This is a genomic window from Ureibacillus manganicus DSM 26584, from assembly GCF_000772945.1.
In the GTDB taxonomy this organism is placed as follows: domain Bacteria; phylum Bacillota; class Bacilli; order Bacillales_A; family Planococcaceae; genus Ureibacillus; species Ureibacillus manganicus.
This window is the reverse complement of sequence record NZ_JPVN01000009.1, coordinates 1-57,671: the sequence shown is the minus strand read 5'-3', so window position 1 is coordinate 57,671 and position 57,671 is coordinate 1. Positions and strand designations below refer to the sequence as shown.

Genomic DNA, 57,671 nt, shown 5'->3' with positions numbered 1-57,671 from the left:
ATATAATGATTGCTATTAGTAACAGAGGTACAACACTAAACCCTAGTAGAAATTTAGTTTTTATTTTCATAAATACACACCCCGATCGAAGATCTAATGGATTAGACCTTCTCTACTTTTATACATGCTTCATACACTCTTGAAATAACTTGTACTCGATCTGTTGCATCAAATTTATGAAGGATGTTTGTAATATGGTTTTTGACAGTATGTTCACTAATATATAATCGTTCAGATATTTCTTTATTGGTTAACCCTTCAACAATTAATTCTAAAACATCTATTTCCCTAGAAGAAAGTGAGTACACACTTTTTAATTGAATAATTGCTTTTTGTAGTACATCACTGTTTGTTTCATTTTCCATTAGTTGATTAGAATTTATAGATTCATTTACTAGCGATTTATTATCCGTTATTTCAGTTAATAGAATATGATCATGATCCATTACAAACTGTTCAAAGTTATCTTTTGTTATTGGTGGACTATAAATATATCCTTGAACCTCTACACATTGAAGTGTGTTCAATATTTCTAGTTGTTCTACTGTTTCAACACCTTCAGCAATGACTGTAATATTCAACTTTTTTGCTAGATTTATAATAGATTCAACAATTTCCATACTATTATTTATGTTATTAGGTAGTTCACTAATAAAGGATTGGTCGATTTTAATTGAGTCAAAGTGGAAATTTCTTAAATAGAATATAGAAGAATAGCCAGTACCGAAATCATCTAGACTTAAATGAATTCCTAGGTCTTTAATTTGTTTTAATGTGTCTTTCACAAAATCATCGTTTTCTAAAAGGACAGTCTCAGTTATCTCAAACTCTAGTTGTTTCATGTTCACTTTATTTTCATCAATTACTTGAAATATTTTTTGAATAAAGTTCTTTTCTATAAAATGTTTTGCTGACAAATTCACAGCAATTCTAATAGGTAAAAAATCTTTTTCATTCCAAAGCTGTATTTGATTACAAACATTTTTAAAAACCCATTGATCAATTTCGAAAATTAACCCAGTTTCTTCTGCTAGAGGGATAAATTCACTAGGTGAAATTAATCCCCATGTTGGGTGTTTCCAACGAATTAATGCTTCAGCACTAGTTACTTGCCCAGTTTGTATATTTATTTTTGGTTGATAGACTAAAAAAAACTCATTATTTTCGATTGCTCTACGTAACTCATTAACTAATAGGAATGATCGATAAGACTGTATATTCATACCAGAGTGGAAGAATTTGTATTTATTATTCCCTTGTTCTTTAGCTCGGTAAAGAGCTGCATCCGCTTTTTGAATTAAGGTATTTACATCTTCGGCATCATAAGGAAATACAGCTAATCCAATACACGCAGTAATGAAAAATTCGTATTTATCAATTACAAAAGGTTCTTTAAACGAAGTAAGAATATTTTCCGCAAGCATAATAGCAAGTTCACGATCTGCATTTGGTAAAATGATATAAAATTCGTCTCCACCAACTCGCGCAACTAAATCTTGATTTCTAGAAGTAGCTTTTAAACGTTTCGATACTTCTAGAAGTAACGTATCGCCAAACATATGTCCAAGCGAATCGTTGATATGTTTAAAGCGATCCAAATCGAGGAGCATTACAGAAAAAGTTTGATTTTTAATTTTTGCTTCGTTAAAACGTATGTTCAATTGCTCATAAAATTTCCTCCGGTTTGGTAATTCCGTTAAGCTATCATGGTAGGCTAAATGTTGAATCATGCTGTTTTTTTCAAGGAGTGCATGTGACTGTATCTCTAATTGTTTTTTTAATTTATATATTTCTACAAATCTTGCAACTTTAGATGCCAATATGATAGGGTCAAAGGGTTTTGTAATATAATCAATTGCTCCTACAGAATACCCCATAAAAACATGTTCCGAATCTAAAGAATTGGCAGTAATAAAAAGAATCGGAACATGTTTAGTTTTTTCACGCGCTTTAATAATTTTTGCTGTACTAAATCCATCCATATCTGGCATTTGAACATCTAATAAAATTAATGCGACATCATGTTTTAACAAATATTTCAATGCATCTGCTCCTGATTGCGCTTTAATCAAATAATAATCATCGCTATCAAGTATAGCTTCTAATGTTAATAAGTTTTCTGGTCGATCATCTACTAGTAATATATTTATTTTCCCATTTTCCATTCAACATAACACCCCATAGTAAATAGATAATCTAAAGTTATGTAATAGGATATCATATTTTACGATCGGATGGGAGTATATAGTCGGATGTTATTCAGTGGTAATTTCTGAATTTAGTAAGCCTAAAGAACTAAATAAAAATAATAGTTATTAAAAGTACTATAAAATAATTAATATTTTATCAAAACAAAATTCTTCAAAATAGTTAAAAAGTTATGATACTTGGTAAGCTTTTTTTATATAACTAATAGGGTCTTCGTGTACGAAATTTGTGTTAGGAACTAACACATTATTTTTAAGCTTTATCGCAAAGGTATTTAACAATTTAAGTAAGTCTTGGCGCTCTTTTTCAACAATATTAAATGACACTCCGTACACGTATACACCATCGTGTTCTTCATCATTCCAAACAATATGACCAAGTACTTGAACTTCTTTCCCCATGATGATCGTTTCAAATTGATAAATAATATCTGGGCGCACAGGTAATTGGATTGTAGAATAGAATCTAAGACCACCAGCACTAATATTATCGATAGTAATCTCTGATTTTCCTAGATTAACAACATTCCCTTTAAACGATGTGATTGTCATAGTAGCTTTTAGTGGCAAAATTAATTGTATTCTATAAAAATTCCTTTTTTCTTTCATTTCAGATTGGTTGAAATGGATAATTGGTTTCAAAGCGGATTTATTTAACAATTTTATAAAATCTCGTTCAGGTACAGGTTTACTAAACAAATACCCTTGAATTTCAGTACATTCTTGTTGTTTCAAAAATTCATACTGTTCAAGTGTTTCTACACCTTCTGCGACTACAGTCATATTTAAACCTTTGGCCATAAAAATCAATGATTTTATAATGATTTCAACATCCGGTTTAATAGCTATTTGTTGAATAAACGATTTGTCTAATTTAATTGTATTAATCGTAAAATCTTTAATATGTGCTAAAGAGGAATAGCCTGTACCAAAATCATCTAAAGCTACTTTAATGCCTAAGTCTTTCAATTGAGCCAAAATATGCTCTACTTCTTTTTCATGATAAATAATTGACGTTTCTGTTATTTCTAATTCAATAAGTGATGACTCCAAATTGTACTCTTTTAATGTATTAGTTAACATTGCAATACAATCGCTACGTAAGAAACGTTGAGCAATGAAATTAATAGAAATAGGCACAAGTTTGAAACCTTCTTTTCTCCAATTAGCTAAATATTCACAAACTTTTTGTAACACCCAGTCACCAATTTCATTGACTAATCCTATTTCTTCAGCGATTAAAAGGAATTCACCTGGAGAGACAATTCCCCATATTGGATGTTCCCAACGTATAAGCGCTTCAGCACTCACAATTCTTCTTGTTTTAGTATCAACTCGTGGTTGGAAGTATAATAAGAATTGGTTATTTTTTAATGCTTTTCTTAAATCTCTTTCTAATTCGTATTGTTTGTATGTTGAAATATTTAATTTGGATGAAAAAATATGATAACTATTTTTGCCTATAGATTTTGAGCGGTGTAATGCAGCATCTGCATTTTTTAGTAGTTCTTCGACAGTTTCTCCATCTTCAGAAAAATTACTAATCCCAATACTTGCTGAGGCATAAATTTCAAAACCGTCAATTATAAATGGATTTTCAAAACTATTTAAAATTGTTTTAGCGAAATTTTCAGGATAATTCGACTGATTATAATCCCAAACAATGATTCCAAATTCATTGCCTTCTAATCTTGCAAAAAAGAATGGCTGATTTGCAGTGGATTGAATTCTTTGAGTAATTTGTATTAATAACTTATTTACAATTGCATGACCTAATGTATTATTAATACTTCGTAGACGTTCAATTTCTAAATATAGTATTGAAAATGAATTTTTTAGATCTATTTGCGATTGAATCTTCTCGTTAAATAATTCTGATTTTGCTAATCCTGTAAGTTTATCATAATATGCGAGTTGATGAATTTCATCTTGGTGTTGTTTTTGTTCTGTAATATCCGTAAAGATTCCATCAACACGAACAACAGCATCAACATCATTTAAAATCGGTAAAATCTTCCCATGAATCCAAATTTGCTTTCCATTTATATGTATTATTCTGAATTCAAAACTTAAAGTTTTACCAAACGTTAGTTTAGCCATTTCATCTATATATTTATGAACGTCTTCAGGATGGATTAAGGATTGCATCCCTTCAGGAGTATAAAAATATTCTTTTGGATAACCTGTAATACCTTCCATTCCTTTGGAGACCATAATCGTACTTCGAGTAATCATATCGATTGATACGATTCCTAAAGAAAGATGTTCATAGATTGTTTCAATAGTTATATTTGACTCTTGTAATTTCTTTTCTGCATGTTTTCTTTCTGTAATATCCTGAGTATTTCCTACTAACCTAATGGGTCTACCATCTTCACCATATATCATTTCTACATGTTCATAAACATAAATAATCGTATTGTCATTTCTTATAATTCGATATTCAATATTATAGCCTTGAGATTTGTTAATGGCATCTTTTAACACGTTACGATACTTCTCGCGATCTTCAGGGTGAACATAATGTAAACCTTCGTCTAATGTAGGTCGATACGAATCAGATTTTTCTCTCCCAGTTAACTTAAATAATTGTTCAGACCAATAGATTTCATCCGAAAGAATATCGTAGTCCCAAGAGCCAATTTTTCCAGTCTCTTGAGCTAGTTCCAATTTATTTTTAATATCTAGAATCTCATTTTGGTTTACAGCATATTTTGTAACATCTTTTGCAATACCACAGATTTCCATAACTTCGTACTCATTTTTGAATATAGGTACAAACGTAACGTCTAGGGCTAATTTTTTGTTATCTTTATCAATATACTCAAATTGAAAAGTTTGCGCTTCGCCCTGTAAAGCTTGAGCCAAATGCATCTTCACTATATGGATGTTTACAATTCCATTGTTAAAAATAGATTTAAAATTCTCATTATTACTATTAAATAGACTTCTAAGAGCTGCATTATAAAAATGGATTTGTCTATTTGTACTAATAGTAAATGCAGCATCTGGATGATTTTCAAACATCGTATCAAACATCTTTTTATTCATTAAGTTGTTATTAAGGTCAAATGTGGTTTGATTGTTTTTTGAGTCAACTGTTTTAAGTAATTTAGGAAATAATGAAAATGCCAATTTGTTCCCCCCTATAATTCTGTGATCTATCAAAAGTATCTAATGAAAAATATGATATTAATTATTCTGAATATTTGTTAGTAATCTCAGTTTATAGTTAAAAGGAAATGAAAAATATGACCACTACTTCTTATTTCACTAGGAATCAGTTCCTATTTTAGTGGTCCTAGTAATTTTTGTGGGTTATTGAGCAATCAAAAAAGACTATTAGGAATTAATCCTAATAGTCTTTTCTTAATCTAATGTAAAAATATTGCCACCTAATTCTTTGGAACTGTACAAGCTCTTATCTGCTTTTCTAAATAACTCGTCCATACTATAAGAGTTTGGAGTGTACACAGCTATTCCGATACTTGCAGTTAGGTTAATTTCATGACCTTGAATATAAATAGGTTCACTCATTTTTTTCAGTAGGCGTTCAGCAACATAACTAACTTCTTCGATACTATTCATTTCTGGTGTAACGACAGTAAACTCGTCTCCACCGATTCTTGAGATAGTATCTTTGTTTCGTAGTGATAATTTTAGGCGATTAGCGAATTCTTTAATAACCTCATCACCAACATCATGCCCTAAAGTGTCATTTATTATTTTGAATTTGTCACAGTCTACTACCATTAAAGCAGATACTTTCCCCGTCTTGTCAGTTGTTAACATAGCTTGTTCTAATTGTTTATAGAAGAGTCTTCGATTCGGTAAGTTTGTTAAATAATCGTAAAATGCCATTTGTGTAAGTGTGGATTCTTTTTGTTTTAGTTCTGTAATGTCGTTTGAAATTAAGATAACTTTTTCGACTTCCCGTTGTTCGTTTAGGATTGGTGTAATATGTGACTTTAACCAAATCGCATAGCCATCGCGGTGTATATGACGAAGTTCGAGAGCTATCGTTTTTCCAGATTTCATACATTCTTCCATGGATGACTCGAATAATGGAAAATCTTCAAAATGAATATTACTTGATATAAACTTCCCGATTTCATTCCATACTGGAATTCCTAAGATTTCCTCTATAGAAGGAGAGCAATAAGTAACTTTTCCAGTTGGTGTTAAAATCTTAATAATACTTTTTGTATTTTCAGCAATGATCCGGAATCGTTCTTCACTCTCTTTTAATGAATTGTCTGCTCTTAGTTTTTGAGTTACATCTCTAAGCATAACAATATTATAGTTTTGTCCATGTTCTTGAAATGCTGCTGTAGAAATTTCAGCGTGAATCGTTTCTCCATCAAGGGTTACAAATTTTTCAATAGATGGTTCTGTAACGAATTGACTCTCTTTAGAACGTTTTAATCGTTCAATAACATTTTCTCTATTAGATGGGTGGACAAAATTAAGAAGGGGCTTCCCTTTTATAAAGCAAACCTTTTTTGCTTTTGCTAATTTAAGAGCTGCTTTATTTAAATAAGTAATAGTCTCCCCGTTATGAATTATTAATGGCTCTGGTGAAGAATCGAGAACTTTGCGGTATTTTTCTTCACTATTGGATAACTCTTTATATATTTGTTTTTCTTTTGTTATATCTTTGTAAGTAGCAATAGCAAACGTTTCTCCATTTTCAACTTTACGATATGTGGCAAGAACATCTACAACTTCTCCACCTTTTTTCATACGTTTAGTTTCAAATTGTAGACAATCATTTTCTTCTTGTAAAATTCTTATCAATTTTTGAAATTGATTTTTTTGAAAATCCAAGTAAATGTCTGAAAGTGAATTAAGCTCATGTTCTTCAAATAGGAATATATTCGTAAACATTGGATTGACCTTAATAATTTCACCCAACTGATTAAACATTACGATAGCATCAGTTGAGTATTTCCATAGTAATTTTAAATCTTGGTTTTCTTGTAAGATAGTAAGTTCTCTTTTCTTATAATTAGTAATATCTCTTGCTATACTTGCTATCCCAGTAACCTCATCAGATGAATCATTATAAATAGGCGAAAATGTAACACTTATATCTAATAGTTCCCCATTTTCTTTTTGCCTAATTAAATGATGGTCTTTTAGACTTTTGCCACTTTTGGCAACTTGATACAATGCTTTTGTATCCTCTACTAACCAATCAGGAATTATTTTGTTATATTTTTGAATTACATCTTCTTTGTGGAAACCAAACATTTCAACAAATGCATCATTTACAAATTCAATTTTCCCCTCAAGATTAGTAATGTAAATAGGATCAGCATTGTGATTTAGAAATGAATTCAATTGGTTATTGGATTTTTGTAACTTTTCTATTTCTAACTTTGTTTTCGTTATATCTCTTGCTATTCCATATACTCCACTTACCTTTCCTTTTATTGTAAGTGGAATTAATTTTAATTGGATATGAACTTCTGAACCGTTTTTGTTGTATATATAAGTATCAAATTGGACTTGTTCTTTTTGCAATGCAATTTTTAGGTTTTCAAATAACAAATCTAAGTGGTCATTATTAAAAAACTTAGCTATACTAAGGCCGACAATCTCTAATTGTGAATAACCAAAAATATTCATACATGCAGAGTTAGAATCTAAGATATATCCATCCTGGTCTAATGTTAAGATGACATCGTCATTATTATGAATAATGGAAGATAATCGCTCTTGGTTTGTTTCAATCGATTCTTTAATATGGTTTAATTCGATAATTTTACGGGTATATTCTGATACGTCACGAACAACCGATACAATAAAAAATTGATCCTTATATGTAAAAGGTGTTAAGACCGATTCTTTAATATATTTTTGTTGGTCTACAATTACTTCGTCACTATAAGTAACAATTTTCTTTTGTCTAACACATTTTAAATATTGTCTTGTTAGAAAATCTGCTTTTTCTTTTGGAAGAACCTCGTGAAAAGTTTTCCCGGCCATATCTTTTTCATAATCTAAATGGCCTCTTCCGGCTTGATTAGCAAAATAATAATAAAACTCATTGTTTTTAAATTCCATTATATAAAAAATATCATTAACAGTATTAAATGCGCTTTTCAATATATTAGCAAACTGTGAGATATCTTCAAATGTCTGTATATGTTGGTTCATATATACAACTCCATTCTAATAGAAATGGTAATCATTTCATGAAAAGAATATATTTTATATCACTTTAACATACTATTTTAATAGTTTTTTCGTTTTTTTTCTATACAATTAATGAATTATTATAAGATATAGGTCTTTTGATACCTTTATGTATGAAAAAAGGAAGTGCACCATTTAGGTTAGCACTTCTTTTTCTTCATTTGAAAGGAATTCTGTTGTTATTTCAAACCCTCTCATATAATCTGGTGAGCCAGGAAAACTTTGCATAAGTCCATGTATATTTCCGTCAAACCGTACTAATTTCACTTGTCCGCCACTTGTTTGTATTTTTTCTGCAAATGCTTCACCCTCATCGCTGAATGGGTCATATTCTGCTGTATAGATTAGTGTGTTTGGCATTTTTGCGAGTATTGAGTGATCAGTATCCAATGGAGATATAAGATTTGAATTGCAAAATCCGTTAATGTTTTTCAAATCGATTCCATATTTGCCGTTATACATTTTTCTTGAAAGGAATTCACTATCTTCAATTTCTTCTTTAAATGCTGTAATGGGATAAAACAAAATTTGTTTTTGAAATGAAAATTCATTTCGTTTTAGCGCTTCAATGGTAATTAATGTTGCGATGGTCGCCCCAATACTTCCTCCGCAAATAGATATATCTGCTGTATTACCACCGAATAAATTTGCTTGTTGAATTATCGAGTTTGTTACGTCATAGCATGTTTGAAATGTATTGTTGGCGTTATCTAGATTAACTGGATAATCTACAGAAATTATCTTATGTCCTGAAAAAGAGGAAATCATTCGGCATGCGATATCTGACGCCTCTATATTTCCATTCATAAATCTTCCTTCATGGAAAAATACTAATAATGAATATTGTTCTTGTTGTTCTGGGGTGTAAACTCTTATGGGTAATTTAAAGTCATCCAATTGGAGAATTTGATCTTCTACATGGAATATCGATGGTCTTCTTTCATACAGTTGGATCTCTTGTTTAACTCCACTTATTCGTTGATCAGGATGTTCATCAAAATACTTTAAAATATACGAGTGAATTGGCATAATATTCTCCTTTCTTTCTGTTTAGATTAAAAAACTGCACCTCAAATATTGTGAGGTGCAGTAGTAGGGGTAATTTGAAAATCGTTTAGTGTTAATTCAATTTGTTTCTTATTTCTTGCTCATTGGTATCACTAAAAACCGATGTTCCTTTACCTCCAGTTTTTGCAAGTAATGCATAAACCTCATTATAAGAAAGACCTGACTCTTTGTTTCGTTTTTTTACCTCAGTAATATTTGTACCTGCAACTGTAAATTTCATTTCCTGTTGGTCCACCAAATACGCCTCCAAATGAATTTGATATTATTTTGTGAAAATTCATTTGAATTATTAATGGGACTTGTCTTTACGATTCTTAATATTTTCCAACTTATAAAAAACACCAAGCGGATTTTGCTTGGTGCTGTGCTTTGATCATCTTATTTTGAAGTAACATTTTCGATATATTGTATTTCAGGAACAAATTGTGACATATGTTCTTTAACCCCTTCATAAATTTCTTGATGATTATCTAAGTCATCGTTAGTCAATTGATGCATTGGGATTATTTTGTAATTTTTCCAATTTGCAAATCGAACATAAGTTGGTAGTAATTGTGGATTGGTAATATCAATAGAGATTGTTTCAATATCTTTTTCGTCATACGTAATTGTCTTTGTTACATCTAATTGCATGATTGCACCAATCTGTCGATATAATTTATCTTGCCCTGAAATGAAATTACCTAGAGAATGTATAACAAACGTTTTATTTCCATTAATGCCTGTATACCATTTTGCAGGTTGTAAAACATGTGGATGGTGGCCAAAAACTATATCAGCTCCAAGATCTGCTGCAAGCTGAGCAATGTGTTCTTGGTGGTCATTAAACAATGGAGCATATTCGTTTCCTTGATGGAGGTTTACAATGACCACATCTGATGTTGTTTTTGCTTTTTTTATGTCTTCGGTCATTTTTTCTTCATCGATATAATTTACTAAATACTCTTTACCTTCAGGTGTTTTTAACCCATTCGTACCATAAGTATAACCTAAAAAAGAAAACACAATATTATTTACAGTAAGGGTTTTTATAGTCTCAGCTTCTTCTTGGCTTGTTGCTGCCCCAACATATGTGATTCCTAACTTATTCCAATAATTTGTAGCGTTTATGATTGCTTGTTCCCCACGATCTAGTGTATGGTTATTTGCCATAGTAACTACATCAACACCTACATCTTTCAATACATCTCCAACTTCGTATGGACTATTGAATTGCGGATAACTTGATAAACCGATATCTTGTCCGCCAATAATACTTTCTGAATTTGCAATTGTAATATCAGCACTTTCTAAATACGGTTTTACTTCTTCAAACATTTTGGAGAAATCATATTGATTTTCTGCAATGTGGGCATCTTCATAAACAGAATTATGAATTAAAATATCTCCGATTGCAGAAACGGTGGCTGTATAGATATCGGGTTCTTTTGGAACAGTAAGCTCAACTTCTTCTACTATTTCAGTTTCTTTAGTTTCACTTGTAGATTCATTAATGTTATTTTCTTCTTTTTCAATGTTGTTATTACAGGCTGCAAGAAGGAATAGGAATAAAACTGCAATTGATTTTCTAATAATCTTGATACACTCCTTTAGCGATGAGAGCATTATAATACTCGCCTATTATAACAAATTATGACACTATTTAACATATGGAATTACAATAATTTCTAATTTTGATAGTAATTTAGTTATATTTAATAATTTTTTTACCAAATAAAACTTCAATTGAAACTCCTCTGAAACTAAATATGTTCTTAAAATTACAAACACAAGCTAATGTAACATACAAATGCCTCTAGCTTGTGTTTAATTGGTTAATAGTTTATCTATTTTTATACGAATTAAAGGAAATAGAAGAACCTATTACCATATTCTAAGGTTGTAAAAAACCTCTTTTATCCATTCAATCAATTCAACCTAAATAAAAAAGCCGAATCATTTGTTCGGCTTCGATTAACTAATTATTTTGCATTTCATTTATCAATTGGGTCTTCAATTGTTGCACTACTTCCTCTGATGCTTGCGCAGCAGGTTTATAGTGTCCTTTTTGAAGGGCATAGCTATATAAAGTTCGTTGACGGGATTCATCTTGATTTCGCAACTGAATTAATGTTTGTCTAAGTTCAGAATTATTTGTTTGTGCAATAATATTGGCATATCCTGTTAAACTTGCATTTAGTCCAGCAAGATAATCATTGACCATTTCTTTATCTTGAAACATTGTTTAGCCTCCTTAGTTTAAATAGGATATTAAATCCTGTTGTGCCTGCTTTGCTGCTTGTGCATCTCTTTCTAAGATTGCTTTTAACTCCGGATCCGTGCAACTTGCTGCATAGGCTTCTAATTTTTTTGCGACATTCCCATGGCCACCAATTAAGCTACGTAAATGTTCAACTTCTAGTTCAGTTAAATTATTGTTCATATTCGTCCCTCCTTTACTATATTAATTCTCCCATATGTTGAAAATCATACTTAACTAAAACTGTTAGTTGATATTTGTTATAATTAACTAATGTTTTTTTATATAACCAAAGATCTAGACGAGACGAGCTGTTAATACAAATTTGTATTAACCTTTCAGTTCCTGTACATAAAAAAACAAAACAGGAATGCAAAATCTGCATCCCTATTTTATTTCATAAGTTTTCAAGAATATTTTTTAAGTATTATTTATATTATGTGTATTATTTAATCTATAATATATCTATCCATACTTTAATAGCTGTTGCTAAGATTAGAACTGCTAAAATCGTTTGTAATACCTTTGTATTCATTTTTTTACTTATTTTTGCCCCTATAGGAGCAGCAATTAAGCCTGCAATAATTACAATAATCGCCGTAAAGTATTCTACTTGCCCTGTTGAAATTTTACCGATTGATCCAGCAATGGAAGAAATAAAGGTAATTGCAAGACTAGATGCAATAGCCATTCTTGTAGGTATACGTAAGATTAATAGCATAATTGGTATTAATAAGAATCCTCCACCAGCACCTACAATACCTGAACCAATACCTACAACAAAAGCTAAACTGCCTGCAAGTGGTTTATTATAAGTGACTTGTTCTAAAGGGATATCATCAATCTTCTTTTTCGGAATAAACATCATAATCGCAGCTAATAACGCCAATATTCCATAAACAAGATTAACTTGCGCTTCAGTAAAATATTGTGAACCAAAACTGCCTAAGAATGTGCCAAATAGAACTGATATCCCCATTACTGTAATTAATGATTTATTTAAATAACCACCATTTCTAAATCCTATAACACCAGCAATGGATACAAATAGGACATCAAGTGCACTAATTCCAGAAACTTCATGAGCTGTTAGGGCTTCAAATCCGAACAGTGGTGGAATCATGAGTAGCATCGGGTATTTGACAATTGCCCCACCGATTCCGAGCATTCCAGAAAGAAATGACCCAATAAAACCAATAATGAAAAGGAGGATCACAAAACTAATGTCCAAAGTGTTTCCTTCTTTCTATTTAGGTATATAAATAATATAATCCCATATATTAGACTTCCCTATTTAAGGAAAAAAGTGAGTCGAATGAGAACTCACTTTTACGCTTTTTTAATGAAAAACTTTAATACTTCTGCATCTTCTTCTTGGTCGACGATTGTATGACCAGCAGCATTTGCCCAGGCAGGCATATCTGCTAAAGCACCTTTATCTGTTACATGTACTTCCAAAATTTCGCCTGTGTTTAATGTATCCATTTCCTTTTTCGTACGCACTATCGGCATTGGACAAGACATCCCTTTAACATCTAATACTTTTGTTGAATTCATTGTTATATTCTCCTTTTAACTAATAATTTTTTTATAACAAAGGAACGGATGAATACCGTCCCTTTTAGAAATTGATGTGAAAGCATCATACAAGCATATTTGCTACATCTCATTAACGTACTGCACAACGGTTCGGACCGATCTCCATCTCGGTTTGTTCATCAGTATCAGGTGTAATTTTACCCATGTTTACTTGACGAATTTGTTCATAAGCATTTGGCTGAGGTGGTAAGTTATCTGTAACTGTATGACGGAAATCTTCTTCACTTTCAATATTTAAACCGTGGTTCTCTGCAAATAAATCTCCTAAACGTTTTGCTACAGTTCCATCTTCATTTAACTCTTCAATAATCATAAAGTGAGCTGGTAAAACAATTAGATCTTCTGCTAATTCACGGTAACGACGATATAATGTTTCACGAAGATCACCTACCCAATCTTCTGCAAGACCTGCTAAGTCAGGACGGCCGATTGAATCTATGAATAAAATATCGCCTGTTAATAGATACTTGCTATCCACGATGAAAGAAGTTGAACCAATTGTATGACCTGGTGAGTAAAGTGCACCTATTTCAATTTGAGAGGCACCTACTTTTACTGTTAGACCATCTTCAAGCGGTGTGTAATCAAACACCACTTCTTCTGCATCTTTTGGTGGTAAGTAATAAGTCGCACCTGTTGCTTCAGCGATATGACGACCTCCAGAAATGTGATCGGCATGTAAGTGAGTATCAAATACATGTTTAATTTCAACATTTTTTTCTTTCGCAAAATTTGTGAATACTTCTGTAAAACGAACAGCATCAATAATTGCTGCTTCACCTTCAGAGATAACCATATAAGAAAGACAACCTTTTCCTAAACGAACGAATTGATAAAGTTCCCCACCACCTGTTAAATCACTAACTTTAATTGGTTCTAGATATGAACTCCATGATTTCATGCCGCCTTCAAGATAAAACACGTCGCGTCCAGCTTCTGAAACCATTTCAGCTACCATAAGAGACGAGCCTTCTTTTGCACACACAACTAAGACATCTTTGTCTGTTGGAAGTTGCGGTATAATCTCATCAACTCCATCTAAAAGATCGAAATAAGGAATGTTCAAATAATCAAAGCTATGACCTTCAATTTTCCAGTCCTCAAATGCATCTTTATTACGTACATCTAAGATAAATAATGATTGATTTTCAATTACTTTACGAGCAACTTCTGCTGCTGTCATTTTAATAACTGTCACTATAAATTACCCCCATAGGTATTGTATTAGTTTTTTAAAATGGAAGGGTAAATCCCTTCCATTAGTTTTTCCAAAATAGTTACAACTATAAATATTAAGTTATAACAAAATTGGTATTAGAATGTTAATGTTGGTGCTGCATCTTTAGCAAATTCTAAGAATGTAACAGCTCCTCCAACTTCAATTCCATCGATAAAGTCTTCTTTCGTTAAGCCCATCACGTCCATTGTCATTTGACAACCAATGAATTTTACACCCATGTCTTGTGCCATTTCTACTAGTTCTGGAATGCTAGGTACATTTGCTTTTGCAAATCCTTCTGCAAAGTGTTCACGACCTTCTGGCATTGGTAATTGTTGCATTCCTTGTTTATGAATTAAGTTTAACCCTTCAAATGTGAAGAAAATTGCTACTTCCTTCTCAGTTGCGGCCGCAGCCGTTGCAATATTAAATACTTTGTAAGCGTCAAATAACCCACCGTTACTTGCGATAATAGCTACTTTGTTTGACATAATAAATTCCTCCAATAATTTAAGTTTTTATATTTTTTTTGTTAAATCGTCGTTCCAAGAACTCATTCCTGGTAGCACGTTTACCACTTTAGTAAATCCTTTTTCTGCTAATTTCTGTGCAGCTAAGTCACTGCGTGTTCCTGTACGACAGATCACATAGATTTCTTGATCTTTGTCTAGCTCATCTAAACGATTCTCTAACTCACCCATGGGGATAGATCTAGAACCTTCAATATGACCAAATGCGTATTCTGCTTCTTCACGAACGTCTAGTATGATTCCACCATTAGAAGCACGATCAATTACTTCTTCATTGGTAATCGTCTGTTCAAATTTCTTTTCCGCTTCGTGATCATCGCCACTTTTACGGATGTAATGTAGTAAAACACCATCATGTTCTTTAGTGCCAATATACTGATGTCCTACACTTTCAGACCATGCTTTTAAGTCTGCTATCGAACCTTTATCAGTTGCCTGTACTTCTAAGATTTGTCCGCTTTCAACATCATTCATTGCTTTTTTTGTTTTAACAATCGGCATTGGGCAAGCAAGACCTTTACAGTCTAATTTTACATCTACTTTAATTGACATTTACTAAAAACCTCCATATACCTATTAGGGTATTAATTTGCTTAAAAAATTATTCGACTTTTCCTTCCCAGGAAAGCATACCACCTGTCATATTTGTTACATTAAAGCCTTGGCTTTCTAAATATTGAGTTGCTTGACCACTACGTCCACCTGAGCGACAAACCATAATATAAGGTTTATTTTTATCAAGTTCGTGTGCACGGAATTCTAGTAATCCAAGTGGAATATTCGTAATGCCAGGAATATGACCATCTTTTACTTCATCCACTTCACGAACATCAATTATATTTAATTGTTCACCATTTTCTAAATGTTTTTGAACTTCATTTACAGTGATTTCTTTCATTATATTTACCTCCATTTTATTTATTAGCCTCTCCAAGCACTCATACCGCCACGAACATTTGTGACATGTTCATATCCCAATTTTTTCAGCTGTTTACATGCTTGTGCGCTTCTCATTCCACTTTGACAAATGACTACTATTTCCTTGTCCTTTGGAAGTTTTGAAAAATCAGATCCTAGAGGGATATTTTTAAACTGTCGAATATTGCGAGCCTTATACTCACCTGGCGTTCGTACGTCAACAAACACTTTGTCTTTGTCGTTTAATATTTCTTTTAATGAATCTGTCGTTATAGTTTTTGTCCCTTTAGCAGGTTTCATGCGCCAGAACATAAAAACAATAACAGCCGCTAAAATTAACCAAAATTCCATCTTAGTCCCTCCTATATACCACCCAAGGTATAATTTTGTTGAAAAATAAAAGCCGACTTTTAACGACTTTTAACGATTAAATCCATTGCTTCTTGTACTGAGTCATTGTTTGCGTTCTTACTAGTTACATCTAGTAGACATTCTTTTAAGTTTTCACTAACAATGACACTTATTGTATGGTCTGCTCCAGATCGAACAGCTGATAATTGAGTGACGACGGCTTTACAGTCTTCTCCTTCGTCCATCATTCTCAATATCCCTCGAAGTTGACCTTCTATTCGTTTGATTCGATTTTTTACTTTAACATCATACGTATTCACTTTTGCCGCCTCCTTTCTCGTGATTATCTCTTGCTGATATACATATAATATACCCCTATAGGTATAATGTCAACTCTTTAAAAGAACTTTTTAAAGTTTATCTTTATTATGATTTGAGAACATCGAGATTTGTCAAAAGTTTATTTCAATCTTTTATGGTTTCAGCGATATAATATGGTAAACCGCAATTCGCGAATGAAATATTTTCATCACGCTCTACAAGTATGATTTCGGTATCTTCGCTAATTCTTCTTATACGAGCTGCTGCTGTTGCTCCATCTGCAATTGATTGGAGTTTTCAAAAACTAGATGCTCCATTTTGTACCCATTGGGGTATTTGTTCTCGCAAATAAAAAGTCGAACTAGTTATCGACTCTTTACAAAAAGATTGACAGCTTCTTGAATAGATTCATTCATAGCTTGTTCGTCCCCTTGTGCTGCTTGGATGCACTCTGCTAAGTTCTGGCTTACTATTAAACCTATAGCACGATCCACACCTGAACGAGCGGCAGATAATTGAGTAATGACAGCTTTACAATCTTTTCCTTCTTCCATCATCTTTAGAATTCCACGAAGCTGCCCTTCTGCCCTTTTAATTCTGTTTTTGATTTTATCATCATATGAATTCAACTGTGCTGCCTCCTCCATTTCTACTGAATTATTATTGATAGCCATATCATATACCCGTATAGGTATTGCGTCAACTGTTTTATATTAAATCATTTTGTTGTTATAAGTTATTGTTGCCATTTTGAAAATGGAGAATTTTTTTATTCAATTTAACATAGAAGAATAACGCGTAATTACTATTGTGTATTATATATAATTTTTCCTTTAATTCATTATTTTATTTCTAATTGTATTGGAAACAAGTCCCTGAATTTTAACGTTTTTTTAAGCCAAAATAATTAAAGTTCAGGCAATGAACAAATTTTAAAAAAGAAGGTGATATAGATGAAGGCAAACATAAATAAAATTTTACCGATTTTCGCTTCAGTTGGAATAGGCATTGCTACTTATCAAATGCTAAGTGGAAATGGCGGAAAAGCCAAAAATATGATGCCACTTGTCTCTAACATGATGGGAATGGGAACTGGAGTACAAGGTCAAAATCAACAACAATAAGTAATCAAAAACAATGATAAAGAAACGATTTTCTATTTAAGTACTTCCCTCCAATCCACAAATTGTCCCCTTTCCATGTCAACGATATTGTTGGGGGACTTTTTTATTTTATTCAACAATCGGGTGTTTATTAGACTAGAAAATTCCTCTCAAATGAAAACATCACCCTCCTATCATGTAACAAAACATCCCCATGTAAATTATATATTCAAGGAATTAGATAAGCACACACCCATTCCTCATTGTCCTCATATTCTATAGGCAAATGTACTGTAGGGGGAGATTGTATTGGTTGCTTTAAGTGCTCTACATTGGATTTATGTTGTCTTTATAGTGTTAATCATTGGGTTTATGGTCAAACGTCGTGATACAACATTAATTAGTATTCTTGGTATTTTTCTAATTGCAGTTGTTGCAACTGGCGATTTGACTTCATCTGTAAGCGGTGTCTTTAAAAGTTTTGTTTTTGCTACAACTGAATTATTATCGACCATATTGATAATTTGTATCATCGTTGCAATGAGTAAAGTTTTACAAAAAACTGGTATTAATGAGGTCATGGTCGCGCCATTTACAAAAATTATTAAAACACCAGCTCTCGCTTACTGGACGATTGGTATTTTAATGATGCTTATTTCTTGGTTCTTCTGGCCATCCCCTGCCGTCGCATTACTTGGTGCAGTTATGTTACCAGTCGCAATCCGCGCGGGACTTCCTGCACTAGGAGTTGCAATGGCAATGAACCTATTTGGTCACGGTATTGCGTTATCTGGTGACTTTATAATACAAGGAGCTCCAAAGTTAACAGCAGATGCTGCAGGTATTCCTGTAACAGATGTAGTGACAGCGAGTATTCCATTAGTCATAACAATGGGTGTCGTCACAACTATTGTTGCATTTTTCTTACTTCGTCGTGATATGAAGCGTGGAAATCTTGAAATGGTTGGGACTTATGATGGTGAGAAAGTAGTAGAAGATGTAGAGGAAGGATTATTATCAAAAGGCCAAAAACAATTTTTTGCGATATTTATTCCAATTGCATTTATTTTAGATGTAGTTGCAATGTCTGTCTTTAAGCTATCTGGTGGTGATGCAACAGCGATTGTTGGGGGAACAGCGATTTTTATTTTACTTTTACTATCGATGTTTGCTCATAAAAATTCAGGGTTGGAAAAGACGACAAGTTATTTAATAGAAGGATTTCAGTTCGGTTTTAAAGTATTTGGTCCAGTTATCCCAATTGCAGCATTCTTCTATCTAGGTGACTCAGGATATTTAACCATTATAGGTGATTTACCAAGTGGATCACAAGGTATTGTAAACGACTTAGGTATAGCATTAGCTGCAGTAGTCCCATTAACGAAGGAAATTGCTGTCATTACTTTAACAGGTGTTGGAGCAATCACCGGACTTGATGGTTCTGGTTTCTCAGGTATTACCCTTGCTGGATCGATCGCTAACTTATTTGGAACTGCAATTGATGCCGGTACAGCTACATTAACTGCAATGGGGCAAATTGCTGCTATTTGGGTTGGTGGCGGGACATTAGTACCTTGGGCGTTAATTCCTGCAGCTGCTATATGTAATGTCAGTCCATTCGAGCTTGCACGGAAAAACTTCATTCCAGTCGTTGTTGGTCTCGTTATAACATCTATTGTTGCGATGTTCTTAATTTAATAAGTCAAAATGCATGGCGGAGTTTAATTTCGCCATGCATTTTTAATTAATCAAGTTTTTTAAGTTCATTCGTCGATATCAACTGATAATAACTGCTTTTTGATTCAATAGCATCTGAATATTCAACAGAAAAAAGTCTTCCTTCGAAATTTATATGAAGAAATGGCCATGCCCAACGAGGTTCGCTAAAACTTGGTAAAATAGTAGTCATCATCATTCTGTCATCTTCTACTTTAAAAATTGTTCCTTCTTTATCATCAAAAAGAATTTCCATTTGACCATCATTATCTATATCCATGTTAAATGAATCATTTGATTGATAATAATCAAGATACTGATAGTTTCCTTCTGATTCACTATAATAAAGATACAACTTTTTTTCATATATTGGTGATTCTAATAAAACGATATTTATTGGATTTTTATCAGGGTGTAAGTTTATTTCTTTAAATTGATATTCTGGTTCTTTGTTGTTGTAATAGTCAAAGTATGGAATATGATGAATACTTCCCTCTTTTTCGATGATTAAATAAAATGCATCATCACGCATATAAATCGTTGCTTCACCACCATCTGGAAGTGTGTAGGTCTCTGATATTGGAACCAATTCTCTACTTAGATTTGTAGATAGTATCCCAGTTTCACCTGCATTTACATAATTGAGTGCAACTGTTTCAGGGAGTTTGTATGGTTTATAGAGAGTCCAATCTTCATAAATATCTTCGGAAACATCGATAATCTGTTCTCCAATTGGGTAATTAATAAATATTCTATTCATATAAGTAAGACCATCTGTTACATTTTCATGTATCAAATACATACTTGCACCTGGTTCGCTTTTATTATGAACCAAGCCTAATATTCGAAGGGATTCGAAGTTGACATTTTCATACTTTTGGAAAACTTCTTTATTTGAAGCAACTACATACGTGCTAGAAATACTTTCAAATTTTCCGTAGTCTTTTTCTTGAATTGCCTCAAAGTATTGAATTACTTTTTTGGCATCAATATCATTCGGGAATGCTTGATAGAATTGCTCAGTATCAAATTTGCCAGACGTATTTTCTTTAATATTCTCCTCTGCGATTTGTTCTTCCGGTTCATTATTCCATTCAACTATAAATAAGAACAGAGCGATGCTTGCAATAAGTGTTGTTGCAATAATTGGTAGAAGTTCTTTTTTCTTTTTTGGCTTTTTCGGCTGCATCATTTTACGGACTAAATTATCTGTTAGCCATTTTTCTTCACCAATTGCTTCTTCGATTCCTTTTTTAATTTGAGAATCTTTCATAGAGATCACTCCCTTCAAGCATAGTTTTTCTCTTCCTCTTTTTAATCTTGTCTTTACGGTATTAATTGACGTTTCTAGTAGTATTGCAATATCTTCAATTTTCATTTCCTTATAATAATACAGAACGATTACTTCTCTGTACTTAATAGGTAAATTCAGTACTGCATCCCCAATCACTTTTGTTGCGCTGTTTTCCATCACAATGGTTTCTGTTCTTGATTCACTTTTTAAAATAGACTGCATTTTGTTTGAGTAAATTAACCGTTTATATGTCCAACTACGTAAATAATCATAACTGCGATTAATGGTCATGCGATATAGATAAGTTTTGTAGCTTGAATCTCCCCTGAAAGCTTCTTTTTTTTCAAAGGCTTTTAATAACACATCTTGAACGATATCTTCTGCAGTTTGTTTGTTTTGCACATAGGTAAAGGCTAATCGCAATAATTCTTCGCCGTGGGTTCGAATGAATTGTTCGAGATCGTATTGTTCAGTCAATTGCGCCTCCTCCTTTTGAATTTTCTATTAGACGGAGCCCTTTGGAAAATAGTTTCAATTTTTGAATTATGTATTTTTCTTTCATAACCATTATTTCAAATAAAAGTTAAATATCCAACAAAAAAAGAATATGCCCCCTCTTTTCGAAATGAGACATATCCTAATTTTGAAATTAATTTACATTCTCTAGTAGAACAGCGATACCTTGTCCTCCACCAATGCACAGTGAAGCTATTCCATACTTTTTGTTTTGAAGCTGTAATTCTTTTGCTAATGTATAGGTTACTCTTGCTCCACTAGCCCCAACTGGGTGACCTAATGCAATAGCTCCACCATTTACATTTACTTTTTCTTGATCTAATTGTAATTCCCTAATGACAGCTAAGCTTTGTGCAGCAAATGCTTCATTCAATTCGAATAAATCAATATCTTGTAATGTTAGATTTGCTTTTTGTAATACTTTTTGAATTGCAGGCACTGGACCAATTCCCATAATGTTTGGATCAACCCCAGCAACTGCCCATGCAACAATTCTACTTAATGGTTTTAAGTTCTTTTCTTTAACTGCTTGTTCGGAAGCAATGACTACAGCTGCTGCCCCATCGTTGATGCCACTTGCGTTTGCGGCTGTTACAGTACCGTCTTTTAGGAACGCAGGCTTTAATGTACTCATTTTTTCAAGACTTACATTACTACGAACGTGTTCATCTCGTTTTACGACAATTTCTTGGCCTTTTACATTTTTTACTGTTACAGGTACAATTTCGCTTGTAAACCGGCCGGATTCAATGGCAATTGTTGCTTTTTGGTGAGATTGTACTGAAAATTCATCCTGTTCTTCTCTACTAATCTCATATTTTTTTGCTAGATTCTCTGCCGTAATCCCCATTCCACACCCGATATATTCATCAGTTAAAGTTCCCCAAAGCATATCATCAATGATTGGTGCTTTGTTTGGATTGCTAAAACGTGTACCTCTTAATACGTGAGGTGCACGAGACATATTTTCTGTCCCACCCGCAACAACTATCTGCGCATCACCTAACAAAATGGATTGAGCACCACTTACAATTGCTTGTAATCCAGATCCACATAATCGGTTAACTGTTAAAGCAGAAGATGTAATAGGAAGTCCGCTTTTTAAGCCGATATGTCTTGATAAGTAAGCAGAATTATTATTTGTGTGTATAATATTCCCAAAAATAATTTCATCAACATCAGTCGCATTAACTCCACTACGTTGTAATGCTTCTTTTGTCACTGCAACCCCTAATTCCACATCTTCCGTGTACAAAAAAGAACCTCCGTAACTTCCAAAAGCAGTTCGGCTTCCTTCTACTAAGTAAACCAATTTCTCTCCCCCTTTAAAATTCTTAATAGAAAACTATTACGTATTATCTATAAATATTCTGTAAGGTTGGATGTATTCCTTTTATTGTTGAAAAAATATAAAAACAGGTTCCAATGATTGAAACCTGTTTTGGTATCGTTAGTTTAAATATTTTCCGTAGTCTGGTCTTGCCATGTTATCAAAATTTTTGGCCAGTTTTTCTAGATTGTAATTTAATTCTTTTCCTCGAATAGGTATGCCATGACCAGTAACTGCTACAGATGGATTTAAACAAGCTAATTTATTAACTGATTCTCTTGCTAAATCCCAATCGGTTGTAAAGTATCTTGGAGGCCCGGTTATTTCAGGATCTTGAACTAATACTTTAAATAACGAGTCTTGCCTTACTGTTACAAATGCATCTCCAGCAATGAGAGCTCTGTCTTCTTCTCTAAAGAACGAAACATGACCAGGAGCATGACCTGGCGTATGAATCCATTTCCAGCCATCTAATGTTGGAACTGATCTGTCATCTGGTAGTGGCTTTACATGAGTTCCTAATTGAATTGGTTCATTTGGAAAATATGGAGACATTCTTGCTACAAGACCACCTTCCACAGATGGATCAGGTTCCGCATAACTCTTTTGCCCAGTTAAATAAGGGATTTCCATTTCATGTGCATAAACTGGAACATTCCAATGCTCGACTAATTCAATGATTGCTCCAACATGATCAAAGTGACCGTGAGTTAAAATAATTGCTTCTGGCCTAGCATTTGGACCAAACTGACTTTCAGCCTCTTCAATGATTTTTACGGCTGATCTAGGCATTCCAGCATCAATTAAAGACCAGCCATCTTTGTTTCCAACAAAACAAAGGTTAACTACTTGGATTGTATAACAATAAATATCATTGGTCACCTGTTGACCAACACCACTTAATATAGAAGTTACAGGAATATATTTGTAGTCATCACCATAGTTTAATTCTTCATTCATTAAAATTACCTCCCTTATTATCGTATTTTTTCTATTAATAAAATCTTTATACAATAAAGGGAGTTAAAAAAGAAATCTCTACAGAATTGGATATATTTGAAACTTATCTTAGTAATAGTCAATAAGAATTTTTCACTTTTATAGTACTATCAATAATAATTGTTAAAATATTCAATCTATTTAGTTTCACATCTCGTTTGGTTTAGTTTAAACTATTAATAATAAATTAGAATTCGAGTATAAAACCCAGGCGGTGATCATTTGAAATTTAAGTATATTACTGGAGTTTTTGCGATTATTGTAGGACTAATCTTTTTTGGTTTTAATTATGATCCACTTGGTATGATTGGAAATTTGGTTATTCATGTGATCGGAATTCTTTTTGTCGTTAAAGGAATCAATCTATTATTTCACAAAGAGCGAGCAACCAAATGACTACAAATCAAAAAGCGAATGTCTCTAATGTTTAGACACATTTGCTTTCTTTTTTAAATATGATATTCAATTTCATCTTCTTTATTGTCTTCAACAAAGTGCCAATCATATGGAGTTTCTTGGTAAACATAGTAGTTTAACCAGTTATAAAATAATAAATGAGAATGTGCTCTCCAAGTATTTTTTGGTTCATTTGTTGGATCATCATTTGGGAAGTAGTTAACTGGAATTTCAACAGGCTCCCCTTTTTCCACATCACGATGATACTCGTCAGCTAATGTCGTTGCATCATATTCTAGATGTCCTGTAATCATAATGTTTTTTGTATCTTTAGACTGAATTATAAATGCTCCCGCGTCTTCAGAATAGCTTAATAAGCGTAGGTGAGGATGGTTGCGAATTTCATCTAATGACACATCAGTATGTCTAGAGTGTGGCGCAAGGAATTCATCACTAAATCCGCGAACAAGATCAACAGTTAAGTCTGTAATGACATGCCCATAAATACCCGAACATTTCTTAGGTAACTCAAATTTCCCAATCCCATATAGATGGTATAGAGCAGCTTGAGCTCCCCAACAAATATACATGGATGATGTAACATTTATTTTTGCCCAATCCATAACTTTAGTAATCTCTTCCCAGTAGTTAACATCTTCAAATTCCATTCGTTCAACAGGTGCACCTGTAATTATCATACCGTCAAAACGACGATGTTTAATTTCGTCAAAAGTTTTATAGAACAACTCTAAATGTGATTTTGATACGTTTTTTGAAGTATATGTAGCCGTATTTAAAAATGTAACATTTGTTTGTAGTGGTGTATTTCCTAACAAACGTAGAAGTTGTAATTCAGTTTTTTCTTTTTCAGGCATTAAATTGAACACTAATATGTTTAATGGACGAATTTCTTGAGTACTTGCTCGATCTTCTTCCATTACGAAGATCTTTTCCTTTCTTAAAACCTCGCCAGCAGGTAAATTTTTCGGAATATTAATTGGCAATTGTCTTCCCCCATTCTTAAATAGTGCCAAATTTCATCTGAATTCAATACAAATGAATACAAAAAACCTCTCATTCCAGCAAGAGAATGAGAGGGTACGTTTCGAATATCGCGCTCTCTTATCTCTCAAGACATACGTCTTGCTGGAATTAGCACCTTTCTAACAATGTTAGAGGTTGCTGAAGCTTCAACGGGCCATTTCCCTCTGCTTCTCTTGATAAGATTTGATGAAATTACATATATACTAACATGAATATAAAATGTTTGCAATATTCTTTATTATTTTTATATTAATAATTGTTCTTTCCAAGTTTGACCTTCTTTAGTTGTAATGATCTTCTCTAATACTTCATCCCACTCATTTAGAAGTGTATTCCAAATTCGAGTAAAAATAATATCTTTATTTTCATCATAAATAATCATTTCGACACAAGGAATGTCATTTATTTGCTGGTATTCAATTTCGTCAACACTATTTATAAAAATTGGATTGGTAGTTTCTCCTTCTAATTGGTCCATTGTACTTAGCTTTCGAATCTCCTCAAGTAAGTTTTCATTTGGAATCGTAGGATGTTCCTTTTGCTCATAGTATCGAAAAATGGTTTCAGGGAAATCTTCATATTCTAATACTTCTTCTAAATCTCCAGATAAGAACGATTTGTGACTGGCACTAAATAAAAGTTCAGTAGATGTACTATCTTGGTCTTCTTCATAAATACCGCTTTCTAACTGAGCTTTCCCCTTTTTAGTTATTTGAAAGCCTTGTTCATCACGTAATATTAAACCCATTCGCTCCATTTTAGATAATAAATCATGTACAAAAAGATCTTCTACCAATAATATTTCACTAATTTGGGAGACAGTTTTAAACGGTACTTTTTGAACTGAAATTAAAAGCATTTTCATTAATATATCCATTTGTCTTCGTAGAACAGGCTTGTACGTAACTTGTATAGTATGTACAGGTAGACACCAAAGACTTGATTGAATGCACTTTTCATTCGGATGTAGTTGTGATGTGAACCTTTCCAGTAAAGATTGTAGACTCATACTGCCTCCAGAAAAATCTCTTAATTGTTAATAAAATAACGATAACCATTTTGACTTTTTACTGTTTCTAAAAGAGTTTGATACATCGTTTTTGTTTCGTTTAATTTCGGACGTTTCGTAAACATTTCTGTACTACCTACTAATAAAAGTAATTCTCTTGCTCGTGAAAGTGCTACATTTAAACGTCTGTAATCTTTAGCAAAGCCAATATCACCATGCTTATTGTCATTATTACGAACCATGCTAACTAAAATGACGTCCATTTCCATTCCTTGGAATTTATCAACAGAACCTGTACGTATATGTAGGTGGTTAAGCTCCAATTCATCAATAAGTTTATTGATTCGGTTAACTTGCTCTCTATAAAAGCTTATTACGCCAACTGATTTAAGTTGATGTTCTTCAAATGTACCATCAGCTTTAGATTTCTTTGTAGCATCATTCAAGTCAATTAGAAGTTTACTAATTACCTTCAATTCAGTTTCATTAAATAAACTTGAACCTTCTTTCATGCGTTGCTCAAAGTATTGTTGTTCATTTGGAACGTCAAACCATAATAAATGATCCTTTCGTGTGATCAATTTACTTTCTAGTTTATGATCCCTAACAGTATCAGAATCAGTCAAACCACATTTCAAAGAGTCATGTCCGCTTTGATAGAAAGGTGCAATAGTATGCATAATATTTTCATGCATACGATATTGGATTGCCAACATTTGTTTGTTGGAACGAGGTAAATTTTTATATAGTCGTTCAAATAAGGATTCCTCAAGAAGCTTTTCAAGCTCTCTCTTTTCTTCAAACGTGTTACTTTCTTTTATAACTTCTTCTAAAGTTTCTTCTAATGTATCGTCTCCGATTAACGGAGGAAGCTGATGATGATCCCCTACTAATACAACTTTTTTCCCTTTAAGCATTGGTAATAATAGTTCTGGTGGTGTTGCTTTAGAAACTTCATCAATAATAACAACATCAAAGATAGGATAGTTCTCCATAAATTCTTTATTTGCTGAAGCAACGCAAGTCGTACCTATCACATTTGCATGTTTTACATATAATTTTCGAATTTCCTCTAAGTCGTGCTCAGTGGATTGTTCTAGTAAGGACTTCCATTCATCTTGCAAAGATTGAGTTACAGGTAGTATTTTTATTTTATTTTTCAGGTCGTTAATTCTTCCATGTAGCTCATCTATTTGCTTTCTTGTCTTTTCTAATTCTGCTTCAGGATTTTGTTTTGCTATTTGTTCTAATTCAGAATACTGCTTTTCTAATTGAATTCCCGATGAATTTAGTTGTTTTAACTCATCTATCATGTCATTTAAAATAGTTTGACCATTAGTAATCTCAACAGTTACTTGCTCATCTTCTGTCATTTTTGCTGAAATCTTAGTTTGTATATTAGCTGCTTTTTCTATATTACTTTGATAGTTTTCAATTTCGTCATTATGAGTTTTCAAAGTAAACTGGAGTTCTTCTAATGATAAGCTACTATGTTCTTGTAAAGGGAGTTTCTCCATTTCACCTTTTATTTGATGGATAGAGTTGTTAAGTTGCTCTTTTTTGCTTTTTAATGATTGGATGGTAGATTGACTATTCCCAGCTTGATTGGATAGTTGATCAATAACTTCCTCCTTGATTTTTGAAAAAACATATTTAGACTCCTCAACTAATTTGTTATATTTATCAGTTAGTTGGTTTAAGTATAATTTTCGTAAATATATACCTTGAACAGATCGAATTCCGTTTTCTTTGTTGATTTTTCTTTGTGCAAAAGCCTGGCTTAGCTTCGTTAAAAATTCATTGACCTCTTGTAAGGAATATTGATGATTTAGTGGTAGTTGGTCAATAGAAACGTGAATGCCAAGCGTTTGATTGGAATACTCAATTGCCTTATTTAGTCGCGACACGATATCATTTAGGGATTGATAGTTTACAAATTGCTGATGAATTTTCTCAAGATCGAGAAACAACTGATTTAAGACAAATCCTCTACGAATTTCATGGCGTTCGATAAACTGTTCTACATCATACACTTTCTTCAAAGCATTTACTTCTTCTATAGTGGTACTTAAATTTGAAGATGTAGAATCATACTGCGTTAATTGATTTTGAATTTCAACCGATTGTATTTCGTATTGTTGTAGTTGTTTTTCCAATTTAGAATGATGAATTTGCTGTTCAATTAGTCTAATTAGTTGTTGATGTTTATGAATGTTATCTTCAATTTCCTCAATCGAGCCGATTTCACTTTGCTGGGCAGCCAATTCAGAAAGCCTCGATGTAATTTTAACCTTGGACTCATTAAGTTTCTCTATAGTTTGCTCTGTTTTTTCTCGCTCTTTTTTCAAAGGAATTATTTTCTTTTTTAACTCCGAAATTTCTTCAGATATACGTACTAATTCCTGTTCTGCTTGTTGTTTTTCTTCAATCGCTTTTTGAAGCTCAAGTATCTTATCTTCTAATGCTTTAATATGATCCGCATTCGCGTTGATTTCATCTTGTAGTTGTTGTTCTTTAGTCTGGTGTTGAGAAATTTCATTTGTAACAGCTTCTAAAGTTTGGATTTTCCAATAGTCTGCTACATTTTCTTCAATGAATTTTTTCCCTTCTTCTTCAATACTTTCCGTACGACCATAACGTAATATACGTATATCCTTGTTTGAAAGTAAACGACCTAATGCGTTATCAACTGCAAGGTTGGATTGTGATGCAATGAGGGTTTTTAATCCTGCTTTAGAATTTTGGTAACAAATTTCCGAAATCACCGTCGTTTTACCAGTACCTGGTGGCCCCTGGATTACATACAAGTCTTCTGCGCTCATCGCACCGATGACAGCATCTCTTTGATATTCGTTTAAATTATTATGAAATTCTATTTCTACATTATTTTTTCGTTCTATTATGTTAGGTTTGTCTTCAAAAAGTATATTCTCAAGATTTGCATTAGCTGCTAAACCATCCTTAAGTCGTTCGAATCCTTTTAATAAGCGATTTAACTGGGATTTAGTCGAAGCATTACTGAAAGTAATAAATTCAGAGGTAAAATCAAATTCACCTTTTTGTGCTAGTTTGCTTACATAAGGACTTAATTGGATTTCAATCTGTCGATTCCCTCGGTTTGCTTTTGTTACCTCACCGATCTCCTTATTAAAACCCCGAACATATGCACTTAAGCCCTTAAGTTGTTTCCACTGTTTATCATCAATCCCACTGCACTGAATACTTACTGTAGAGAAGTCAGATTGGAATTGAATAGAATGGAAAGTTCCTTCGATATCTTCAATGTCAGCATTCTTATTTAAAACTTTTAAGTACCCTTCCCAGCTTGTAATTCGCTTATTTACGTAATCAAATCGTTCCTGAGCAACTGGTAAATCTGCTAATAGTTGAATAAATTCTTTAGGATATGTATGACCATTTATTCTTGATGCTACAAAATGGATTCGAATGGGTTTTCTACGATTTGTTACAACTGGTGTATTTCCACCGCGCGTTCGAAAACTTTTCGCTATTAGTCCGTTTTTCAGATCAAATATGCAATCCATAATTACGACTCGTCCACCAAATTTTTTTGCAAGTATATTGTTACGTTTCGTATCAAAAAATATAGACAATGAAATGGACGATTGATCTATTGTTTGTTTTTCTATATAGACAAGAAATGATTGTTGCATTTTGAAAAAGGCATGTTCATCTTGAAAATGTTCTTTAATGGCTTCACGTGCAGTATTGGTTAATACGATAAAACATTTAACTGTATTCACTTCAGCTAATTTTTGTACCATGAACATACCTCCTCATTTTTGTTTAACAAACGTCATTATAACAAGTTTTTATTACTGTTTGTAGTTCTTATTCCAAATGAAAAAACTAGCGACTTTGCCGCTAGCCAAAGAATTATTTTATAACTGCTAGTTCTAAATATTTAGCATCCCACTCAGGGTCAACTTTACTTAAAGGATACGGTCTAAAATTGTCTTTTCTAACTAATGTATGTAATGAAGTTGCTGTTGCTGCAACTGAACCATCTTCATGGAGAATTTCATAACCATATGTTGTCTTTAACTTTGTATGGGATTCAATCCAAGTTCGAACAGTAGCAATTTGACCATAGCGCATTGCTTTTTTATATTGTATAGAAAGATCCAGTACTGGAGATAGATAGCCTTTTTCTTCTAATCCAGCATAGTTAAAACCCATATCAGCAACAAGTTGTGTTCGACCAATTTCCATCCATACTAGATAGTTTGCGTGATAAACAACACCCATTTGGTCGGTTTCTGCATAACGAATTTCTACTTTTTTTTCACTAACGAACATGTCTTCACCTCTCTATACATTATACATGAATGAAAAAATGCTGCAAAATGATAGTTTTTATTGAATTAACTAATAATAATAAAAACTTCATATTAATTACCCCATCGTATATAATGATGGATGGCCATGAATGGTAGCTAGTCCAAATAAAAACAAAATAGGATGTGACAAATTTTGATAAAGATTGAATTACCAAAACCAGATGTTGTAATTTATCAAAGAAAACAGGAACTTAAAGATGGTGAGGTGCCAATTCCATCAATAAACGGGTTCATTGATCTCCATAAGATTACGCGTGAAAATGGTGGATTTTTCTTATTTTATAATAAGGATAATGAAGTGTTATTTGTTGGGAAAGCAAGAAAACTACGCCAAAGAATTAAAAAACATTTTGAAGATAACGTATCACCGATTAAAAAATACCGTGATGAAGTATATAAAATTGAAGTATATGAAGTAGAAGATCCAATGGAACGTGAAATTTACGAAACATATGCGATTAACTTCCTACGCGCAAAATATAATATTGATAAAGTATTTTACCAATGAATTGGAATGACCGTCCCCTATTGGAGACGGTCATTTTCCATAAATCCACCATAAAACATTTTAGTAAAATCAATCTACATAAAGATATGATTAAAAATATAAATTCTTTTTATTTCCTTCGATTATTTTGAAACTTTTCACTCATAATAACGTAAATAAATTAATCAAAAAATGATATTCTATGAAAAACTATGTATTTCCTTTTTTTCAAAGAATTATTTTTGTTATAATAATAAATAGTGCATAAATATTGTGCTAATTATGGATGGAGGATTAGAATGAAAAAATTATCAGTACTACTATCAGCAACTTTACTTGCATTCACTTTAGTGTTTTCAAGTGTAGGTACATTACTACTTTTTGGTGATGATGTACAAACTGCTGAGGCGAAATCTTACAAATCAGGTAAAAAAGGTTTCACAAATAACCAAAATAACAACAATTCAAACATTCAAAACAAAGATGCTGACAAAAATACGTCAACAGTCAACAAAACAAATAATAATACAAATCCTACTAATAAAGGCGGCTTCTCAGCTGGTGGACTAATGAAAGGTCTAATGATTGGTGGATTAGCAGGGTTGTTATTTGGAGGCTTATTTGGAGATATGGGCTTAATTGGAAACATCTTAGGTTTTGCGATTAATGCCATTGCCATTGTTGTGATTATTGCACTTTGTGTGAAGATTTTCCAATTTATTACGCGTAGAAAAGATAAAGAGGTTACAGATAATTGGAAAAAATAATATTAAGTGAGCAGGATGTTGTAAACGCAATTTGTTTATTTCATGCTAAATTTAGACAAGTAAGCCCTTCTGAGGTAGAAGTTGAGTTGATGTATGATGACGAAAATGGTTTTTCGGCAGAGGCTTCTGTACATGGTCAGAATGACTTCTATAAAACAGCAAATCTAATTGCTGCTATACGATTATATATCGATGAACAGTTAAACCGCGACTCAATGTCAGCTCGAATTTTGTTAAACCTACATGATGACGAAGGTATTATAGCAAATATTGAATGGTAATAAAAAAACACATCTCGACCTATTTGGGACGAGATGTGTTTTTCTTATGAGGATTTTCTAATCAACTTTATTGTCGGCTAAAAAAACGTGCAATCATAACATCCGATTGCACGTTTATTATTGATCTAGCTCCTTCTTATCTAAGTATATTGTTTCTTTACTATCCATCAATCGATCAAATAAATGATAATAGAGAACATTTTCATTGATTAATTCTACAAAAAATTCTATTTCCGTTTCACAATCGATTGGCCATTCTGCAATTGCGAGTAATCCTTGTGGTGGAGGTATTTTATGGAGACATTCAATGACGTGATGATTTTCAAAGTTTAACAGGTAATACCTACCATCACGAAACTTCGCAAAAATACAATACCGTTTCTTCATAGTTTCCTATCCTTCCTTTATAGAAAATCAAGAATCTATTATTAAATCTATTACTTCTCTATTAAAAAACAATCATATTATTCTATATTAATAAAAAAGAGGATTTATGCCATAAACTGCATAAATCCTCTTTATATTTCTAGTTTAATAGATTAATTTGCAGAGATATCTACAATTCTACCTTCAGTTTCAGTAGGTAGTTCTTTTAAAGATTGTAAATGTTCACGTAAATTTTCCCAGTCAGACAATCCCAAATCAGTCACACGGCCGTCTACGTAGATTTTTTCAAATACATCATAACTATCTCCACCTTTAGCAGTGAATGCATTAGTTGCGACTGTATATGTTTTGTCAGCTTCGATTTCTAAATATTTTCCATTCTCATCTTTATATGAAATACTTACAATACGGTTACCAGCTGGTTTAGACGAATCAAATTCAATTTTACCGCCAGCTACATGTAAGAATCCACCGTTTTCTACAGGATATTTACTAACACTTAATTCAAATGCTTCTTTTAATTCTGCGCCAGTAATATCCATTAACGCAAGTGTATTACCATAAGGTAAAACTTCAATTACTTCTCCAACCGTAATTGGACCCTCATTGATACTTTTACGAATACCTCCACCATTTTGTAGAGCCATGATAACTTTCTTGTCTGTATATTTATTTGCTTTTACTAGCATACCATCAGTAATTAAGTTACCTAGAATTGTTTCGTTTTTACGTACACTTGGTTTTGTGTCGTCTCCATTAGTTCTTGGAAGTTCAAGTACAATTGGAGATGTTACTCCAATTTCATCTGCAGATATTAATTCAACTTGATCTTTATATGGTTTTAGTAGTTTTACTGCTTCTGGGTCTTCAGTATAGCCTGAAATGCTTATCAATTTCCCTTTAAAATCTACTACTACCCCGTTTTTATCGAACACAATATCTAACGTACCTAAGTAATCACTATTATTTGCAGCTTGTACAATGATTGTTGGATCTTTTGCAACACCGTTTTCATCTGTAGTTACTACATCAGGTTGTTCAAGTTTTGTATGGCTATGACCACCAACGATGATGTCAATGCCATTTACTGCCTTTGCTAATGAAAGATCGTCTTCACCACCAGGATTGTCATCATAGCCTAAGTGAGAAAGTAGTACGATTTTATCTACACCTTTATCTTCAAAAGCTTTTACAGCTTTTTCAGCTTCCTCTTTATAGTTTTCAAATGTAATTTCACCTGGTGAAGAAATTCCTTCAGTATCTTGTGTTGTTAATCCAAAAATACCAATTTTTTCCCCATTTACTTCTTTAATAATACCATTATAAATTTTACCGTTTTCAGGTTCACTTGAGATTAAATCTGTAAATAATCCAGTAAATTTGTCATCTTTAGAGAAGTCAATATTTGATGATACAAGTGGGAATTTTGCACCCTTGATAAAATCAACTAATGCTTGATGGCCTTCATCTGAATCACCTTGATCAAATTCATGGTTACCGAATGTCATCGCATCATAGCCCATATAGTTTAAAAAGGCTAAATCAGCTTGTCCTTTAAATTCGTTATAATAAAGTGTACCAGTATTTGCATCACCGGCATCTAATAATAGTGCGTTCGGTCTTAATGCACGAATATCTTTCACAGCTTGTGCACGTTTTGGTGCAAGATCAACTTTTGAGTGTGTATCGTTACTGTGCATAATGTTTAATTCAAGAGTAGTAGATTTGGCGTTCATCGCATTATAAGTTAATAAGGCTACTTGCTCTCTAGTTACTGATTGTTCAGGTGAGAAAGTGACTTTCGATGTTCCATTAGTTACTTTATTGTCTAGTACTCTTTTGATATCATCTGCATGGACATTCTCAGATTGTACATCTTCGAATGGTAATTCTTTAAAGTTAGCTTTGCTCAATGAGAATGCTTTAGATAAAATTGTAGCTAATTGAGCACGTGTAACTGGAGCTTCAGGGTTGTACTTGTTATTTCCGATACCAAAAATGATACCTTCAGCATTTAATGCTGCAATTTCTTTATAAAAAATATGTGATTGTGGTACATCAGTAAATCCTGGGTTTTTCACATTATCAGTAGTTAACTTTAATGCATTTGCAATTATTTTAGCTACTTCTCCACGAGTAACTACTTTTTCTGGTTTAAACGTACCATCAGGATTACCAACCATTATTTCTGATTTTGCAAGTTCAATAATACTATTATAGAAATTACTATCTATCTTAACATCACTGAATGAAATTGTTTCAGCTTGTGCTTGTGTTGGTACTGCTAAAATTCCAGATCCTACGACTACAGAAGTTGCTAACGTTGCATTGAATACTTTAGACATTGTTTTTTTCTTCAAAATGAAAAACCTCCAGAAAAATATTTTCACATACTACTTAATCTACTTTACTAAAAGAATGTTTAATAGAAATATATATGTTGTAAAAGATATGTAATTATTCTATTAATTTCTTTATATTTTCATTGTATTGTTCGTAGTGGAAATTTACAATGCAAAAAAGGTAAATTTCTCAAATAGAGAAATTTACCTTTTTATCGTAGTTCTTTATATTATTACTCAGCTGCTTTTTGACGAAGAACCATTTGTAAGATACCACCATGACGATAGTAATCTACATCTACTTCTGAATCGAAACGAGCAAGAGCTTGGAATGTTTTTACAGTTCCATCTTCAGCTTTAGCAGTTACAGTTAAGATGTCACGTGGTTTTACATCGTCTGTTAAGTTAACAGAGATTTCTTCTTTACCAGTTAATCCTAATGAATCTGCAGACTCACCTGGCATGAATTGAAGTGGTAATACACCCATCATAACAAGGTTTGAACGGTGGATACGCTCATAGCTTTGTGCGATAACTGTTTTAATTCCTAATAAGAAAGTTCCTTTTGCTGCCCAGTCACGAGAAGATCCCATACCGTAGTCGTTACCAGCTAATACTACTAAACCAGTACCGTCTGCTTGGTATTTCATAGCTGCATCGTAAATGTACTCTACATCACCTGTTGGCCAGTAAGTAGTAAATCCACCTTCTGTACCAGGAGCAACTTGGTTACGGATACGGATGTTAGCAAATGTACCACGCATCATAACTTCGTGGTTACCACGACGAGAACCATAAGAGTTGAAGTCACGGATTGCAACACCGTTTTCTTGTAAATATTTACCTGCAGGTGTATCTTTACCGATTGCACCAGCTGGAGAAATATGGTCAGTTGTAATTGAGTCACCAAACTTAGCGATTACACGTAATCCTTCAAGACCTTGAATTGCTTCTGGCTCTTTAGAAAGACCAGTGAAGAATGGTGGGTTTTGAATGTAAGTTGATTTATCATCAAATGTGTATAAAGAATCAGTTGATGTTTCAATTGCATTCCATTTTTCGTTAGCAGTAAATACAGTTTCGTATTCTTTTTGGAATAGTTCGCGAGTTACTACTCTATTTAAAACTTCGTTTACTTCTTCAGTTGAAGGCCAGATGTCAGCAAAGAATACATCGTTTCCATCTTTGTCTTTACCTAAAGAATCTTTTTGTAAGTCAATATCTACAGTTCCAGCTAATGCATAAGCAACAACTAATGGAGGTGATGCTAAGTAGTTAGCTTTTACTAATGGGTGAACACGACCTTCGAAGTTACGGTTACCAGAAAGAACTGAAGTTACGAATAAGTCTTTGTCTTTAATTGCATCTTCAATTTCAGGAAGTAATGGACCTGAGTTACCGATACATGTTGTACAACCATAACCTACAGTATTGAAACCGATTTGGTCTAGGTAGTCTTGTAAACCTGAATCTTGTAAGTAACCAGTTACTACTTTAGATCCTGGTGCTAATGATGTTTTAACCCAAGCAGGTGGTTGAATACCTTTTTCTACTGCTTTTTTAGCAACTAAACCAGCAGCTAAAAGAACGTATGGGTTAGATGTATTTGTACAAGATGTAATAGCAGCGATTGCTACAGCACCTGTTGGCATTTCTACATCGCCATCAGCAAATTTAATAGTAGATGTTTTAGAGAATTCATCTTCAGTTAAACCGAAACCTTGTACACCCATTGGAGCAGTAACTGCTTCATGGTAACGAGCTTTCATATCTGAAAGTGGAATTAAATCTTGTGGACGTTTTGGACCAGAAAGGTTTGGTTCAATTTCCTCTAATTTAATTTCTAATACGTCTGTGTAAACAGGTTCTAATGTTGGATCGAAGAATAAGCTATTAGCTTTTAAGTAGTTTTCTACTACTTCGATATGTTCTTCGTCACGACCTGTTAAACGCATATAGTTTAATGATTCTTCATCGATTGCGAAGAAACCACAAGTAGCACCATATTCTGGAGCCATGTTTGAAATAGTTGCACGGTCTGCTAATGGTAATTTAGATACCCCAGGACCGAAGAATTCTACGAATTTGCCTACTACGCCGCGTTTACGTAATACTTGAGTTACTTTTAACGCTAAGTCTGTAGCAGTAGCACCGTTTGGAAGTTCACCAGTTAATTTAACACCGATAACTTCAGGAATAGTGAAGTATGAAGCTTGACCTAACATACCAGCTTCTGCTTCAATACCACCAACACCCCATCCTAATACACCAAGACCATTGATCATTGTTGTATGTGAGTCAGTACCTACTACTGAGTCTGGGAATGTTTCAAAAGTGCCATCAGCATTTTCTTGAACGTGAACTACAGGAGCTAAATACTCTAAGTTAACTTGGTGAACGATACCAGTTGCAGGTGGTACTGCACGGAAGTTATCATAAGCTGTTTGAGCCCATTTTAAGAAGTTATAACGTTCTGCGTTACGTTCGAATTCTAAATCCATGTTCGCTTGTAATGCAGATGCATTACCGTATTTGTCAACTTGTACAGAGTGGTCAATTACAAGGTCAACAGGAATTGATGGATTGATTTTGTTCGGGTCTCCACCTAACTCTTTCATAGCTGAACGTAATGAAGCTAAGTCAACTACAACTGGAACCCCAGTAAAGTCTTGTAATACTACACGAGATGGTTTGAATGGTACTTCACCTTCTGGATCTGCTCCATTACCAAATTTCGCTAAATTATTAATGTGTTCTTCTTTAATTACATAGTTGTCATATTGGCGTAAAACTGATTCTAGTAATACTTTAATTGAGTATGGAAGGCGTGATACGTTTGCGATCCCAGCTTCTTCAATTGCAGTTAAACGGTAGTAGTTATACGTTTTACCTTTTACTTCAAATGAAGAACGGCTGTTGTGTAAATTGCTTGCCATTTGTACTCCCCCTAATTTTCTAATTGAAAAGGCTTAATAGAACGTCTTTTCTTCAATGTTCATCATACAATAATTGAATTCATAAGTAAATTACATTAAAATTATCTTTTGTAATAAGATAATTTTATGACTCATTTTTTTATAAAAGCGAGTAATAATTGACATATTTAAGAAAAACAATTGCCACCATTGAGTTAGATGGATAGTTCACTGATTGTTTCGTTATTAGAATTTATTAATTTTATTGTAAAATTTTCATGATTTTCTAAATGTGAAAACTGCACATACCAAATAGAATAATCATTAACATTATATATTGAAAGTACATCTTCTGACAGACTATTTAAGTCTATTAATTCAGCAGTTACACCGTTTACATCAACTTTAACTTCCCCACTAAGTTTAACCAGACCGTATATGATTTTTTGATCTGAAAAAGCTTGGGTAACTTTATTTTCTTCTAATGGATTGGGTAGAGAAGCACTTACTCTTTCGTGTGCGCTCCAACCCTTTAAGTTTTTCGTTACAACGCTAGTCCCAAAGTATTTTTTATTTGATAGAAAGAAAAATCGTTGTTCATTTTCTGTTTTTGGACCATCAATCCATTCATACTGACTATCAGTCGGTAAGGCTTCTTCGGGTGTTTTTTTACCGTTGCCAGTAAATTGGATAAAATATTGATTTACTAAAAAGGCAATGGCAATCAATGCCAGTGCTAATAACGTAATTCTATATGGGCCTTTTCTCAAGTTTCCACCTACTTAACTTAGTATATCTAGATTAACTTTTCATCCATTTGCCAATAAATATAGAAACTACCCCTTGTAACTCAGGTGCTTTTCTAGTGAATTTTAATACAAAATATAAGTTTTTCATAAAATGAAGCGTATTAGTTCGAGCAGCAAAATATTGTGGAGTATACCCATTTGCCATTAAGTAAAATTGTAATTTATCAAAAACTTGTTCTACCCACTCAATTAAAAGCTGTTCCGGAATATCTTTTGAAATCAACTTTTCAATAATGTTGGAAAAGCGTTCTTCCTCATCATCAATGAATACTGTACCCTTCCAAAAACAATCCTTTATACCTTCAAGTATCTTTGCTGTAATTTTAAGCTCAAAAGCAGGGTGTGAAACAATCGAAGTGATTAAATCGGCACCATTTGACATAGCATGGGCCCACCCTTTCGTACCTAAAAATCCTCGAACGTCTTTTTCTTTAATTAAATAGGTAGAACAATAATTGAGTACAGTAGAAGCTTGGGTATCGGATAGGAAATGAATTTGGGCATCTATATGTAATAGAGTTGAAAGCCACAATGCAGAAAATGAACGTAAAAAAACTGTGTCTGTATCCTTTTCTCCAATTGAACCATACAAATAACTTTCACTCGCTAATTTTAAGGTTAACTGTTCTAATTGTTCTTTTGAAATTAAATTGCTCGATACAAGCTCAATAAATAATCGATAATTTAGTTTATCGCGTAGCTCATCTTCAGGAAAACCAATGTATTCCGTCATTTGTTCCAAAAGTAAATCTCCTTGAGAAGACATTAATTCTTTTCTATCGTGTTCATCCATCAGTAGTACTTTTTCGAGAGTAGTTTTCATGTTGTCCCCCTTAAGTTATGTGTACAATCATTTTCATTTTACCCCTACCAATCTTTATTGGCTAATTAAATATGTAAAAATAGCAATTATTAATATGACGTAATCTTTTTTAAACCTACAAATAGTATCAATTTCTCCTCTATTTCATTCCAATTTTTGTGACGAAACTTCTAAGCACATGCGTTCTTTCGAGCTGACTATGTTGCATAAGTTCAAGTAGCATAAATTTTTTAAAAGTCAGACCATTGGAACATTTTCCAAACATAATTATTAATTAGAAATTATTGTTCGTTAAAAGGATTAAATCTTGGTTAATTTAGTAAAAATATAAATATCACCCAGAAATACCGTGAAGGAGGAATTACATGGGCATCAAGAAACTGTTTTCAGCGTTTTTTTCAAACATGAAAACAATGAGACGTGCCATTCGAAAATCAAGAAAAGGTGATCAAATCAAGTTATCACCTAAAGTATATAGAGAATCTATTCAGTTCGATAAAGATGTCTTAATATCAGCTAACGGTGAAGAAGAAACTGTAATGGAAGGTATTTTCATCATTCCAAAAACTGTTCAAGTCACACTCCAAAATGTAACGATCTCCCCTACTTCGCAAATTTTTGTGGAGGGAAATTTGAAACTAGAAAATTGCCGCCTCATTGGGGCTAAAACAGAAGCGTTAGTAACAGTTAATGAAGGCATCATACATCTAGAAAATTGCGAGTTAAGAAATGCTAGAGAAGTAGCAGTTGCTTTAATGAATGGTTCGAAAGCCTATATTAAAAACTGTATTTTTCATTCAAATGGGAAAATGCAAATACTCATCCAACAATCTGAAGCAATTATAGAACGATGTGAATTTACAAATGCAAAACACGGTATTTGGTTAAAAGACGATTCAAAACTATATTCAGACAAAAACCATTTTCACCAGCATACTGGCACTCAACTCATTGTTGACCACTCAATTATTGAGGATTTTGGAAGTATACTAGAACATGGGAATGGAAATGGAATTTATGGGTGTAATCAAGCTGAGATTACTCTTTCTAGTAGTACATTACGTTATCATAAGTTACCACAAATTTGGATAGAGGAAAGTAGATTTAGTAGTCATCATTGTATGATTCAACATGGAAAAGAATCTGGAATTTATCTCACGGATTTTACAGAAGCTACTTTAACTTATTGTGAAATATCGCATCATCCAAAAGAAAATTTGCTCCTATCGAACAAATCGTGTGCAAACGTAGAACAATGCCACATACATTCTGGAGATGGGATTGGTGTAAAGCTAAAAGAAGAATCTGTTGCTAATTTTAATGAAACCATTATTAAATACCATAAACTATCACAAGTATATATTACCGACCAATCAATAAGTTCTATGTATCAGTGCATTATTAAAGAAGGTTATTATATAGGAATATTTGTTGATAAGAAAGCAAACGCATCCCTTGTAAAAAGTGAAATTTCTAAGCACGAAAATTCTGCTTTTACTGTAATTGATGCACAATTAAATGTATACGAATGCGAAGTTATGGAGAATAACGGAAATGGGATATTGGCAATAGAAAAAGCAACTGTTGATATTGAATATTCAAAGTTCTATGACAATCTAATGCCTCATCTTGCTTGTAAAATGAACGTTATTGTAACTATGTCTCAAAGTGAGTTATTTAATGGTAAAAGTATTTTTGCTGTAAATAAGAGTGAAATTTTTATATTTGATAGCAAATTTTATAATTGTGATCAAGTTCAAATTGAAATTAGCGATCATTCAACAGCCGTATTTGAGCATTGTCAAATATATGAAGGCGGTTCCTACGGGATTAAGCTAACACGAAACTCTGTTTCAAATTTCATCAATAGTCATATTAGTCATCATGCCCTTGCGCAAATTGTAGTGAATGATAGTTCTTTAATTATTCATAACAGTGAATTATCAGAAGGAAAAAGAAATGGTTTATTAATTCAAAATCATAGCGAGGTATTTATTCGTGATAGTTATATTGCAAAGCATTTAAAAACACAAATTTCAATCGATTATGAATCAACAGTCGATTTGGATGGAGTACAAATGTCTGATGGTCACCAGTCTGATTTATTGGCTCAAAATCGCTCTGCAATCTATGTATCGGATAGTATAATTCGGAATGATAAATATCGCTATAATGTTCAAGCGATGAACTACTCAAAAATTAAACTAAAGAAAACAATTATTGAAAATAAATTAGGTGAGGTTTTCTATAGCGAAAATAATAGTTTTATTACGACTACCTTAGATGAAGTGGATTCATAATTTAGTTATGATCCATTTCATTTCCACTATTTAGTTTACATAATAAAATTATGAATATTAAGATTCGTAATTTCTCTATCAAATTCGAATAAATTGATTCTAATGATGTTATTTTTAGTTTTCGAAAATAGGAAACTATGAGAAAATAAATTTTTGACAGTTTAGGAAGTATAATCTTTCTATTCTGTATAAGAGCAACTAGGCTAAACACCAAAAGACTAGGTGACTAGTAATGGTTTTCTAAGAAAGGAAGTATTGAAAAGTATGAATACGTTAGAAAAGATGACACCTCTATATGACCCATGGGAAGCATATATGGATATTGAACAACATGGGAAGCTAACTCTTTCTAATGTTGAGTTTACGACAACAAATTTATGTAATATGAGATGTGCTCATTGTGCTGTTGGGTATACATTACAAACAAAAGATCCGACTGCCCTTCCATTAGAGCTTCTAATAAAACGACTTGACGAGATCCCCCATTTACGGTCGCTAAGTATTACTGGTGGAGAACCAATGTTAAGTAAGAAATCGGTTCAAAATTATGTAAAGCCAATATTAAAATATGCACACGGCCGTGGGGTTCGTACACAAATGAATTCCAACTTAACCCTTGATGGAGAACGATATTTAGAAATTGCGCCTTATTTAGATGTATTACATATTTCACACAATTGGGGAACAGTTGAGGAATTTGTCGAAACCGGATTTGCAATGATGGAAAAAAAACCTACATTTGATCAGCGTGCTGCACTTTTTAATCGTATGATTGAAAATTCACGGATGTTGTCAGAACAAGGTGTTATGGTCTCAGCTGAAACGATGTTAAATAAAAATACACTTCCATATATGGAGCATATTCACCATCAAATTGTTCATGAGATGAAGTGTGCAAGACATGAAATTCACCCGATGTACCCATCTGATTTTGCATCTCAGCTTTCTTCCCTATCGCTTGAGGAAATCCGTGCTGCAATTCATCACCTACTTGATATTCGTGAGGAAAATACGTGGATGTTATTTGGTACACTTCCCTTCTATCCTTGCAATCAGAATGAAGAAGATCAGTCTCTATTAAAGCGTTTGCGTGAAGCAAAAAATGTAACACTACGTAATGATCCAGATGGTAGATCTCGCTTGAATATAAATATTTTTACTGGAGATGTTATTGTCACTGATTTTGGTGATACTCCTGCTCTTGGAAATGTGCAAACAGACTCTTTACCAATAATTTTCAAAAAATGGTTAGAAAGTGATTTAGCAAAATCTTTAAATTGCCATTGTCCTGCTGTAAAATGTCTAGGACCTAATGTTTTAGTAAAAAATATGTATTATCAAGAATCCAAATTTGAAAGTGGAACTGTAAAGTAACTAGTACCTGCTTAGGAGTATTCTTCTAAGCAGGTTTATTTTTCTTTTTGGTTTTTACTATCATTCTAGCAGTCAAAAGTATTACACTAATAGTATCTAGGATTTAATAGAAGAATTCGTATATTTTTTTAAAGAATGTAGACAATATGTCTGACAAAGTATCTTGTGTTAGGATGTGCATTTTCAAATGACGGGTAACATTAATTTCATACAAAAATTATTATTACCTTTTACTTGCATTGTCATTCTTTTTGGTTGTAGCTCAAAAGAACATACGATAAATAATGAATCTCAAAAGGTGTTCAGTAAGCAGATGTCCACTAATGAATTAGACGTTAAAGATTCTTTAACGATTCATACAGTAGAATTTTCAAGTAAAAACAACGTGAAAAATGTATCAGTTGCTCTTTTTGACTTTGAAAGTGGTGAAAAAATTGCGACAACCACTGTGAATAGCGAAGGAAAAGCAATTTTTAATATGGTAGAACCAGATCAACCTTATGAGGTTGTCATCTATAAAATTGAAGTAACTGGTGAATTATCAGAACAAACAAGAGATACTATCGTATTTAATCCTGATCATCCAACCTTAACAATTGAAACGTTTAATGCAAATTCAGATAACCTAGCAGTACCCGTCGTGAAGCAAAACCCTGAACTTCCTAATGGATGTGAAATTACTTCACTGACAGCAATTTTAAATTATTATGGAATTGAAATTGATAAAATGACATTAACAAAAGAGTATTTGCCTACTTCCCCAGTGACAGTAAAAGATAAAAAACTTTATGGGCCTGATCCAAATATTGCATACGCAGGTGATCCTAGTAAAAAATATGATGGTTATTATGTGTTTGCAGAACCAATAATTGAAGTAGCTAATCAAGTCTTATTTGAAAATAATAGTAATTTTAAAGCGTTAAATTTAAGTAATGTTTCTAGGGAAGAATTATTATCCTACGTTAATTCAGGTGTTCCAGTATTAGCTTGGACTACGATTGACTGGAAAAAAGCAAGAACATTTGGTCATTGGATTATTGAAGATACTAATAAAAAACACCCTATTTTTATGAATTTGCACGCTGTAGTTGTAACTGGATATGCTGATGGTAAAGTTACAGTTATGAACCCACTTGTCGGATATGAAACGATTGATGAAAAAGTATTCTTTAGTACTTATGAATCCCTTGGGTCACATGCCGTGGTAATATTATAAAAAAAAGAAGTGTGATAATGCATCACACTTCTTTTTTAATAAATGATTTTTTTATAAGCTTCATCAATAAATGATTTATCAATTGTTTTAGGGAAACCATTTACACCATTTGATGCATACAATATATCTCGTTTTGCTGCTTCCTTATCCCCTAGTTCTTCATAACAAAGTGCCCTTACTGCAAAACACTTATACATTGTTGCAATATCATAAGGATGATGGACAGTTGTTGAGACTTTAAAGTTTTGACTCTTGTCAATTGCCTCATTGTATAGACCTAATGCCCACAGAGCATATATTTCTTCTGCAACGATATAATCTAATAAGTAAGTTAGGACTTCTGAATGCTGGAGAATAAACTCCTTAGCTTTTTTTGCTATTCGAATAGTCTTTTGATAATCTTTTTCAATCAAATTCGAATAAAATGCTTCACAACAAAGAGTAGTATATTGAGATATAAAGTCTTCAGTAAACTCTGCATGTAGCTTTAGTTTTGTAATATAGTACTCACTTTTCTCTAAATCATGACGTCCCATTGATTGAACTAACATAAAACGATAAAAGTCATCCAAACGATAATAAATTTTGTTACTTTGGGAAATTTCTAATGCTATTTTTAAATGTTTTTCAGTTTTGGAAACATTATCAACTGCTGCATACAAAACTGTTAATAAATAATGCATATCTAATTTTGATAAATGATCGACTAAGTGTACAAATGGTTCAATTCTAGTTTCTGCTTGTTGCATAAATTGAAGTGCAATAATATAGTCTTTTTGAGTAAAGGCATAGGTCGATAAAAATGTATAACAGTTCACCATTCGACTATAAGCATGGATTTTTTCATATAAATCGATAACTTTATACATTTCTTCTGAATGAAACTCATTTTCATTAATAAATAAAGTTAATCGTATTTTTAAGTCTAAAAGGCGTATTTCTTCATAATTGTTTCCAAATAAATGGTCTTGAACACTTTCAATTTTCTCCAATATTTGTACTATATCAGGATTCCCACTAAGATTTAGTGACTTTTTTCTAATATTACTATATTCTTCTTCAACTTCTAGTAATAGTGCTCGTACTTCTTCAATTTTACTGTCATTCAATAATAGCGAAACTTCGACATTTAACTGCTCTGCTATATAATGTAAACTTTCCATTGAAGGCTGTGCCTTCCCATTTTCGATGAGGCTTAACATCCCTTTTGATAAACGCTCTCCCGCTAGTTCTGCGAGTGTCATTTTCTTTTCTTTCCTTATTTTTTTTATGCGGCTTCCTAATTCACTCATACAAACACCTCTATTTAAAAAACATATATCTAATATAACATTATGAAGGAATTTAATGTGATTAAACATAAGTATATCACTTTTAACTTAAGGATTGCCAATTTGTTTAATTTTATTAAACATTTTAGTTGCCTTTTTTAAAATTATGGAATATTATAAGTTTAATTAAATTAAACATTTGAGGTGGATTGGATGAATGAGTCAATTAAACTTAAAAAAGCAACGTATCATTTGTACACGTTTTTAATTAGTAAAATGATTTCCTCTCTAGGTGCCAATGTCTATTCTTTTGGAATGAGTATGTTTATTTTATCGATTACTGGTTCTGCTTTTAGTTTTGCAGCAAATTTAATATTTAGTATTCTACCTCGCACTATTTTATCGCCAATCGCAGGTATTATTGTCGATCGCTTTTCAAGAAAAGCAATTGTGTTAACTGGGCAAGCTGGTACAGCATTAATAATCACAGGATTACTTGTTTACAGTTTGATATTCGGTTTATCAATACCTGCTATTTATGTTACAACAGTCTTTTATTCAATTTGCAGTACATTTACTGGAATTGCCTTCACTGCGTCTGTTGCAAATTTAGTCGATGAAGATCGTATACAAAAAGCTATGTCATTTAACCAATTATCACTTTCAATAGCGGGTATTGGAGGTCCAATCGTAGGTGGAATGTTATTTGGCTTTTTATCGATTGAACTGTTCTTAGTTATTAATATTGTTGCATACGTAATTGCCTTTTTATTAGAATCTACAATGAATTTTAGACTGTACTCTAAAGAACAAGGTCAGGAACAAAAACAAGAAAGTATGATTAGTAGTTTTAAAGAAGGTTTTGCATATTTAAAAACAAAGCAAGTGATTTCAAGTTTACTTTGGGTATTGTTACTGTTAAATATGTTCTTTACATCTGTCAATGTTGGGATTCAGTTTATTTTAGTCGAGAAGTTAAAAATGGAATATACATTAATTGGGTTTGTAGAGGCAGGTGCTGCAATTGGAATGTTAGTCTTTTCTATTTATTTTGCAGCTCGTTCAAATGTAAAATTTCCTTTATTATTTTCAAAACGATCCATTTTAGGAATGTCTGCTTTAGTTAGTGTCATTGCAATTCCCTTAGTAGTTTCATTTTCAAGCGGAGTAAACTTTGTATATTTCTTTATGGTGATGTTTTTATTTGGTAGTCTTGGAGTTTTAACGAATACGCCAATCGGTGTGTTATTGCAAAAAGAGGTGGATGAAAATTATCGAGGACGTATTTTTGGAATTCTCGAAATGATGGCTATGGGTATGATGCCTCTAGGTACATTAATATTTGGAGTTTTATATGATCTAGTTCCAGCACAATATATTTTAATTGTTTCTAGTATTACACTAATTATGATCGTTTTAGTATTCCTAAGACGTTCGGTACTGGAAATGGCACATCCGGAGTTAAAAGAAAAGCGGATTGGAAATCTTGAAACAGCCGAAATCATAAAATGAAGTATGAAAAAAGAGTTGTTCCTGTCAATGGGAACAACTCTTTTCTTATTTAGTAAGCAATTCGTTTTGCTTCATATTCAGCAATTTTTTCATCATATTTAAACGTTAATGCAATTTCGTCCCAACCGTTTAGAAGCATTTCTTTATAGTAAGGGTCGATATTGAAGCTATATACTTTACCGTCTTCACCAGTTACAGTCTGTTCTTCTAAGCTTACGTCTACTGAATATGGATTTGCTAATCCTTTTGAAAGGATTTCATCACATTCAGTTTCTGTTAGTTTAATTGGTAAGATCCCATTTTTAAAGCAGTTATTATGGAAAATATCAGCAAAGCTTGGCGCAACTACAACACGAAATCCGTAGTCTAAAATTGCCCATGGTGCATGTTCACGTGAAGAACCACAGCCGAAATTATCTTGTGCAACAAGGATTTGAGATCCTTTAAATTCAGGTTTATTTAAAACGAAGTCAGGAATTTCATTTCCTTGTTCGTCAAAACGCCAGTGATGGAATAGGAAACGTCCGAATCCAGTACGTTCAATGCGTTTTAAAAATTCTTTTGAAATGATTTGGTCAGTGTCAACGTTTTTACGATCTAATGGAGTTATAACACTAGTTACTTGATTAATAGGTTCCATATATATACCACCCTTCTAATTAAACCTCTTGTGCTTGTTTTACGTATTTACGTACATCCACAAAATGTCCTTCAATGGCTGCTGCAGCTGCCATTGCTGGGCTTACTAAGTGTGTGCGTGCTCCTGCCCCTTGACGTCCTTCAAAGTTACGGTTAGATGTAGATGCACAACGTTCACCAGAAGGAATTGTATCTTCGTTCATACCAAGACAAGCTGAGCATCCTGATTCACGCCATTCAAAACCTGCATCTAAGAAGATTTTATGTAAACCTTCTTCTTCAGCTGCTTTTTTAGTAGACCATGAACCTGGTACGACAATTCCACGAACTCCTGGGTGAATTTTTTTACCTTCTATAATACTTGCGGCAGTTCGTAAGTCAGAAATTCGTGAGTTAGTACATGAACCGATAAATACATGTTGGATTTCAATTGATTCAATTGATTGACCTTCTTCTAGACCCATATATTCAAGCGCTTTTCTTAGTGCATGTTTATCTGTTTCTGATTCATAATCAGCTGAGGTAGGAACTGTTTTTGAAACCCCAGTTCCCATCGATGGATTTGTTCCCCAAGTTACGATTGGTTCGATTTCATCTGCATTGATTTCAAGAACTATATCATATGTAGAACCTTGATCAGAAGCAAGATTTAACCAGTACTCAGCTGCTTCTTCGAATTGAAATTCTTTTGGTGCGTGACGACGACCGCGTAAAAATTCAACTGTTTTTTCATCTGGAGAGATTAAACCAGCTTTAGCTCCAGCTTCAATTGACATATTACAGATTGTCATACGTTCTTCCATTGATAGTGATCGAATAGCTTCCCCTGTAAACTCTACGATGTGGCCAGTACCCACACCAATTCCCCATTTTGCAATGATTGCTAAAATGATATCTTTTGCTGCAACTCCTACTCCGAGTTTACCATTTACGCGAATTTCCATTGTTTTTGGTTTGTTTTGCCATAATGTTTGTGTAGATAATACATGCTCCACTTCAGATGTACCAATACCAAATGCCAATGCACCAAATGCACCATGAGTAGATGTATGTGAGTCCCCGCAAACGATTGTTTTACCTGGTTGTGTTAGCCCTAATTCTGGGCCGATAACGTGAACAATCCCTTGATCAGGGTGACCGATATCAGCTAGTTGGATACCAAACTCTTTAGCATTTTCAGCTAGAGTTGTAATCTGTTTTTTTGCTATAGGGTCATTAATTGTAGGCAGATTTTTTGTTGGGACGTTATGATCCATTGTTGCAAAGCATAGGTCTGGGCGACGTACTTTACGACCAGCTAATCGTAACCCTTCAAAAGCTTGTGGAGATGTAACTTCATGAATTAAATGAAGATCGATATAAAGTAAATCCGGTTTTCCATCTTCTTGATGAACAACGTGTGTATCCCAAATTTTTTCAATAATATTTTTTGCCATCATTCTTCACCAATCCTTTATATATAAGATTCAACAATACTATCTGCAACAAAATTTGTATCAATCTCAGCTATCACTCGATCTGTCCACTCATCTGTTGTAAGTGCACGAGAATCACCTTTTGCAAGATCTGCAGTAAAGTAACCATCCTCAAATACAGCACTTACGGCACGTTCGATTTCTGCTGCTTCATTTAACAATGCAAATGAATAACGTAACATCATAGCTACTGAGAGAATTGTCGCAGCTGGATTTGCTTTACCTTGACCTGCGATGTCAGGTGCCGACCCGTGTACTGGTTCATACAATCCAAAGTTATCACTTCTGATAGAGGCAGATGGTAATACCCCTAGTGAGCCTGTGATAACAGAAGCTTCATCACTTAAAATGTCACCAAACATATTATCTGTTACTACAACATCATAGTGGCCAGGATTTGTAATAAGTTTCATAGCTACTGAATCAACTAAATTATGCTCAACTTCAACATCAGGGTATTGTTCTTTCTTTTCTTCAACTACTTCACGCCATAATCTTGACGTTTCCAATACGTTTGCTTTATCGACTGAGCAAAGTTTTCCTCTACGTAATCGTGCCAATTCAAAAGCATTGTCGACAATACGTTCAATTTCCGCACGAGAATATATATTTAAATCGCTTGCCTGATCTAGGTCGCGATGTTTTTCTCCAAAATAAATACCACCTGTTAATTCACGAACAATCATTAAGTCTACGTTTTCAGCTACTTCGCGTTTCAATGGAGATGCATCTAGTAAACTAGGAAATGCTTTTACTGGGCGAAGGTTTGAGAATAAATCGAAGGTTTTTCTAATATTAAGCAATCCTTTTTCTGGTCGTAATTCAGGTGGATTGTTATCCCATTTTGGACCACCAACAGCGCCTAATAAAATTGCATCACTTTCTTCGCACATAGCAATCGTTTTGTCTGGAAGTGGATTGTTATATTGGTCAATCGCAGCACCACCAATTTCTGCATATTGTAATTGAAACTCATGGTTATAACGTTTACCGATTGCTTGTAAAACTCTAACAGCTGAAGCAACTACTTCAGGACCAATTCCATCGCCAGGTAAAACAGTAATTTTCTTTTCCATTGTAAAACACCTTTCTTTCAAGTAATTGAAGAGCGAAATCGCAAACTATTAATCCATTTTTTCACTTTAATTCATAATTTTTTAGAAACGCCATCAAACAATTTTTATTTGATGGCGTAAAATTATATAAGAGGATAAATTTATTACACTTGAGCTGTTTGTTTTTGTCTAATATTTTCATGAATAATATTACGGTTAATTGCATCAATGAACGCGTTAGCAGTCGCTTCAAGTACGTCCTGTGATGAATCACGGCCAGTTGTAATTGCTCCATTAATACGTACATTTACTACTGCATCAGCTAAAGCATCTCGCCCTTTGCTGACAGATTTTACTTGGAAATCAAGAACATTCACTTTTGAATTTACCAATTGTTCTAATGTATTGAAAATTGCTTCAACAGACCCTGCACCAGTTGCTGCAATTGTTTTTAAATCACCATCTGGAGTAATTACTGAAGCAGTTGCTGTCGGAATGTTATCTGTTCCATAAGAAACTTGAACACTCTTTAATTCAAATAAAGCAATATCTTCAATTGAAACTTGTTGTTCTGTTAATAAAGTTATTAAATCATCTTCTGTTATTTCTTTTTTACGATCCGCTAATTTTTTAAATTCTTGGAACGCTTTGTTTAGTTTTTCATCAGATAATTCGTATCCCATTTTTACCGCACGATCTCTAAATGCAGCTCGACCTGAGTGCTTACCTAAAACTAAAGGTACTTCCCCTTCACCAATTAATGCAGGTGAAATGATTTCATATGTTTCTTTATGTTTTAAAACACCATCTTGATGTATACCAGATTCGTGTGCGAATGCATTTTTACCAACAACTGCTTTGTTAGGTTGAATTAGAGAGCCTGTTAAACGACTTACTAATTGAGAAGTACGTTTGATTTCTTTTAAGTTAATGCCTGTTTCAACCGGATAAAAATCATTCCGAATGTGAAGTGCAACCGCAATTTCTTCTAATGCTGCATTACCAGCACGTTCACCAATCCCGTTGATTGTACATTCAATTTGATCTGCTCCGTTTTCCATAGCAGCAATAGAATTTGCAACTGCCATACCTAAGTCGTCATGGCAATGAGCAGAGAATTTCACTCTATCTGCACCACGAACATTTTCGCGTAAGAATCTAAATAATTCTCCGTATTCTTGTGGCGAAGCATATCCTACTGTATCTGGAACGTTAATTGTTGTAGCACCTGCTTGAATCACTTGTTCAATAATACGAACTAAAAAATCACGATCTGAACGGAATCCGTCTTCAGCTGACCATTCTACTAGAGGGAAGAATTTTTTAGCGTATTTAACTGCTTCAATTGCTTGCTCTACTACTTGGTCAGGTGACTTCTTTAATTTGTATTCCATATGAATTGGACTTGTTGCTAAAAATACGTGTACATGAGGCTGTTCTGCACCTTTTAATGCTTCCCAAGCTGCATCTATATCACTTTGAACACATCGAGCTAAACCTGTAACAATAGAATTTTTAACCGTACTCGCGATTTTTTGAACTGCATCTAAATCGCCAGGGCTTGAAGCAGGAAAACCTGCTTCAATGATAGTTACACCTAAACGTTCTAATTGTCGGGCAATTTCAATTTTTTCTGCAGTATTTAAGTTAATACCAGCTGACTGTTCACCATCACGTAGTGTCGTATCAAAAATATCTATCTTCCGCATTACTTAACCACTACCTTCTTTTTACCATCGTTGATGAATGGCATCATTTCACGTAATTTTGCGCCAACTTCTTCAATTTGATGTTCAGCACCTGCTTTTTTGTACTCTGTATAACGTGGACGATTCGTTTCATTTTCATTGATCCAATCTTTAGCGAATGTCCCATTTTGAATGTCAGTTAAAACATCTTTCATACGAGCTTTCACTGATTCATCAATGATACGTGGACCTGAAACATAGTCTCCCCACTCAGCAGTATCAGAGATAGAGTAACGCATTGTTGCCATACCGCCTTCGTACATTAAGTCAACGATTAACTTTAATTCGTGTAAAGTTTCAAAGTAAGCAAGTTCTGGTTGGTAACCAGCTTCAACTAATGTTTCGAAACCATATTTAACTAATTGTGTAGTACCACCGCAAAGAACTGCTTGCTCACCGAATAAATCAGTTTCTGTTTCTTCTTTAAATGTTGTTTCAAGCATACCAGCACGAGCTGATCCGATTCCTTTACCGTAAGCTAATGCTAGATCGCGAGCTTCACCAGTTGCATCTTGGTAAATAGCGAATAATGCAGGAACTCCAGCACCTTGAACATAAGTACGGCGAACTAAGTGACCAGGACCCTTTGGAGCTACTAAGAATACGTCAACATCAGCAGGTGGTACGATTTGGCCGAAGTGAATGTTAAAACCGTGTGCAAACATTAAAGCGTTTCCTGGTTGTAGATTTGGAGCGATTTCTGCTTCATAAACTGCTTTTTGTCTTTCGTCTGGAAGTAAAATTTGGATGATGTCAGCATCAGCTGCAGCTTCTGCAACAGTTTTTACTGCTAAACCATCTTCTTTTGCTTGATCGAAAGATTTACCTGGACGAACACCAACTACTACATCGAAACCTGACTCTTTTAAATTTTGTGCATGTGCATGACCTTGTGAACCATAACCGATAATAGCGATTTTTTTACCTTTTAATACTTCTTCGTTGATTTCGTTTTGATAATACATTTTTGTCATTTGAATTTCCCCCTAATAATTGTTAAATGTTTTAGATACGTACGATAATTTTCTTATCGTAGCTTTATATACTAACTATCTTTGTAAGAATTACAGAATTTTAATTACTTACTTTAGAATAGAAAGTTGCAGTGTTTCAACAGGTTGAGTTTCACGGACAGAAGCCGTTACACCAGTTCTAGTTAATTCTTTAATTCCATATGGACGAATTAGTTCAATAAATGCGTCAATTTTATCCGGATGTCCGACTACTTGATATGTCACAACATTTTTAGAAGTGTCAATAATTTGTGGTCTGAATGGCTCGACAATTGCATTTATTTCAGTTCTTAAATTAGCTGGTGATACTACTTTTACTAGAGCTAATTCACGTAGAACAATTGATTTATCAGTAATATCATTTACTTTTATTACATCAATTTGCTTTGATAATTGTTTGATCATTTGTTCTAGCTTAACTTCATCGCTAATATTTACGACAAATGTCATTTTTGAAATGTTCGGTTGTTCTGAGTGCCCAACTGTAATGGATTCAATGTTGAATTGACGTTTCATTAGCAAACCTGTTACACGGTTCAGAACTCCACTTTGGTTTAAAACTGATACGGTTATGACTCTTCTCATATTCTTTTCACCCCTACAATATCATCAAGTGACTTGCCAGCAGGAACCATTGGATATACATTTTCTAGTTGTTTCACTCTTGCATCAATAACAGCAGGTTCATTTGAATTTAAAGCTTCTTCTAAAATTGCCCCAGCTTCATCAATCGTTGTAATACGGTATCCTTTTACGTCAAATGCATCTGCTAGTTTTACAAAGTCAGGTTGTACAGGCATTAAAGATTGTGAATAACGACCATCATAAAATAGCTCTTGCCACTGACGAACCATTCCAAGTGCTGCATTATTAATAATGACCACTTTGACTGGTAAATTATATTCTTTTAGTAATGCTAGTTCCTGATTAGTCATTTGGAATCCAGCATCACCAACGATTGCTACAACTTTTTTATTTGGTTTTGCAAATTGTGCTCCTATGGCTGCAGGGAAGCCGAATCCCATAGTTCCTAAACCACCAGAAGTTACCCAACAATGATCGTTGTTTAGTTTGTAATATTGTGCTGCCCACATTTGATGTTGGCCAACATCTGTTGTAACGACTGCATCCCCGCCAGTAATGGAATGAACCATTTCAATAATTTGTTGAGGTAAAATTTCATTTTCATCTTCAACATACCAATAAGGGAAATCGTTTTGTTTTTGATTTAGATAATCTAACCATTCTCCATTGTCTGGGGATTGGATATCTTTATTGATTAATGCTTTAATCGCTTCTTTCGCATCCGCTACGATAGGAATATCTGTAGGAATGTTTTTACCGATTTCAGCAGGGTCAATATCAATGTGTATAATTGTTGCTTTTGGTGCGAAACGTTTCGTGTCGCCAGTTAAACGGTCATCAAATCGTGCCCCAATATTAATTAACAAATCACATTTTTGAATTGCATCGTTTGCAACCGCAGCACCGTGCATACCAGCCATACCGAAGTTTAACTCGTGATTACCGTGAATGCTTCCTAAGCCTAGTAATGTATTAACGACAGGTAATTTGTACTTTTCGACAAATTCAGTTAATTCACTACGTGCGTCTGCGAATAGTACGCCAGCACCAGCTAATACTAATGGTTTTTTTGCTTCAGTGATTGCTTGAGCTGCTTTTTGTATTTGTAAATAATTAGGTTTTGTATTTGGTTGATAGCCAGGTAAGTAGATTGGCTCATCTTTTCCAAAAACGTTTGCTTCATCAAATATGTCTGCCGAAATATTTTTAGGGAAATCGATTAGTACTGGTCCCTTTCTTCCGGTATTTGCTATATGGAAAGCTTCTTTAATGATACGTGGAAGATCATTAATATCTTGAACTTGATAATTGTGTTTAGTAATAGGTGTTGTAATACCTATAATGTCCGCTTCTTGGAATGCATCTGATCCGATAACACTAGTTGCAACTTGACCTGTGAAAATAACCAAAGGAATTGAGTCAATCATTGCATCCGTAATTCCAGTAACAAGATTTGTAGCTCCTGGACCAGAAGTTGCTATTACCACACCTGGTTTATTTAATACACGTGCATAACCTTCTGCAGCGTGGATAGCACCTTGTTCATGTCTTGTTAAAATATGTCGAATTGGGTTTTTATAAAGAGCATCATATACATTAAGGACTGCACCACCTGGGTATCCAAATACAATATCTACACCTTGCTCTTTTAGAGCATGAACCAGTAAATCAGATCCATTTTTCGGTTTAAATGTTTCTTCTTCAATCTGTGTTGTTGTTTGATTGGCTTCTATGTTTACACTTGATGAAGTGTTAGTAGTCATAACATTATCCTCCTATTCAAATTAATAAAAAAAGAAGTCTTTTTCTCCCACGCAAAATAAAACCTTTACGTAGGGATGAAATAGACTTCCATGGTACCACCCTTGTTTATAGCTAAATAAGCTACCTCGTGAATAGCGGGAAATTATTCATCTCCACTGAATGTTTTAAAAAATCCGACAATTCAGTGTGCAACAAGATGAATACACTATTCATTAATAACGAGCTTTTCGAAATTTGCCCGGAGCTATCTAATTGTGTTACCACGTTTAATAGCTCACTCCGAGGGGATGTCGGTTATAGTTGTATCGCCGGGTTCCAGCAATCCCAGCTCTCTGGTAGATACAAGTCTCTATAACCTTTAACCTCATCATCGATTATATATATAAAGTTAAACTAAATTTTCATTATTCCGCCTTTAGAGGCATTTGTAACTAGTTTCGAATATCTTGCTAACCAACCAGTTTTAATTTTTGGTTCGAATGGTTGTAAGTTTTTACGGCGTTCGTCAAGTTCTTCCTGTGAAACTTGAAGATTAATTGTTCGATTTGGTAAATCAATTTCAATTATATCGCCATTTTCGATTAATGCAATCGGTCCACCTTCTGCTGCTTCTGGAGAAATATGACCAATTGAAATTCCTCGGGAAGCACCACTAAATCTACCGTCTGTAATTAATGCTACTTTTGTACCTAAACCACGGCCCATAATAGCTGATGTTGGTGCAAGCATTTCCGGCATTCCTGGCCCACCTTTTGGACCTTCATAGCGAATAACAACTACATGGCCTTCACGAACGATACCAGCATCAATTGCTTCTTGAGCTTCATCTTGTGATTCGAAAACAATTGCTTCTCCAGTAAATGTTTTAATAGATGAATCGACTGCTCCAACTTTAATAACAGAACCTTCTGGTGCAATGTTACCGAATAGTACAGATAAACCGCCTACAGGACTATATGGATTATCTTTTGTACGAATCACTTCTTCATTTGTAATGTGGTGATCTTTTACTAATTCCCCCATAGTTTTACCAGTAATCGTAATTCGATCAGGGTGAATAGCTCCAGGGATTTTAGTTAATTCATTAATAATTGCCTCTACACCGCCAGCTTTATTTATATCATCCATAGAGAAGTCTGATGCTGGCATAATTTTTGCTAAGTAAGGAACACGCTCAGCAACTTTGTTTATATCTTCTAAGTTATACTCAATTCCCGCTTCATTTGCAATAGCTAATGTGTGAAGTACTGTGTTTGTTGAACCACCCATTGCCATATCTAGAGCAAATGCATCATCAATCGCTTCTTTCGTAATGATATCTCGAGGTTTAACATCCTCATTAATCATACGAATTAACTGTTTTGCAGCTTCACGAATTAATTCTTTACGTTTTTCACTAGTAGCAACAATTGTTCCATTACCAGGAAGTGCTACACCTAACATTTCCATTAAACAGTTCATCGAGTTTGCAGTGAACATTCCAGAACAAGATCCACATGTTGGACATGCATTGTTTTCAATGTCTAATAGTTCTTCTTGTGACATTGTTCCAGCTTTGTGTGCACCAACTCCTTCAAAAACTGAAGTTAATGAAAGTTGTTTTCCAGTTGATGAAACTCCAGCTTCCATAGGTCCACCTGATACAAATACTGAAGGTACATTTGTACGAACAGCTGCCATTAGCATACCTGGCGTAATCTTATCACAGTTTGGAATATAAAATACTCCGTCAAACCAATGTGCATTTATAACAGTCTCAGCAGAGTCTGCAATTAACTCACGGCTTGGTAATGAATAACGCATACCAATATGCCCCATTGCAATTCCATCATCTACACCGATAGTGTTGAACTCAAATGGAATTCCACCTGCTTCGATAATTGCCTCTTTTACTACTTTTGCAAAATCTTGTAAATGAACATGACCCGGAATTATATCGATATAAGAGTTACAAACACCGATAAATGGTTTTCCTAAATCTTTTGCTTTTACTTTTCCGGTAGCATATAAAAGACTACGGTGAGGAGCACGATCAACTCCTAATTTAATCATATCACTTCTCATAATTGATACGCCCCACATTTTCATATTATTAATATTTCATAATTTATTTAGTTGTAAAAAACTATTAGCTTCACTAACACTCTTACAATGCATAGGTTTATATGAAACTGAAAGAATGTTGTTTTAAAGATTAATAATTTTTTTAAATTGTTGTCATCATAGTACAAGAAAATACTTTAGTCAACTGAATTTTTCTAACAATTTTTATAATTTAGAAATTATATTCTCGTTGTAATCGTTTACAACATCGTAAAGATTGAATTTTTCTACTTTAATAAAATTTTGAAAATTTTTAGACTAATCGACTATTTCGAAAAGTTGTTACGTTAAGAGAAATTTTGAAATTAAAAAAGCCTAAGTATTTACTTAGGCTACAGACTGTAGACAAACTCGAAAATTTCGAGTTTGCCTACAGTCTTTTTT

The 57,671-nt window shown here is 33.4% G+C and carries 50 protein-coding genes and 1 riboswitch (1 of these 51 running past the window's edge); of the genes, 11 read left to right on the top strand and 39 right to left on the bottom strand.

Going from position 1 to position 57,671, the window contains the following annotated elements:
* From CD29_RS08785 to CD29_RS08705, 17 genes are all read right to left on the bottom strand, one after another.
* Positions 1-70 carry the start of a response regulator gene (locus tag CD29_RS08785; protein ID WP_052124082.1) on the bottom strand. It extends 3,155 nt beyond the left edge of the window, so 70 of the gene's 3,225 nt are visible here — the first part of the coding sequence; the start codon lies at positions 68-70; its stop codon lies off the left edge, out of view.
* A 31-nt stretch (positions 71-101) separates the two neighbouring features.
* A complete protein-coding gene (locus tag CD29_RS08780; RefSeq protein WP_052124081.1) occupies positions 102-2,165 on the bottom strand; it encodes an EAL domain-containing protein in 2,064 nt (687 codons plus the stop codon).
* 213 nt (positions 2,166-2,378) lie between these two features.
* Positions 2,379-5,342 carry an EAL domain-containing protein gene (locus CD29_RS19660; protein WP_052124080.1) on the bottom strand — a complete coding sequence of 988 codons (2,964 nt, stop codon included), beginning with the start codon at positions 5,340-5,342 and terminating at the stop codon, positions 2,379-2,381.
* Positions 5,343-5,576: 234 nt separating this feature from the next.
* Positions 5,577-8,369 (bottom strand): sensor domain-containing diguanylate cyclase, encoded by a 2,793-nt coding sequence (locus CD29_RS08770; RefSeq protein ID WP_036185510.1) that lies wholly within the window; start codon positions 8,367-8,369, stop codon positions 5,577-5,579.
* A gap of 174 nt (positions 8,370-8,543) precedes the next feature.
* Positions 8,544-9,437: an alpha/beta hydrolase fold domain-containing protein gene (locus tag CD29_RS08765; RefSeq protein ID WP_036185508.1), complete on the bottom strand. Its 894-nt coding sequence runs from the start codon at positions 9,435-9,437 to the stop codon at positions 8,544-8,546.
* A gap of 91 nt (positions 9,438-9,528) precedes the next feature.
* Positions 9,529-9,711 carry a hypothetical protein gene (locus CD29_RS08760; protein ID WP_036185506.1) on the bottom strand — a complete coding sequence of 61 codons (183 nt, stop codon included), beginning with the start codon at positions 9,709-9,711 and terminating at the stop codon, positions 9,529-9,531.
* 143 nt (positions 9,712-9,854) lie between these two features.
* The gene (locus tag CD29_RS08755) at positions 9,855-11,081 is read right to left on the bottom strand and encodes a CapA family protein (RefSeq protein ID WP_036185504.1); all 1,227 of its coding nucleotides are present in this window, start codon (positions 11,079-11,081) and stop codon (positions 9,855-9,857) included.
* A 352-nt stretch (positions 11,082-11,433) separates the two neighbouring features.
* Positions 11,434-11,697, bottom strand: coding sequence for a spore coat protein (locus CD29_RS08750; RefSeq protein WP_036185502.1), 264 nt, complete (start codon positions 11,695-11,697; stop codon positions 11,434-11,436).
* A gap of 12 nt (positions 11,698-11,709) precedes the next feature.
* A complete protein-coding gene (locus CD29_RS08745) occupies positions 11,710-11,898 on the bottom strand; it encodes a hypothetical protein (protein WP_036185501.1) in 189 nt (62 codons plus the stop codon).
* A 271-nt stretch (positions 11,899-12,169) separates the two neighbouring features.
* Positions 12,170-12,946 (bottom strand): sulfite exporter TauE/SafE family protein, encoded by a 777-nt coding sequence (locus CD29_RS08740; protein ID WP_036185498.1) that lies wholly within the window; start codon positions 12,944-12,946, stop codon positions 12,170-12,172.
* 98 nt (positions 12,947-13,044) lie between these two features.
* Positions 13,045-13,272 carry a sulfurtransferase TusA family protein gene (locus CD29_RS08735; RefSeq protein ID WP_036185492.1) on the bottom strand — a complete coding sequence of 76 codons (228 nt, stop codon included), beginning with the start codon at positions 13,270-13,272 and terminating at the stop codon, positions 13,045-13,047.
* 112 nt (positions 13,273-13,384) lie between these two features.
* Positions 13,385-14,512 (bottom strand): MBL fold metallo-hydrolase, encoded by a 1,128-nt coding sequence (locus CD29_RS08730; protein WP_036185490.1) that lies wholly within the window; start codon positions 14,510-14,512, stop codon positions 13,385-13,387.
* Between the two features lie 116 nt (positions 14,513-14,628).
* Positions 14,629-15,024, bottom strand: coding sequence for a DsrE/DsrF/DrsH-like family protein (locus tag CD29_RS08725; protein ID WP_036185489.1), 396 nt, complete (start codon positions 15,022-15,024; stop codon positions 14,629-14,631).
* A 27-nt stretch (positions 15,025-15,051) separates the two neighbouring features.
* A complete protein-coding gene (locus CD29_RS08720) occupies positions 15,052-15,615 on the bottom strand; it encodes a sulfurtransferase TusA family protein (RefSeq protein WP_036185485.1) in 564 nt (187 codons plus the stop codon).
* A 49-nt stretch (positions 15,616-15,664) separates the two neighbouring features.
* Positions 15,665-15,961, bottom strand: coding sequence for a rhodanese-like domain-containing protein (locus CD29_RS08715; RefSeq protein WP_036185483.1), 297 nt, complete (start codon positions 15,959-15,961; stop codon positions 15,665-15,667).
* A 23-nt stretch (positions 15,962-15,984) separates the two neighbouring features.
* Entirely contained in the window at positions 15,985-16,332 is a 348-nt protein-coding gene (locus CD29_RS08710) for a rhodanese-like domain-containing protein (RefSeq protein ID WP_036185473.1), read from the bottom strand.
* Positions 16,333-16,391: 59 nt separating this feature from the next.
* Positions 16,392-16,652, bottom strand: a complete 261-nt coding sequence (locus tag CD29_RS08705) for a metal-sensitive transcriptional regulator (RefSeq protein ID WP_036185469.1) — start codon at positions 16,650-16,652, stop codon at positions 16,392-16,394.
* A 224-nt stretch (positions 16,653-16,876) separates the two neighbouring features.
* Here CD29_RS08705 and CD29_RS20780 point away from each other — a divergent pair, with 224 nt between their 5' ends.
* Positions 16,877-17,005 (top strand): hypothetical protein, encoded by a 129-nt coding sequence (locus tag CD29_RS20780; protein ID WP_268870980.1) that lies wholly within the window; start codon positions 16,877-16,879, stop codon positions 17,003-17,005.
* A 13-nt stretch (positions 17,006-17,018) separates the two neighbouring features.
* Here the strand turns inward: CD29_RS20780 and CD29_RS08700 are convergent, their stop codons facing one another.
* On the bottom strand, positions 17,019-17,300 hold the full coding sequence (locus CD29_RS08700; protein ID WP_036185726.1) for a metal-sensitive transcriptional regulator: 282 nt from the start codon (positions 17,298-17,300) through the stop codon (positions 17,019-17,021).
* Between the two features lie 306 nt (positions 17,301-17,606).
* Here CD29_RS08700 and CD29_RS20465 point away from each other — a divergent pair, with 306 nt between their 5' ends.
* Positions 17,607-17,777, top strand: coding sequence for a hypothetical protein (locus CD29_RS20465; protein ID WP_169716169.1), 171 nt, complete (start codon positions 17,607-17,609; stop codon positions 17,775-17,777).
* 288 nt (positions 17,778-18,065) lie between these two features.
* A complete protein-coding gene (locus tag CD29_RS08695) occupies positions 18,066-19,454 on the top strand; it encodes a hypothetical protein (RefSeq protein WP_408056613.1) in 1,389 nt (462 codons plus the stop codon).
* Between the two features lie 46 nt (positions 19,455-19,500).
* Here the strand turns inward: CD29_RS08695 and CD29_RS08690 are convergent, their stop codons facing one another.
* The 3 genes from CD29_RS08690 to CD29_RS08675 all read right to left on the bottom strand — a co-directional run bounded on the left by CD29_RS08690 (position 19,501) and on the right by CD29_RS08675 (position 23,572).
* The gene (locus CD29_RS08690; RefSeq protein ID WP_235801806.1) at positions 19,501-21,243 is read right to left on the bottom strand and encodes a sigma-70 family RNA polymerase sigma factor; all 1,743 of its coding nucleotides are present in this window, start codon (positions 21,241-21,243) and stop codon (positions 19,501-19,503) included.
* Between the two features lie 172 nt (positions 21,244-21,415).
* Positions 21,416-22,594 (bottom strand): thiolase family protein, encoded by a 1,179-nt coding sequence (locus CD29_RS08680; protein WP_036185459.1) that lies wholly within the window; start codon positions 22,592-22,594, stop codon positions 21,416-21,418.
* A 138-nt stretch (positions 22,595-22,732) separates the two neighbouring features.
* Entirely contained in the window at positions 22,733-23,572 is an 840-nt protein-coding gene (locus tag CD29_RS08675; RefSeq protein WP_036185457.1) for an MBL fold metallo-hydrolase, read from the bottom strand.
* 261 nt (positions 23,573-23,833) lie between these two features.
* Between CD29_RS08675 and CD29_RS20230 the strand changes: the two genes are divergently transcribed.
* A complete protein-coding gene (locus CD29_RS20230; protein ID WP_156111883.1) occupies positions 23,834-24,007 on the top strand; it encodes a hypothetical protein in 174 nt (57 codons plus the stop codon).
* Positions 24,008-24,060: 53 nt separating this feature from the next.
* Here the strand turns inward: CD29_RS20230 and metA are convergent, their stop codons facing one another.
* The 4 genes from metA to CD29_RS08655 form a co-directional block, all read right to left on the bottom strand.
* Entirely contained in the window at positions 24,061-25,011 is a 951-nt protein-coding gene (gene metA / locus CD29_RS08670) for a homoserine O-acetyltransferase MetA (protein ID WP_036185453.1), read from the bottom strand.
* Positions 25,012-25,126: 115 nt separating this feature from the next.
* A riboswitch (SAM riboswitch) is annotated at positions 25,127-25,234 on the bottom strand.
* A 61-nt stretch (positions 25,235-25,295) separates the two neighbouring features.
* Positions 25,296-26,060, bottom strand: a complete 765-nt coding sequence (locus CD29_RS08665; protein WP_036185450.1) for a hypothetical protein — start codon at positions 26,058-26,060, stop codon at positions 25,296-25,298.
* A gap of 20 nt (positions 26,061-26,080) precedes the next feature.
* On the bottom strand, positions 26,081-29,845 hold the full coding sequence (locus CD29_RS08660; protein ID WP_036185448.1) for a DEAD/DEAH box helicase: 3,765 nt from the start codon (positions 29,843-29,845) through the stop codon (positions 26,081-26,083).
* Positions 29,846-29,957: 112 nt separating this feature from the next.
* Positions 29,958-30,380: an acyl-CoA thioesterase gene (locus tag CD29_RS08655; protein WP_036185446.1), complete on the bottom strand. Its 423-nt coding sequence runs from the start codon at positions 30,378-30,380 to the stop codon at positions 29,958-29,960.
* 174 nt (positions 30,381-30,554) lie between these two features.
* Here CD29_RS08655 and CD29_RS08650 point away from each other — a divergent pair, with 174 nt between their 5' ends.
* From CD29_RS08650 to CD29_RS08640, 3 genes are all read left to right on the top strand, one after another.
* Positions 30,555-30,929 (top strand): nucleotide excision repair endonuclease, encoded by a 375-nt coding sequence (locus CD29_RS08650; protein WP_036185444.1) that lies wholly within the window; start codon positions 30,555-30,557, stop codon positions 30,927-30,929.
* A 278-nt stretch (positions 30,930-31,207) separates the two neighbouring features.
* Positions 31,208-31,675: a hypothetical protein gene (locus tag CD29_RS08645; protein WP_036185442.1), complete on the top strand. Its 468-nt coding sequence runs from the start codon at positions 31,208-31,210 to the stop codon at positions 31,673-31,675.
* The gene (locus tag CD29_RS08640; protein WP_036185440.1) at positions 31,663-31,956 is read left to right on the top strand and encodes a YxcD family protein; all 294 of its coding nucleotides are present in this window, start codon (positions 31,663-31,665) and stop codon (positions 31,954-31,956) included. Before CD29_RS08645 ends, CD29_RS08640 begins: the two co-directional genes overlap by 13 nt.
* A 117-nt stretch (positions 31,957-32,073) precedes the next feature.
* Here the strand turns inward: CD29_RS08640 and CD29_RS08635 are convergent, their stop codons facing one another.
* From CD29_RS08635 to CD29_RS08615, 5 genes are all read right to left on the bottom strand, one after another.
* Complete coding sequence (locus CD29_RS08635) at positions 32,074-32,343, bottom strand: hypothetical protein (RefSeq protein WP_036185439.1); 270 nt, start codon at positions 32,341-32,343, stop codon at positions 32,074-32,076.
* Positions 32,344-32,495: 152 nt separating this feature from the next.
* Positions 32,496-34,703, bottom strand: coding sequence for a 5'-nucleotidase C-terminal domain-containing protein (locus CD29_RS08630; protein ID WP_081976200.1), 2,208 nt, complete (start codon positions 34,701-34,703; stop codon positions 32,496-32,498).
* 215 nt (positions 34,704-34,918) lie between these two features.
* On the bottom strand, positions 34,919-37,621 hold the full coding sequence (acnA, locus tag CD29_RS08625; RefSeq protein WP_036185437.1) for an aconitate hydratase AcnA: 2,703 nt from the start codon (positions 37,619-37,621) through the stop codon (positions 34,919-34,921).
* 194 nt (positions 37,622-37,815) lie between these two features.
* On the bottom strand, positions 37,816-38,370 hold the full coding sequence (locus tag CD29_RS08620) for a hypothetical protein (RefSeq protein ID WP_036185434.1): 555 nt from the start codon (positions 38,368-38,370) through the stop codon (positions 37,816-37,818).
* A 31-nt stretch (positions 38,371-38,401) separates the two neighbouring features.
* Complete coding sequence (locus CD29_RS08615; RefSeq protein WP_036185430.1) at positions 38,402-39,232, bottom strand: DUF2785 domain-containing protein; 831 nt, start codon at positions 39,230-39,232, stop codon at positions 38,402-38,404.
* A gap of 365 nt (positions 39,233-39,597) precedes the next feature.
* Between CD29_RS08615 and CD29_RS08610 the strand changes: the two genes are divergently transcribed.
* The 3 genes from CD29_RS08610 (at position 39,598) to CD29_RS08600 (ending at position 44,122) form a co-directional block, all read left to right on the top strand.
* The gene (locus CD29_RS08610) at positions 39,598-41,532 is read left to right on the top strand and encodes a right-handed parallel beta-helix repeat-containing protein (RefSeq protein ID WP_036185427.1); all 1,935 of its coding nucleotides are present in this window, start codon (positions 39,598-39,600) and stop codon (positions 41,530-41,532) included.
* Between the two features lie 264 nt (positions 41,533-41,796).
* Positions 41,797-42,906, top strand: a complete 1,110-nt coding sequence (gene yfkAB, locus CD29_RS08605) for a radical SAM/CxCxxxxC motif protein YfkAB (RefSeq protein ID WP_036185425.1) — start codon at positions 41,797-41,799, stop codon at positions 42,904-42,906.
* A 187-nt stretch (positions 42,907-43,093) separates the two neighbouring features.
* Positions 43,094-44,122, top strand: a complete 1,029-nt coding sequence (locus tag CD29_RS08600) for a C39 family peptidase (protein ID WP_036185423.1) — start codon at positions 43,094-43,096, stop codon at positions 44,120-44,122.
* A gap of 35 nt (positions 44,123-44,157) precedes the next feature.
* On the opposite strand, the gene CD29_RS08595 is transcribed toward CD29_RS08600, so the two are convergent.
* Complete coding sequence (locus CD29_RS08595) at positions 44,158-45,414, bottom strand: helix-turn-helix domain-containing protein (RefSeq protein ID WP_036185419.1); 1,257 nt, start codon at positions 45,412-45,414, stop codon at positions 44,158-44,160.
* 192 nt (positions 45,415-45,606) lie between these two features.
* Here CD29_RS08595 and CD29_RS08590 point away from each other — a divergent pair, with 192 nt between their 5' ends.
* On the top strand, positions 45,607-46,905 hold the full coding sequence (locus CD29_RS08590) for an MFS transporter (protein WP_036185417.1): 1,299 nt from the start codon (positions 45,607-45,609) through the stop codon (positions 46,903-46,905).
* A gap of 49 nt (positions 46,906-46,954) precedes the next feature.
* On the opposite strand, the gene leuD is transcribed toward CD29_RS08590, so the two are convergent.
* From leuD to ilvD, 8 genes are all read right to left on the bottom strand, one after another.
* A complete protein-coding gene (gene leuD, locus CD29_RS08585; RefSeq protein ID WP_036185415.1) occupies positions 46,955-47,545 on the bottom strand; it encodes a 3-isopropylmalate dehydratase small subunit in 591 nt (196 codons plus the stop codon).
* Positions 47,546-47,564: 19 nt separating this feature from the next.
* Complete coding sequence (gene leuC / locus CD29_RS08580) at positions 47,565-48,980, bottom strand: 3-isopropylmalate dehydratase large subunit (RefSeq protein ID WP_036185414.1); 1,416 nt, start codon at positions 48,978-48,980, stop codon at positions 47,565-47,567.
* A 17-nt stretch (positions 48,981-48,997) separates the two neighbouring features.
* The gene (leuB, locus tag CD29_RS08575; protein WP_036185413.1) at positions 48,998-50,095 is read right to left on the bottom strand and encodes a 3-isopropylmalate dehydrogenase; all 1,098 of its coding nucleotides are present in this window, start codon (positions 50,093-50,095) and stop codon (positions 48,998-49,000) included.
* 143 nt (positions 50,096-50,238) lie between these two features.
* Positions 50,239-51,783, bottom strand: coding sequence for a 2-isopropylmalate synthase (locus CD29_RS08570; protein WP_036185412.1), 1,545 nt, complete (start codon positions 51,781-51,783; stop codon positions 50,239-50,241).
* The gene (gene ilvC / locus CD29_RS08565) at positions 51,783-52,796 is read right to left on the bottom strand and encodes a ketol-acid reductoisomerase (RefSeq protein WP_036185411.1); all 1,014 of its coding nucleotides are present in this window, start codon (positions 52,794-52,796) and stop codon (positions 51,783-51,785) included. Before ilvC ends, CD29_RS08570 begins: the two co-directional genes overlap by 1 nt.
* 108 nt (positions 52,797-52,904) lie before the next feature.
* Positions 52,905-53,420: an acetolactate synthase small subunit gene (gene ilvN, locus CD29_RS08560; protein ID WP_036185410.1), complete on the bottom strand. Its 516-nt coding sequence runs from the start codon at positions 53,418-53,420 to the stop codon at positions 52,905-52,907.
* Positions 53,417-55,183 (bottom strand): biosynthetic-type acetolactate synthase large subunit, encoded by a 1,767-nt coding sequence (ilvB, locus tag CD29_RS08555; protein WP_036185409.1) that lies wholly within the window; start codon positions 55,181-55,183, stop codon positions 53,417-53,419. Before ilvB ends, ilvN begins: the two co-directional genes overlap by 4 nt.
* 394 nt (positions 55,184-55,577) lie before the next feature.
* Complete coding sequence (gene ilvD, locus CD29_RS08550; RefSeq protein ID WP_036185408.1) at positions 55,578-57,248, bottom strand: dihydroxy-acid dehydratase; 1,671 nt, start codon at positions 57,246-57,248, stop codon at positions 55,578-55,580.
* Positions 57,249-57,671 lie beyond the last annotated feature (423 nt).

Bases quoted from the DNA above. Each gene is read 5' to 3' on its own strand.
- CD29_RS08780 (WP_052124081.1), bottom strand. From the start codon at position 2,165: ATGGAAAATGGGAAAATAAATATATTACTAGTAGATGATCGACCAGAA.
- CD29_RS08770 (WP_036185510.1), bottom strand. From the start codon at position 8,369: ATGAACCAACATATACAGACATTTGAAGATATCTCACAGTTTGCTAAT.
- CD29_RS08765 (WP_036185508.1), bottom strand. From the start codon at position 9,437: ATGCCAATTCACTCGTATATTTTAAAGTATTTTGATGAACATCCTGAT.
- CD29_RS08755 (WP_036185504.1), bottom strand. From the start codon at position 11,081: ATGCTCTCATCGCTAAAGGAGTGTATCAAGATTATTAGAAAATCAATT.
- CD29_RS08750 (WP_036185502.1), bottom strand. From the start codon at position 11,697: ATGTTTCAAGATAAAGAAATGGTCAATGATTATCTTGCTGGACTAAAT.
- CD29_RS08745 (WP_036185501.1), bottom strand. From the start codon at position 11,898: ATGAACAATAATTTAACTGAACTAGAAGTTGAACATTTACGTAGCTTA.
- CD29_RS08735 (WP_036185492.1), bottom strand. From the start codon at position 13,272: ATGAATTCAACAAAAGTATTAGATGTTAAAGGGATGTCTTGTCCAATG.
- CD29_RS08725 (WP_036185489.1), bottom strand. From the start codon at position 15,024: ATGTCAAACAAAGTAGCTATTATCGCAAGTAACGGTGGGTTATTTGAC.
- CD29_RS08720 (WP_036185485.1), bottom strand. From the start codon at position 15,615: ATGTCAATTAAAGTAGATGTAAAATTAGACTGTAAAGGTCTTGCTTGC.
- CD29_RS08715 (WP_036185483.1), bottom strand. From the start codon at position 15,961: ATGAAAGAAATCACTGTAAATGAAGTTCAAAAACATTTAGAAAATGGT.
- CD29_RS08710 (WP_036185473.1), bottom strand. From the start codon at position 16,332: ATGGAATTTTGGTTAATTTTAGCGGCTGTTATTGTTTTTATGTTCTGG.
- CD29_RS20780 (WP_268870980.1), top strand. From the start codon at position 16,877: ATGATTTCGGTATCTTCGCTAATTCTTCTTATACGAGCTGCTGCTGTT.
- CD29_RS08700 (WP_036185726.1), bottom strand. From the start codon at position 17,300: ATGGAGGAGGCAGCACAGTTGAATTCATATGATGATAAAATCAAAAAC.
- CD29_RS20465 (WP_169716169.1), top strand. From the start codon at position 17,607: ATGAAGGCAAACATAAATAAAATTTTACCGATTTTCGCTTCAGTTGGA.
- CD29_RS08675 (WP_036185457.1), bottom strand. From the start codon at position 23,572: ATGAATGAAGAATTAAACTATGGTGATGACTACAAATATATTCCTGTA.
- CD29_RS08665 (WP_036185450.1), bottom strand. From the start codon at position 26,060: ATGAGTCTACAATCTTTACTGGAAAGGTTCACATCACAACTACATCCG.
- CD29_RS08660 (WP_036185448.1), bottom strand. From the start codon at position 29,845: ATGGTACAAAAATTAGCTGAAGTGAATACAGTTAAATGTTTTATCGTA.
- CD29_RS08655 (WP_036185446.1), bottom strand. From the start codon at position 30,380: ATGTTCGTTAGTGAAAAAAAAGTAGAAATTCGTTATGCAGAAACCGAC.
- CD29_RS08645 (WP_036185442.1), top strand. From the start codon at position 31,208: ATGAAAAAATTATCAGTACTACTATCAGCAACTTTACTTGCATTCACT.
- CD29_RS08635 (WP_036185439.1), bottom strand. From the start codon at position 32,343: ATGAAGAAACGGTATTGTATTTTTGCGAAGTTTCGTGATGGTAGGTAT.
- acnA (WP_036185437.1), bottom strand. From the start codon at position 37,621: ATGGCAAGCAATTTACACAACAGCCGTTCTTCATTTGAAGTAAAAGGT.
- CD29_RS08615 (WP_036185430.1), bottom strand. From the start codon at position 39,232: ATGAAAACTACTCTCGAAAAAGTACTACTGATGGATGAACACGATAGA.
- CD29_RS08610 (WP_036185427.1), top strand. From the start codon at position 39,598: ATGGGCATCAAGAAACTGTTTTCAGCGTTTTTTTCAAACATGAAAACA.
- yfkAB (WP_036185425.1), top strand. From the start codon at position 41,797: ATGAATACGTTAGAAAAGATGACACCTCTATATGACCCATGGGAAGCA.
- CD29_RS08600 (WP_036185423.1), top strand. From the start codon at position 43,094: ATGACGGGTAACATTAATTTCATACAAAAATTATTATTACCTTTTACT.
- CD29_RS08595 (WP_036185419.1), bottom strand. From the start codon at position 45,414: ATGAGTGAATTAGGAAGCCGCATAAAAAAAATAAGGAAAGAAAAGAAA.
- CD29_RS08590 (WP_036185417.1), top strand. From the start codon at position 45,607: ATGAATGAGTCAATTAAACTTAAAAAAGCAACGTATCATTTGTACACG.
- leuD (WP_036185415.1), bottom strand. From the start codon at position 47,545: ATGGAACCTATTAATCAAGTAACTAGTGTTATAACTCCATTAGATCGT.
- leuC (WP_036185414.1), bottom strand. From the start codon at position 48,980: ATGGCAAAAAATATTATTGAAAAAATTTGGGATACACACGTTGTTCAT.
- leuB (WP_036185413.1), bottom strand. From the start codon at position 50,095: ATGGAAAAGAAAATTACTGTTTTACCTGGCGATGGAATTGGTCCTGAA.
- CD29_RS08570 (WP_036185412.1), bottom strand. From the start codon at position 51,783: ATGCGGAAGATAGATATTTTTGATACGACACTACGTGATGGTGAACAG.
- ilvC (WP_036185411.1), bottom strand. From the start codon at position 52,796: ATGACAAAAATGTATTATCAAAACGAAATCAACGAAGAAGTATTAAAA.
- ilvN (WP_036185410.1), bottom strand. From the start codon at position 53,420: ATGAGAAGAGTCATAACCGTATCAGTTTTAAACCAAAGTGGAGTTCTG.
- ilvB (WP_036185409.1), bottom strand. From the start codon at position 55,183: ATGACTACTAACACTTCATCAAGTGTAAACATAGAAGCCAATCAAACA.
- ilvD (WP_036185408.1), bottom strand. From the start codon at position 57,248: ATGAGAAGTGATATGATTAAATTAGGAGTTGATCGTGCTCCTCACCGT.